This is a genomic window from Bacillus sp. 5mfcol3.1 (genome assembly GCF_900114335.1).
Taxonomy (GTDB): Bacteria; Bacillota; Bacilli; order Bacillales; family Bacillaceae_G; genus Bacillus_A; species Bacillus_A thuringiensis_S.
Genome location: NZ_FOST01000001.1, coordinates 1 through 57,671, shown reverse-complemented (window position 1 = coordinate 57,671; position 57,671 = coordinate 1). Strand labels below are relative to the sequence as shown.

Genomic DNA, 57,671 nt, shown 5'->3' with positions numbered 1-57,671 from the left:
TAATTCATTCATTCCTCTAGCAGTTTGAATTAACAAATGTTCATTATTCAATACATTTTTCAATCCAAATCCTGTACGATAATCTACTTCTGTACTAATAGATGATAGAGATGATAACATTCCATTTAAAGATAATCCTGTTTCAATATCTTCCATTGTACTTTTCGCATGCTTCTCATTTGAAATCATTTTATAGAATGAAATATGAGCGTAACCATATTCTTTCGTACCAATAAGTTTATAATAGAAAACATTTTCTCGAATCAGCCTTAATACGTCTACAGCATCGAGATTCTTTGATGCTAACGATAACTCAAAGAACTCCTCAAATTTTTGAACATCATCATATATAGAAAATTTTTCAAAGGCGCTCAGTGCATCACTCTCATGATATAAGGCAACCTCTACTGGTATAATTTTAGATGGCCCTTTTTTATCTATCTGCTTCTTAATAAACTGTACTAAACCTCTTACAACTTCTTTATCATTATTTATATTAATCACATTGATTCGTATCGGAGATTTAGATTCTTGTAAAAATAAGTATTGGAAATGCTCCACAAATTGTTGAAGCTTTTCTTCAACTACATTAGCTAAAAATGCATTAGATTCCCCAATCGCAACCTTATGAAGTGGTTCATAAACAGTCCATTCAGGTGCTTCATTTTGAGAAACTGGTCGATACAATTCATCATTCTGCCCATATATATATGGCAATAGATTATTAGGATGCAAACGGTTTAAAATATGCATTTCAACTATTTCGTTTTTAATTTCATCATTAATACTTAACTGATAGGCAACATTAAGAGGATGCAGCGGTGTTAGTATGACTCTTTGTTCCTCTTCAATAACTCCCAATTTAAACAGATTCTTTTCTTCTCCTTTTAACATTACATTTTCTTGTATATGAGCAACGCTTTCGTTAAATGCCTTCAAGTATCTTATAGATAGCTCTCTTAATTGATCATCCATAAAACAAAGACTAGGAACCGTATTATTAAATTTATAGTAATTTAATAATTGCTGATACGCATCTCTCAATGATGGGCTCATTGATAATTCAACCTTATTTAGGCCTGATACCCCTCTAACTGCAAAAGCGATTTCATTTTCAATCCATACTCTCTCGTCTTGCAAATAATTTCGAAATCCTTCTCGTGCTGAAAACTCCCTTGCACCTTGTTTTAATTTATTTGTATCGAGGTTATATTCGAAACTTTCTTGATGTTCTCTTTTTAATTTCCATACTCTTTCTCCTGATACTGGAACAGTCTTTGCAACTTGCTCTCTAATAAGAATAGGCATTAAAGATGTTTCAATTTGAACAGAAAATGATAAGCTATCGTCATTCCATGCAGGAGAAGATTCAGAGACTTCAAAACTTCCACCTTGCCAATTTATAATCTGTGCATCTTCTTCAACAAATAATTCCTCTGGTTCGCTAGAAATATCTCCAAAAACAATGCTGTCTTCAGCTTTATTTATAACTACATTTTTTTTATTCACATTCACTTCATAAATTGTTTGAAGAGATTGTAAAAACGCTGCTTCACATTCTACAACAGCAATATGAAACTCATATTTCGACTTAGATTGCATTTTATGCGTATATACAGCTTTATGGAATGAAGTCACATTTTGCTTATGCGCTAAACTAACAGTTAGCTTTTTCCCAGATACTCCACAAAAACCCTGTGAATTTTTATGAATGTATTCCCTCTTTAACTTTTCTTCAAATTCAAAGTTTAGGTTGATATTTTCTATCTGTGTAGGATTAAAAACAATAATATGACGTTTACGTCTCCCAGCCTTTGTCTCAGCTTGTGCTTTTTCCCAATATAACAAACCTTCTTTTGAATATTTCTTTGCTGATTCAATATATTCTAAAGGGCGATCTATTTCAGTCATTTTGTCGTAAGAATCTTTAATAAGAACATAATCCGCTTGCTGCCAATCTTCCTTCTTTAGACGAGACACACCTTTTTCATCGAATAATTTTTCTAATTGACTCTCTAAATGCTCATACTCGTGCATATGTTGTACTTTCTCAAAAAATGAAGCATTTTCTTCTAGCCTTTTTTTCATTTGAGCTGAAGTAAATTGATTTAAATTTTCATCATAAAAAATCCCTAGATTAGAATAATCTTCTCTCGCAATCTCTTGTTTTGATAAAAATCCAAGAATTTCTTCATAATCCCAAAGAGATGGTCGCACAATTGTATCATCTAATTTTTTACGTAAATAAAATGAAAGTACTTCCTTCTCCTCTTTATTTAGAGAAGAAGTTTCAATCTCTTCTTTTAATGTTTTTAAAATTGATTTCACATTAAATGGCATACCTTCTTTTTGCAAATCACTGCTACCACCCTTAATACTGTCCAGTGTCTCATGACATATACTAAGTAAAGCTGTTTTCTCCCAAACATCCTTTTGTTCACCGACTTCATTACGAAGTGTTACTAAAAAGTCAGGAGTAACATTTGCCGATGTAGTCGCAACAACTACTTTCATTTCCTCTGAAACCTTAATAGCAATCGTTTCGTATGGAGTTCCTTGCTTATGCTGGTAATAAAACGCCTGCGATAAATCTTGTTCTTTTAATGTGTCATAAAATGCTTGCACTTGTTCATGATTATCAAATTGAAGGTAAAATCGCTCTCCACCTCTAAGATTTTCCGCTTCTAAATAATTTATTAGTTTATCTGAAAGATAATTATAAAATTGGTTTAACATACTGTGCATCACCGCTATCACTTTTTTTGTCTATTAAATTCAGCTTATCAAATAACTGTACAATTTCTTCTTTTGAGTACCGATCAAAGAATAAGCCTCTAGCCTCTAAATCTATAAATACTTGCTTCAAAGGTTTTCTTTCCTTTTTTAAACTCAATGCTGTTAGTAGCAACAACATATCTTGACTAATATTAAGCATATAACCAAGTGAACCTCGAGTTTTTAAGAAATATTTTTTCCCAACCTCTTCTATTGATAAAGAGTATCTATGTCGAGGGCCTTGCATCGTATCTTTTTCATAGGCTTCTTCTATACTACGGAATAAGGATTGTACAAGCGTATCATATTCTAATTCTAAATTTCCTTCATAAGCCCCAAGACCTAAATGTCTTCTATATTCCATAACCCAATCACAAAGCATCTCTAAAAATACTTTTTTATCCTCATCGGATAATTGCTGATATGTTTCCTTTAATTCAGGATAGCCACCTGCTTTTTCTACTCCCATTAGGAAATTTAAATGTTCTAAGCAATTAATATGTAGTAGTAAATGTCTACCTGTATCTTTAATCATTTGATAACCATGAGTATAACCTTTTCTATTCTTACTCGTAGACTCCCAGTCAAGTGTAAAATAAACTTCGTTGTTCTCACTAAAGTTCGCTTTCCCAACTTGTGAAAGCTTTAAAGTCAATTGAGTAATATATAAAAAGTAATAATAACTAAGAAACAAATGATAATGAGTTCTAAAATAATCTTTATGTTCCGCTAAAAATTGAAAATCTTCTTTGAATAGCTTTGAGATAAATGGAATTTGATTAATATAAGGACGGCGTTCTTTTTCGTCGCTCTCCAAATGATTTAATTGTTTTAACACAAGACGTGACATTAGATCTGTTGAATCACTTTTTCCAAAAATCTCTTCTACTGTTTCTTTTTCACCTAATAAGACGTCTAAAAGGAATCTAGCAATATCTTGTTCTCCTTTTTTATCAGCCTTATCACTTAATGGTAAATATTGAAACAAATGCAAATGAAAAATTTTAATTGTATTGTCACTATCCTGCAGAAAGGTACGTAGTATTTGTTCAAATTGCGACTTATCTTGCTTTGATACATCAACAGATTTACTAATTTCTCCAATAAGTTCTTCTAGATTAACTTCCATTTTCAACTTATTTCCGCTGACTAGACGCGTAAACTCTCCTAATACTCCTTGAAACCCTTTTACGAATTTTGCCCGCTCTGTTCCTCGGGTAGAGAAAGGTAACAGAGGAGCTTTTTTATTTATTGTATGTTTTAATCCTAACTTTTCTGGTTTAATACTCAGCGAGTTTTTCAAATCCTCTAAATTCTCTCTTACAATCATTTTCTAATCCCTTCTAAACGTAAATTCTTCAAAATCTTCGTCGTATGTTAGTCTAAACATTCCATTTTCATTAGATTGAACAAACAATAATTCTTTTTCTCTATTTCCTAATTTCATTATCTTATCCACAAATTCAACGAACTGAATACAATCTTCTTTATCCTTTTTATTCGGGCGATAACCTTTTGAAAGTTTGACCATCATTTCATATAATGGATAATCAATTTCTAAATATACAGGAGCTACTTTATCTTCATTGGAAAAAGCAAGTAATATATTTAATTTAAATCGATTTAAAACCTCCGGTTCTACCCCTTTCAAATGTCCTACAAACGGCTTAATTTTAAGAGACTGTGCAACCTGAGTAGTATCATTTGAGTAATCCATAAATACATAATCTGCCTTCGGACTTCCGTTCCATAAGAAAATTGATTTTCTCGCTAAATTATACATATCTTTTAAATCAGATCGATTTCCTTTATTAAAAGCATATAAATATTCCATATATTTTTTATAATTTTCATCCCCAAATATTTCATTTAAAACCGGAGATAAAAATAATGACAAACGTATTAATGTTTTATTGAATACCTGTCTAGATGAATCACTTAGCTCAAAGAAAGAACCCATCTCTTCTAGCCCTTCTATCCACCCATCAAGTCCATGTAAATTCAAATGCTTTTGGAAAGTATTCTTCATATTTACTGAATTGTTTAGCTCAATTAGCATTTGGTCTACACTATTTGATCGTAGATGAATAGGATCCATTTTAGAAATAACTGCTAGTAAATTTGATTTTTCTTGACCATCAAATAATAAATTCGGTAATAAGGCTTCGGTTTTTTCCATCATACCTGCCCCAAGAAAATCTTCATTCCCATGAGAAGGCACTAAAATATCATAAATAAAATTAAGCATGGAACGTGTTGAAATAATCATCTTATGCTTAACTATTGCTTCAATTAATATACTTAAAACACCATCACGTATTTGTTGCTGTTGCAATAACTCATAATTCACCATAAAGAATCCATTTATACCACGTTGCTTATCCTTCAAATAAGCTTGATAGAATGGATTTTTTTCTGACTCAACCACAATTCGCTTTAAAATAGATGAAAAATAATTTGATTTTGGCCCTTCACTAGTTAATTCAAAAGGTTGATAATCACTAAAGCTAATCAAGTGGAAATTACCGCTTTGTTGATTAGTAGCAACTTCATTTGCCTCAAATATTCCAGATTCCTCAATAAATTTTGTTAAAATTCGGTAGTTCTCTTTTGCATAATCTGATTCAATAAAGTTATGCAGAACTCCTAGGTTAATAGCTAAAATTAGCTTGAATCTAGAACCATCAATCTCACTATCACTATATGGCTTTAATACTTCCGCTAATGTATCAAGGGAACTCTTTTGTGGATCAAAACTTTCCGTAGCATCATTATGCACCGAAAACTCTTCCATCAATTCAGGATATTTATTTTTTACATACGATAATAAATGTGATTTCCCATCTCCGACGCTACCACACAAGAAAATTAATTGACTTGTATTTTGCCCAGCTGCTGCTGTTAGAGCAGACATCATATCGTTCTGTATCGTTCTTTCAACATGTAAATAATCCTTAAACGAACTAAACTCATTAGGATTTTCGATAGCCTCTTGAGATGATTCTTTCAGCTTCGAGAGTTCTGCTAGTAAATAACTCTCTCCTTCTCCTAAAATAAAATCATCATACACAAAATTGTTATCTATTTCTTCCTCATTATCTACAGTTTGTTTATCTTCAACTTCTAGTCCTACTGCAATCTCAGCGTTATTTATTTCTGTTAATTCCACAGTTTGATTTGATGTATTTTGTTTACTTGCAATCTCAATTAGTATTTTTAACTTTTCTTCTAAACTAGCAGATATCTTTTCTTCTAATTTCTCCACAATATGTACACTACTCTTCGGCTGTGGGTGTCTATATTTCGGGGCAACAAACTCATAACTCCCGTATACTTCCATAAACCACACTGCGATTTGGAATAGATTTTTATGCATTTTAAAAGCACTCTCTAATCCACTTTCAATATGTTCATGTGCCGCTTTATTTCCTAAATAGCGAACTGTATCAAATGAACGTGAAATTTCTTTTGATAAAATATCTTCTCTTTCTAATTTTTGGATACGCTCTACTTGCTTTAAATATTGTACGTCGTACAGTTCATGCTCTTCCGCAATGCGTTTTAATAATAGCTCTGCAAATATTCTTCCCTTAATTAAAACCGATTGGGGATCTTGATAAAAAATATTTTCAATATCCCTCCCCATCTCCGCTAACTCAGGGAATATCTCTTGTAGAAAATCAAATGTATATTTCTCCAATGATGTAACACCTCTTAATCTAAAAATACGTTTCGAATATATTCCATATTATACAATATCTATAGAAGAATTGTTGGTATTAAGGCACTATGAAATAATTACAATATTTTCTTAAATTTAGTCCTATTTTCCAAATAGTAACAAACCCCTTTTTTGATTCATCATCTATAAAATCCATAATATGATTTTTATTGGACAACTTAATTCTAAATAACCAAAAGAAGCCTAACTCTGTTTCTGTTAGGCTTCTTTAAAACTTAAATACTAAATAAATTTTTTATATCTTCCGCATCATCAAATGTTACCGATTCTAAAGTATTTCCTTCAATAGCATCTTCCATAATCCTTTGTTTCTCTTTCAATCTCCAATAAACTTTTTCATCAATTGGATTGCGCCTATCTTGCTGCCCTTCTAACATTAAATAATAGTACTGTGTATATTGTCCATCTGGTAATCCTAAACGATGAATACGGTCTCTGGACTGCAACATGTGTGTCAGATTAAAGGAGTACTCCAAGTAAATTGCATCATGACATGTTTTATGAAGCGAAACAGATTCAGCTAAAGTATGCGGATTCGTAATTAATACATCTATTTTTTTCTCTTTGAATAGCTTTATAATAGCGTCTCTTTCCTGTTGAGGTGTCGCGCCATAAATAACTTGTGCTTTTATACCTCGATTGCTCAAATCATTCATTACTTTATTAATTGTATCTACAAACATGCACCAAATAATTGATTGCTTATCTTTTTCGTATAACTGCACCGCAATTTCAATTGCTTTTCGATATTTCAAGGTAGATGAAACTGACCGAATTAGCGCTTTTTCCTCTTCACTAAACATAATTTTATCCGGCTCAATCATTTGCCAAGCTTCTTCATTTTCTACATCAAATAATTCACTATTCTCAATAGACTTTAATAATAAACTAGGGTTAGATGCTGCTTGTATTAAGCGAATATATAATAAAAAGATTTTATCCCCATATTTTCGATACAACAAGTCTATAATTTTTTGTTCATCCATATTCGCTTCACACCGAACTAATTTATCATCATTAACCTCCGGTACAGACAATTGTTTCTTTGTTGTACGCCAAAAGAAAGGGAATAATTTTTCATTAATTTTATCCATCTCTATCGGTGTTGGCTTTTTTAAACTTAACAAATCAAAATTAAAGAATAACTTATACTCTTCTTGATATAATACATTTAAAAAATTATATATATCTTCATAACTATTAGGGATAGGTGTTCCAGTTAAAACATATTTATAAATTGGTTTTTTTGAAATTCTTTTTGCAATTTTTGCCCGTACACTGGAAATCCCCTTAATTTTATGAACCTCATCGAATACTAGAATAGTCTTTTCATTAATAATATCCATTAAAACTTCTTCGTATTTTCCAAGTGATTCATAATTAATTAAAATTAAATTCTTATCAGCGCTATTTAATCTTAGCTGAGTCTCTGCCTCATGTTCTTCATGAATATCTAGTACTTTTAGTTCTTTCATATCACCGAAATTCTCATAGAACTCTAGCTTCCACGACAGGAATGAATTTTTCGGTCCAACCATAACTATTTTGTCTACTTTATTAATCTCAAAGGCATTTAAAAATGCATATGCACCGTAAATCATAGAAGTTTTTCCCGATCCAGGAACCGAAAAATTTGCACATTTTTTCATTTGCATCATATAAAAAGCACTCCAAAGTTGTTGTTCTCTTAGAGAACGATGCATTTCTTGGCCTAAAACATGCTTAAATTTTTCAAAATCTGATTTAATTAAGGGGTCTTTAGTCTTTATCATTAATGCATACTTTGCTCTATCCTCAATCCTAAAATTATGGTTTGCAATATAGGTTTGAAGTCTTTCACTCACAACAAAATTAAAAGCTTTTTTTTCAGCATATTTCTCTAAAATTTGAATAACTTTCTGCATATCAATATAGGTTAAATCATCTCTAAAGTTTGGGTACTCCTGATTTAAATAATACTTCAACTTTTTAGAGAGCAAATAATCTTTTGGATTCACTTGATTACTTTCAAGCTGATTATATAATACTAGCTTTTCATTTTCTATCGTTAAAACAAGTACATCTTTCTTTAATGATTCGACATCCAATACGAGACGCCCCCTATCAAAACTCAGTATTCTTTTTTTTACAACATCATCTACCTCAGCGACATAGATATCTTTTACTTCATTGTTCCAAATTTTCTCGAATTTTTCTTGTGCATACTCTATTTTAGACCTATCAAAATCTGAGACTAGCCAACTTGCCGAGACATCAAATGATTCATAATTTGCCATAATGGCTGCTTGAGTTTCATTATTAGAACCTGTAAAATATATTACGTTTCCATAAGAATCATAACAAAGACCATATTTCGCGTGAAAAAGACCACATTTTTTAAATGCTATTCTAACCTCTACATATCCCGAAGAGATTAAATTTGCTAAATTAAATAGTTGCATTTCTTCAACTAATGACAGATTTTCATCCATCCTATCCAACAATACTCGTTGCAACTTTTTCTTATTTTCATACCCACGTTTTATGAGCAAAAAATCTTCTTCACTAATTTCGTGAGAAATAACTAATCTAAATTCCCCGTGGTTCCTTACTAACCCTTGTAGACCTTTCCCATATGCCGCGAGTGCTTTCGCACTAAAATAACCACTTACTCTATCATAACGTATAGCATTCTTTAAAACCGGGTTATAAAATTCATCAGCAATATTCGATTCATCTGTATAATAGCTAGGTTTTAAATACAATGTCTTAAACATTAAAGATTACTCTCTAGTAAATCTAATTTAGAATTCATACTCTCTAATAACTTCTTGAATTCTTCCTTATTTTCATAACTCATTTTTGAAACAGCCACTAATTCAATACTATCTAGAGTAGTAAATGCTTTTGTTAATAAATCAATAGGTTTATTACGTGCATTACTAAGCTTATTCTTCTCTATATAATTTTCTACAAGTGTTTGACTTTTTATTACCGCTGGTTCTTCTTTTATAGCTTCTTTAATTTGAACAACTGAATTTTGATTATCTTCATGCAATCTCTCATAAATTTCTTCTACTGCTTCTTCATGCTCCTCAATAAATTGAGCAACATTATCTGTTTTTATAATACTATTTCCAATGTCACGAATGTGTCGGGTCAAATCTCCCTGCTTCGAAGTTAATAAATTTGTAAATAATGTATCCTTAACTGCATCTGCTTCTTCACCTTCAGGCAATTTATTTAAAATCAACATAATTTCTTGTAAAGGACCATCTAAATTTAATTCACGTGCAATATAATATTTACCTTTAGCATTAATAAACTCTAAGAATTCCACCATCAATTTAGCTTTCTTAATTAACTTAGTAACCTCACTTTTTGTCTTGGAGGTTTGGTTACAATACTCGGCTTCGGTAAAAGTTTCTTCTTCTATAATATCACGATATACATCTACCAAATTATCAATTGGATTATAATCAACCGGTTTTTCCTCAGCATGTTGTAAATTTAATTCTAATCGTTTAATATCTTTACTCGTAAGGCCATTCGTTGTATTTAAAATAACCGCTTCAAAATAACAATCTCTACCATCCTCATGTTTTAACTCTCGTAAGCATGTAAAACGACGGTTTCCATCGATAATTCTACCATCCTGTAAAACTACTCCTGCCACCCTTTGACCAAAAGCTTTAATATTATTCTTTGTTTTTGTCAAGGCAACTGGATTAGATTTATAAATAAATCCATGAAGAACCTCATTATATTTCTTTACATCATACTCAGGGTTTAATGGTTCCACCTCTGAAGTATATTGACTAATCCACGTTGCAATTCGACCGTTACGATCATTATAATATAATAATTCTAAAGGGATTTTATAGACTGTATAGTTTTCAGTCTCTGCTTTAATCGTTAATTTTCTCGCTCCCGATGTTTTTGTTATCTCTTTTCCAATCAAATCAAATAAATTAATATTCATAATAACTACCTCCTCAAAAAGTTTGTATATCCAAATATATTTTGTGGAATCTCCCTAATAAAACTCTATTGATCGATAAATATGTAGACTCTAAAAAATGGCATTAAAATTTAGAGCCCACACTAATCCTTTTCTATACACTAACTCCTATTAATTCACAAAAAACACCCAAGAATTCCCCTCTATATTATTCAATATAATTATAGAATTTTTCACTATCAATAAATAGCCTTTCAAGGTCTTCCGAATAATATAACTGACTTTGATTAGCGTAGTGAATAATACTTCTCCGATTAATAAAGGCATCAAAAAATTGAACAAACTTATCCTCCAACTCATTTAATGAAATAGAATGTTCGGTTTCCATTACAAATTGAAAAAGCTCCGTAACATTAAACTCTTCTACCGTCTTCATAAAAAATGTTGTCTGATCAATTTTCATATATTTAAAAGCTCCCGGTCTTTTCAACAAACTCTCATAAAAAACATCCTGGAATCCAAGCTCTACCAATTTATGATGAAACCCTTCTTTTTCAAGAGAAGGCCAAGTGAAGACACAACTATCACCGATAAATTTTTCCACTTCACCTTTAAAATCAATTAAATCTTTTTTATAGATTCCTGCTTCATTTAATTTATTTATCGTAATATACTCATTTTCTTCAATCTTTACCACATCATAGCTATTTTCTAAATTAACCAACTTTCGCATAAACTGGACACTATCGTAAATAGGATCGACTATTTTTATAAAATAATCTTGTTTAAATATTTGCTGTTCAAAATATTCCTCCGGTTTAGCGATTTCCTTTACCAATACAAAATTCGGATGTATATTATATCCTAGCTCAGAAATATTTATTTCGTTAAAATATTCTTCCTCAAAATTTTCTTTCTCTTTATTTACAATGACATTAAATTCTTCAAAAGTATAAATTGGCTTTATCAATTTATTTTTTACTTTTTCAATACTATCACTATCTAGAATTTTAATTTTATTATCATATATTTGATGCCTTTGAATTTTCGGCATCTCTTTAATAACCTTGGCTATGTAATTCGCATTTAACCAAAAAGCTTGTTTGGTGATATATTCCCCATTAGGTAACAATACTCTATCCGATGAATCACTAGCTTTTGGTCTCACATGTGCAACATTATTAAATTGAAGTCCAGGTAAATTGTTTTTTTGAACAGTTCTCTTCCCTCGCTTTACTTCTTCAATTTCCAAACCACCTTGTACAAGATTCTTTGTTTTTTCCCATACACTCTTCACTTCATTATCTAAAGTAGCTAAAGGCATCTTCCATATGTACATACCTCTAAAATATAAATTTTCGTCTGAGACCTCTTTCTCCTCATATTGAAAAACTACAAATAGAAGGGTTGTAGATATAAATTTCATTCTTAATTTACTTGTTTCCCATACCTCTCTAGTCAATTCATTAAATTTTATTTGCTCAAAAGACATAGATTCTTTTGGCTTATCATCATACTTCAAACGGACGGTTTTTAAAGAAATGGATTCAATATGTTTACCTAGTAGCTCATTTTCATTAAAATTCTCAAATTCCTTTAATTTATTTACTAATTTAACTGTGGATAGCTTAGATTTTAATGTGTCTGGATTAATACCAATAGTTCTTGCTAATTTCGGGAAAGAAAACCCTATATATTTGTTGAATTTTTCATTTAATTGTTCTTGTACCTTTTTTATACATTGTTGTTCATACATTTAATTCACCTACGTTTCAATTAAATTCTCTAAGAATAACAACTTATCTTTCAATAAATCCATAATACATTAAATTTTCTAGTTGATTAAATTTAAAATTGATCGAAAATTCTAACTTTAATGATCGACCATTATATATTTTTTTACACCTTTAATATTTCTAATGTATATATTGTTTTATCCTAAGTATTCACTTCTTGAACACAAAGTTAATTTTACCGAATAAGTATATATTTGTATATTCCCTTTATATTTTTAATCCTTACTACTTAAAAAAGCTATGTTTCAAACATTAATTTATTTCTTAGGCTCTAGTAAATAAGTCATACCATGCAACATATATCTCTAATTCTCAATTCGAAAAAAAGTTATTCATGAAATCTTAATTAATACTACTAAGTTCAATAAATTTCAGAAAATAAATTTAAAGCAACCTACTTTCTATATATATATAGAAAGTAGGTTGCTTTAATATGAGTTATATTCTTTTATACATTATCCTTTGAGGCCCAAGCTCAGCTGTACAGAACTTTCCATCTCTTCTTCTTGTGTCATAATCTCCACAATTCTTTCACCCATTCGTTTCACTAAATCAACCACTAAAGCATTTCCCATACAAAAATACCTATTTCTTTGTGGCATCCCTGTATTTGTCCAGTTCATTGGAAAACCATTTAATAGTTCACATTCAACAGGTGTTAAATATCTTAACCTTTTTGTGTAAGGATCTTCAATTACATGAGAACTTCTATTACATGTTCCTTCACTAGTTAACATGGTACGTCCAGGCTTATCTAAATCATCCGGGAAAGCCATCCCTCCCTCTGAGTAGAAATATTTATGCCCTGTCGCCTTCGATACTCTTTCTTCTTTCTTAGGGCCTTTGAGGTACTTAAGTTCCTCGAATTCCGTTCTTCCCTTTTTATTAATTTTATCCATTTTCAAATAATAAGATTCATCCGCAGGTCCAAAGTTATCGTATACTTTCTTAACTATCTCACCTAACGTCTTGGGATTCTCAGTTACTGGCACTACTTCCTCATTATATACTTGTCCTTTTATCATCACACCAGAATTATAATATTCTGCTTTAAATGTATCAGAAACCTCCACGATATCATTTGGCAACCTAAACTGACCTCTTTTTTTGTTTTCTTTAGGTGCCTCAAGCACTTTAAATACCGGAGCAAAAAATCCATTCTCACACAGTACCTCTAATGGCTCCACTTTACTTTGAATATTAGCAAAACCAGACTCATCTAGATATGCAAATATAAATACTCTCCGTCTTCTTTGTGAATATCCATAATCCGCAGCGTTAATAACTCTCCATTCCACTACATATCCTGCATCTCTAAAGCTCGCCAGCATAATAGAAAAGTCACGACCTCTTTGTTTTGCTGGTGACTTCAATAATCTATCTACATTCTCTAACAAAACAAATCTTGGCTTGCGAGAATTAACTATGTTCATTATCTCCCAAAAAAGAACACCTTTTTTCCCTTGTATTCCTTTTTCATTTGATAAAGTACGTGCTACAGAATAGTCTTGGCAAGGGAATCCACCTACTAATAAATCATGCTCAGGTATTTCCGGCCAAGCTTCTGCTATATCTCTATTTACATGTATTCCTTTATTTTCAAAGCGAGTTGCATAACAATTAAATGCGTGTTGTGCTTTAGTTGAGGGCTCCCACTGGTTCCCCCAAAGAACTTCAAAGTTTTCGTTTGCTTCTAGTCCTAATCTAAAACCTCCTACTCCCGCGAAAAGTTCTACTACTTTCACCATAAATACACGAACATCCTTTCGGTATTTTATTTATCTATGCTTCATTATAATAAAAAGTAAGGAAAAGATCAACTATAACATTTTAGGAATCATACTTTTTCACTTGCAATCGTAAAAAAACAATTCATTACTATATCAATAGTATAAACGAAACCAATCGCCTTGAATAGATCCAATATACCTGTTATTTAATAGAACAAACTGACTTTTCCTTCTTATAAATTTCACTAATATAAATTTGAAACAGCTTTTTATTATAGCATAACTTTAATATGTATTGTCTAAAATCATACAACGCAGCACTGGATACAGAAAGGAGTTTATTATGGACTATACTATAATAGAAGAACTAATGAAAAAAGCACATGAAGCTGAAGGAAAAACATTTGGTGAAATTGATTCCACTAACCGACTTGCAAACGCTAAATCAAAAGGTGGACTAGGGCAAGTAATCGAGGAAAGTTTTTTTGGATATGAAGTCAATTCAAACGCAGAAGCTGACTTTAAACACCTTGGTATTGAACTTAAAGTAACTGCATTTAAACAAAATAAAAACGGTTCACTATCTGCCAAAGAGCGACTAGTCTTAAATATTATCAACTATATGGAAGAAGTTCATACACACTTTGAAACATCAAGCTTTTGGAAGAAAAATAAAAAACTACTATTAATGTTCTATGAATGGGTACCTGGTGTAGATCGTAAAGATTTTCACATTACAAAAAGCCTTTTATTCACCTATCCCGAAGCTGATTTAGAAATAATTAGACAAGACTGGGAAACCATCGTAAATAAAATTCGTGCCGGTAAAGCACATGAATTATCCGAAGGTGATACAAACTATTTAGGAGCTTGTACAAAAGGTTCCAATAAAAATTCACTTCGCTCACAACCGCGTTCTGAAATTCCAGCAATGCAAAGAGCTTTTTCATTAAAGCCGTCTTATCTGACGGCACTAGTTCGCAGATATATTCAAAATAAAGAACTAGTAAGTTTTGTAACAGCTGATGAACTAAAAAAACAATCTTTAGAAGAAATTATTCACTCTAAATTCGAATCATACATAGGATTAACTGATGAAGAGATTGCTCAGAATTTATCAGTAGACTACAAGCCTAGAAATAAAAGTTTTGTTCCAAACTTAGTAAGTTCCTTATTAGGGATTAAAGGAACCCGTCTTGATGATATCGAAGAATTTGCTAAAGCAAATATACAATTTAAAACAATTCGTTTAGAACCAAATGGGATACCTAAAGAAAGTATGTCATTTGAAACAATTAATTTTAATCAATGGTTGAATGAAACTTGGGAAGAAAGCTATTTACGCGAACGTTTTTATGAGACAAAGTTTTTATTTGTTATATTTGAATTTAGGCAAACAATAAAAGAAAATCCAAACCGTAAACTTTATTTGAAAGGCATTAAACTTTGGAATATGCCTGTTCATACAATCGAAATTGAAATTAAACATTTATGGGAAGAAGTTAACAAGATAATACGAGAAGGAATTCAAATCCAATATAAAAAACGTGGTAATAATGAAATCGAAACAAATAATCTACCAAAAACTAAATTTAATGGCGTTGCCCACATACGACCCAAAGGACACGATGGAAAAGATAAGATCCTACTACCTGATGGACAAAAAATCACGAAGCAGTGCTATTGGCTGAATAATTCCTATATAGCTACTATTATTGATGATAATTTTAACCAATAATTAGCAGTATTTAGAATCCGAAGTATTTAAAACAAAAATATAAACAAATCCCTTTTAAACTGATATGTTAGTTTAAAAGGGATTTTTCATTTAAAGAAAAATCATACGCCATACCGTATGATCTACTAATTCCTATTATTCCCCACTAGCTCCTTATACTCCTCACTACTCTCCTCCAAAAACCCCCTAGTCTCCCCACTATCCTTATAATAAGAATTCCACCCTCTCTCCCTCAAAATCCCCTTCCAACTCTCACTCTCCACCATCCTCTTAATAACACCATCCCAATAAGCAACCTCTTCCTCCGTCATATCTTTTGGGCCCATAATTCCTTTCCAGTGCTGGAAGATGACGTTGATTCCTTGTTCTTTCCATGTTGGGATTTCTGGTAGTCGATCTAGACGTTTTGGTGCGGATACGGCTAGTATTTTTATTTTGCCGGCTTTGTATTGTTTTTCGGCTTCGGATAGGGTCATGGTTGCGGCGCCTATTTGTTTGTTCGTTAGGGCGTTTATGATTTTTTCTTTGTTTTCGTAGACGAAGAATTGTAGTTCGGCAGGGTTTATGCCGAATGCTTTGCTTACTTGTACGAAGGATAGGTGATCGTCGTTTCCTAGGCCTGGGGCAACGCCGATTTTGAAGTTTTTCTTGTTTTGTTTTAGTTGTTCCATGAGTTGTTTTGCGTTTTCTATGTTTGAGTCTTTTGATACGACAACAACTTCCCAATCTGATGCAAGTGTTGCGAGCGGTGTGAAGTCTTTATATGTTAGTTTACTGTGGCCTAGTAGGTTGTTCGTTATGAGTAAGCTTGAGTTAATCGCCAGTACGTGACCGCCTTTTTGTTTCGTATATTTCCATCCGACATCACCGCTGCCACCTACTTTGTTTGTGACTGTGATTGGTTTTGTGAAGATTTTTTCTTCTGCTAGTGTTTTTTGCATTGCTCGTGCTGTTAAGTCCCATCCTGCTCCTTGAACGTTTGGCGCAACGATTTCTAATTTGTCGATGTTCACTTTATTCGTATGGGATTTTTCCGAGGAACAACCAGCTATTACTATTACTCCTGTCATGATCCATATACATAGTAATAATCGTTTTTTCATAGTCCTCTTCCTATTCGGTATTTTCGTTCTGGTCGTCCGATAATGCCGTATGTGTACTCTACTGTGCATTCGCCGGTCGCTACTAAGTATTCTAAATATCTTCTTGCGGTTGTTCTGGACGCACCCATTTGCTCTCCCATTTCTTCTATTGTAATTCCCTCTTCGAATCCTTTTATAATCCCTTTCACTTTTTGCAGTGTTAACGGATCCACACCTGTCGGTAAGTTTTTTATGTCTTGTGTTTGCGAAGTCCCAAAGAAGTTATCGATGAGTGCTTGATTTACTTCATTGTTACTATGTAATAATTGCTTCTTTCTTTTATAGTCTTCAATGGTGCGAACGAATTTTTCTAACGTGACCGGTTTTATAAGGTAATTGCTTACGCCATTTCGAATTGCTTTTTCTAGCATATAGTTTTCATTCGCCGCTGTTACCATAATGACGTCAACGCTTGGAAAGTCAGCATGAATTTGTGGTAATAAGTCAGTTCCAATTCCATCTGGTAAATAATTATCTAATAGAAGCAAATCGATTTCTTCCTTTTGTAGTAGTTCCATCGTTTCTTTCGCGTTCAATGCTTTTCCAATCACTTTTACGTCCTTTATTTTTAATAAAAACTCTTCCTGAATTTGCGCGACGCGGAAATCATCTTCTGCAATTGCCACCTTCAACATATGTCCATCCCCCTGTTTGTCATGTACTTTCTTTCAATGTTTTCGGAAGGTAAATTATAAAAATAGCTCCCCCATTTTTCTCGTTTTGAATTTCAATTGTTCCCTCTAGTAGATCTACCATTTCTTTCACGTTTGCTAGTCCGTAACCACGATCAGTTCCTTTCGTTGAAAATCCTTTTTGAAAAATGGTCGTTATTTTTTCTGCCGGTATTCCTATCCCGCTATCTATCACTTCAAACACAATATCGTGCCCAATATCCGTAACGAAGAAAGAAACTCTCTTCTCCTCTCGTTCACTCACCGCATCAAATGCATTATCAATTATGTTTCCAAGGATCGTAATAAGATGCGACACCTTTATATGGTCTGGTAACGGATGAAGCGCACTATCTCCTTCAATATGAAACTCAATTTTCTTCTCAGACGCTGTTCCGAGTTTTCCTAATAAAATAGCTTGTACTTTCGCATCGTGAATTTGATGGAACAAAATATGATTTTGGCTTTGATGAATGTTAGATTCTTGTTGGATAAATTCAATTGCTTCTTTGTAATGTCCTAACTGAAGTAATCCTGATAAGACGAAAAGTTTATTTGTAAATTCATGTGTTTGAGCACGTAAGTCCTCGGAATATTTTCTTACCTCAGATATCGTATTCACTAAGTTTTGCAGTTCTGTTTTATCTCTAAAACTACATACAACGCCTACCGTACTATTATTTTCGAGTATCGGTGTCATGTTTAAAATAAACACTTTATCTTGAAACGCGATTTCTTGATCGGTTTCTAGCACTCTTTCCATATTAAAATTCGGTAAAACTTTTGAAATGTGCTGCTGCATATAATCATCATTTACATGTAGCATCTCTTCTGCTGACGTGTTCATCATTGTAATAAAACCGTTTTGATCGATAGCGATAATTCCTTCTTTTATAGATAGTAGTATCGCGCTTCGTTCCCGGTATAACGCCGCAATTTCATTCGGCTCTAAACCGAGTGTGTCTTTACGAATGCTACGTGCTAAAAGAATACCACCAACAATTCCAGCTAATAATACAGCTAAAGAAAAGAGTATAATTTCTTTCGTTCTGCTCAATATGTTAGATTCAATACCTTTTATTAAAAACTCTACTGTCACAACACCTACGACTTGATCATAGTCTCCGTTATGAACAATAATAGGTGCCTTCGCCATTAAAGCAGGACCACTTTCACCATTTCCTTCAAGCGTATAATAGCCACCAAAAGTAAGTGCTTCATAGTTATATGGATTGTTACTCTTTGTGCCAATCAACCCCGAATTAGAATGGGAATACATAACCCCAAAACGATCTTCTATAATGACATAATCTGCGCCAGCTTGCTCGCGAACTTGTTCCGCAATGGATTGAATGGTACTTTTATGCTCGTTATTTTGAAAAGCTTCTTTTATAGCTGGCATAAAAGAGAGCGACTTCGCAGTTTGCAGTGCTAACTGCTCCACTTGACGCTTCGTATCAACGGACTGAATGTAAACAAATATTCCCGCTAATAGGAGAACGACAAATAAAATTAACGTAATAATTAAGCTTACTATTTTCGTTTGTAATGACACTTTGCGTGATTTTTTCATACTCCATATCCTTTGATAAAATATTCAAAACTATCAATCTCCTTTTTCTATTATTATGACAAAACTGAAAATGAAGCAACTATTAAAAATATCCATGTTCATAAAGTACAAAAAGAATAAAATTGTCATAATATTGAGATTTTATTTAAAGAACAGTACAATTCAACTATAATGAACACGCTTTCATAATTATCATTTTATTTATAAGCAAGAGGAGGAATTAGTATGGCTCAAGTAAAATCAAACCGAGTCGCCGGCAATATCTTTAAAGGTTCTGTCGGTAATTTAATTGAATGGTACGACTGGTACGTTTACTCTGCTTTCGCCGTTTATTTTTCAGCAGAGTTCTTTCCTAAAGGCGATCCAACGAGTCAGTTACTGAACACAGCGGCTATTTTCGCAGTTGGATTTTTAATGCGCCCTATCGGAAGTTTATTAATGGGACGCTATGCGGATCGGCACGGACGCCGGGCAGCATTAACGCTTTCGATTACGGTTATGGCCGGTGGTTCTTTAATTATCGCCTGTACACCTAGTTACGAAAGCATCGGTATTATGGCACCAATTATTTTAGTTCTTGCCCGTTTATTGCAAGGCTTATCGCTTGGCGGAGAGTACGGAACTTCCGCAACATATTTATCTGAAATGGCTAGTAGTGGTCGCCGTGGCTTTTATTCTAGCTTCCAATATGTAACGCTCGTTGCCGGACAAATGGTTGCGTTAGGCGTTCAAATTGTTCTTCAGCAATTACTAAGCGAACCAGATATGAAAGCTTGGGGATGGCGCATTCCATTCATTATTGGAGCGATGGGCGCAGTAGCTGTATTATGGCTTCGCCGCACGATGGATGAATCGGAGCAGTTCGCAAACATAAAATCACAAAAACGCGAAAGCGCAGGAACCGTTCGCGCTCTTATGAAACATCCGAAAGCAGTATTAACAGTAGTCGGCCTAACACTTGGAGGCACTGTTGCCTTCTATACGTACACAACATATTTACAAAAATTCATGGTAAACACAGTCGGTCTTCCGAAAGAAGTTGTAAGCTGGATTAACTTTGTCGCACTACTTATTTTCGTCGTACTTCAACCAATTGCGGGGCTATTATCCGATAAAATTGGACGCCGCCCACTATTAATGGCATTCGGTATTCTCGGCACATTACTAACAGCGCCGATCTTCTTCTTCATGGAAAAAACGACAGAACCAATCGTAGCATTTTTACTCATGATGGTCGGTCTCATTATCGTTACTGGTTACACATCAATTAACGCAATTGTAAAAGCCGAACTCTTCCCAACCGAAATTCGCGCACTCGGCGTAGGTTTACCATATGCACTAACCGTTGCGATATTCGGTGGAACAGCTGAGTTCATCGCATTATGGCTAAAGAGTATTGGAATGGAATCACTATTCTATTTCTACGTAGCTGGATGTATCGCAATAAGCTTTATTACGTATTGGCGTATGGATGAGTCATCGAAGACTTCGCAGATTGAGGCGGAGCTTGGTGGGGATACATTAGTTAATAATAAGTCTAGTTAAAATTATGTATTCTATTATCTTCGTTTATCTAAAAAAGCATAATTCACTAATATGCAATTTAAAAACCTCTACTTATATGTAGAGGTTTTTGTATGACGAAAAAACACGTAGTTCCATTGTTATTTTAAAAACCCCAAATTCTTCCTCATCTTAAAGTGGAACAAATTTATTACTTAGAGTGTCTAATAAGTGTATTTCTAATATGAGTTGTCCAGATTGGATATAACATATCCCGTTTGACATCTATTTTTATGTATTACAAAAAAATGAAAGGACTTATTATTCCCAAAAGTAAAAAACATGTATTGTAATACTTTCACAGGTGAACCATTACAAGTGGAAACAAAAAAGAAATAACGCAAACTGTGACTTATCAATCATATAAGGTGAAACTTTAATCAGCGGGGGTCTTACTGCCCGGCAAATAGCGGGATAAACGTTTTGGATGTCATTTAACCTGTGAAATTTCAGCTGCAGTAGTATTGTTACCTTATGTCATCTTTAATTGCATCGGTATTTAGAATACCTAGACAAAATCCATATATTCTTGAAAGAGGTTGAAAATTTATGTTCGTTTTAAACAAGTTCTATAACATTTTACATTACAAAAAGATTGTACCTGTAGTATTACTTTCATGTGTATCACTTATAGGCTGTTCCAATAGTAATGCTCAATCTGAACCACCTAAACAAACGAATCAAGCTAATCAAATTAAACAAGAAAATACAGGTAATCAATCTTTTGCTAAACTTGAAAAAGAATATGATGCTAAGCTTGGTATTTATGCACTGGACACAGGTACGAATCAAACGATTGCTTATCATTCAGATGATCGTTTTGCGTTTGCATCTACATCTAAATCATTAGCTGTGGGCGCTCTTTTACGCAAGAACTCATTAGAAGCTCTTGATCAGAGAATTACGTATACTCATAAAGATCTTTCTAATTATAATCCAATTACTGAAAAGCATGTTGATACAGGAATGACGTTAAAAGAACTTGCAGATGCTTCAGTTCGATATAGTGACAGCACAGCACATAATTTGATTCTTAAACAGTTAGGAGGTCCCTCTGAATTTGAAAAAATCTTGAGAGAAATGGGAGATACTGTTACTACTTCAGAACGATTTGAACCTGAATTAAATGAAGTGCATCCAGGAGAAACACATGATACCAGTACACCAGAAGCAATAGCTAAGACGCTTCAATCATTTACATTAGGGACTGCACTTCCAATAGAAAAACGTGAACTATTAGTAGATTGGATGAAGAGAAATACAACTGGAGATAAATTGATTCGTGCGGGCGTACCAAAAGGATGGGAAGTAGCTGATAAAACAGGCGCGGGATCTTACGGAACAAGAAATGATATCGCAATTATTTGGCCACCAAATAAAAAGCCGATTGTTCTTGCTATACTTTCTAATCACGATAAAGAAGATGCTAAATATGACGATAAACTTATTGCAGATGCAACCAAAGTCGTGTTAAATACCTTAAAAGCTACGGAATAGAGGATAATAGGTTAAAAGTTTTCTATTTTAGGCGGTGTTTTCTCTAGTAGGAGTTGCACCGTATTTTCATCAACTAAAAATTTAATAGTGTCCTCAAAACGAAATTTGGTGCTACCCCTAAAACATCTAGACTGTAATAGCCAATAAAAAATGCAAACCAAACGCCCCTTAATCAGTCGTTTGGTTTGCATTTCCTTTTTCTAAAACCACAGAAAAGATAAGTACTATAGTTAACAGCATAATAAACCTTACTTCACTTCCATCACTTACAAAAAATGAATACAAAGTATATATTAAAATTAATATTCCATAAATAATTTTGTGCAATGTACTCCCTCCTTTTTGCCGTATATATTTTAGTATAAAAGTTTGATTCAAGTCCTATATCCAAATGAAAATACTTTTCTCTTGTTCATATGGAATATGCTTATCTGTCTGTATATCTTCAACATTTGCTCCACCTGCTAATAATCTCCTGTACATAAAAGAGTGCCCTGTTAATACTGTTTTAATCATTTTGTATCGCCCTCCTTTTGTTTGATTACTTGTATCATAAAACAAGTATCTGAAGTTGATATGTAGTCTATCTAGAGTGTATGTAAATTTAGAAAATCTCTAATAAAATGTTTGTATTATAACGTTACCACCAAAACTATTGCCCTAAACACCATGATTTGAAGAGATAGGCCCCCATGTTCTAGTCTCAATTCTTCCTACAGTTCTATATTCAGTAGAACTAGTTAATTCCTATAATATAAAAAGAGCACCACTTTTTGGATGCTCCTCGTTATAACTATATATTATTTAATTTCCTTCTTTTGCTGGTACCATTTTTCCTTCTTGAGAATCTGTACCTTCTGTTCTTTCAACTGTTTTTGCATATTCTGGTTTCTCAGGGGATCCCATTTCAAATCCTGGTTGAGAATCTGTACCTTCTTTTGTTGGTACCATTTTTCCTTCTTGAGAACCTGTACCCTCTGTTCTTTCAACAGTTTTTGCGTTTCCTTTAGGAGTTGCTGGCACTGCATCTTTAGGTAAATCAAAGTTTTGTGAGAAAGACGTTGTTCCATCTACACTCTGTGTAATTACTTGATTTGAACTATCTTCATTTGACTTTAAATTGTCCATTTTCGCATCATCTGCACCTCCCGCTACCAATCCTGTACTTAAAAGTGCTCCTGCTAATAATGTTTTAATCATTTTTCATTACCTCCTGTTTATTTGTAATATTCATCAAAAAAGTATCTAGAGTTAATGTTTTAGTCATTATCTTTATCTACTTGCTTTTTGATTACATTTAGCATAAGACAAGAATCTATAGTTGATATGGACTGCATCTGGAGATTATGTAAAGAAAAATAGATGATCAGTTGTATATCCTAATGGATGCTTAGACAAGATTGAAACTTTATATGAATTTGAATAATTAAGTTCCCCTTTGTTTTTGGGTGTGAGGGACTAACCCTTTCTAATTTGAAAGCAAACTTTTTATTAATTGAAGAATTAAAAGAGGTGGGGATCTTACTGCCCATTAATGCGGGATAAAAGAAAACCGCCTGAAATGATGTGTAATCGAATAGTAGTACATAAAAAAATACAAGTAACAATAAATTAAATCTCGTTAAAACAAAAAGGAGATGTCCCAGGCATGGTACTAGGACATCTCCTTTACTTATCTAAATTCTATACAGCACTATCAATTAAACAATTATTAAATATATCTTCTATCTAAAACATCGTATTATCATTAGCTGCTTCACTTGGAATCTCTTGAATTACATCCCAGTGTTCGACAATCTTTCCATCCTTGATACGAAATATATCCACTATAGCAACTCCCTTATCTTGAGAATTAGTACGAGAATGTACATGAAGAGCAACTGTATCCCCTTCAGCTACTACACGTTTAATCTCTGCAGAGGAATTAGGATTTTTAACAAAATCCTCCTTAAAGAAATCCATGAAGGCTTTTCGTCCATCAGCAACAAAAGGATTATGTTGCTTATAATCTTCACTAACATATTTAGGGATAATATCGATATTATGTTTGTTAAAAACTTCATTATAGAAATCAACTACCATCTTTTTATTCTTTTCATTTTCTTTCACTTCTTTTGATACAGAAGCAACATTCTCGCTCTTTATTGAGTTCCCTTTGTTATTACCGGTGGAAGCTTGATATACTAAAGTCGAAACTACTCCTAAAATAAATACAGAAATAATTGTTATGATTAAACTTTTCTCTAATTTCATATATACCTACCTCTTCTACTTAAATAAGTTTTCTTCTATAAAAAGTTTGAAGAAGGAGAAACCTTCCCCAAAATGTAATGTCAGGGGTAATGTTAGGAATTTCATTTATCCTAGCCCCCCTATACAAGACATATTAGAAACGATTAGCTCTAACTTAATACCTCATTAACAGTTGCACTGTCCACAATTTGAATAAACTTCTTAACCTTATCGTTCTCATCAAACTTATAAAGATGACAAAAATCTGCTACAAATGACTTCCCTGTAGCTTTATATGTTCCACTATATTTTCCATACACAATAACAGTATTGTTATTAAAAGTATAAATTTCATCTTTAGCGCTATAGTCATCCCATTCCGTGCCAAGACGTTCATGTACGTTTTTCACTACTTCATCTGGACCTATATAAGTACCTGCATATGGAAACCCAGCAGCTTCTGTCCAAGATACATTTTCACTTAAATACGTTTTGAACGCATCCAATTTCCCTTCGCCAGTTAACACATACGTTTCATGTAATAGTTTTTGATATTTATTCATATCATTAACCCCAAGGCATTTCTTTTGTTACAACTTTTGCACTTAATTCTAATACACCTTTATTTGCATAGTCTGGATATGCTGCTTCAAGTTTTGCCACAAAATCTTTTGAAGTTCCACTTTCCTCAGAAGCTTGAACCGCAGTTCTTAGATAATCCATTGTCGCAGTAAGTGCTTGATTATTTAGAGATTTTTCGATTGATCCATGGCTTGGTACAATTATGTCAGCATGTAATGCTTGTAACACTTTCAAGTTCTCAATCCACGCCTCCATCGCCGCTTTTGAACTAGTATCCGCTAAGAATACATGTATTTCGTTAAATACATCAATACCACCAATTAATACTTTTAGTTCTTTATTAAATAGGCTAGTTCTGTAATGATCTAAGCCTACTAGTTCAAATGTTAACCCCTGAAAATCAATCGCTTTTTCTTTAAACACTTGAGGTAATACCACGTTACTTGGTGCATTTTCTCCAAGGGCGTCTTTCCAAACTTTTAATTTTCCTAAGACAGAATGAACGATATGTTCAACAGTAGACTCTGTTGCATACGCTATAGCTTCTGGGTAAACAGCTTTAATGCTCTCTAATCCAAAGTAGTAGTCTGGATCCCCATGAATAATAAAGATTTTATCTAAAGATAAGTCGTTTTTTTTCAGATACTCAACAATTTCTTTCGAATCAGATTGAGTAAATTTTGAGTTTATTAAAAATGCATGTCCTGCTTTCTCAACTAATGTTGCTGTGACCATAAAGCTTTTTTCATCCGAACTAAACACCGTTAATTTCACATCTTGTTGATTTGTATCGATTGTTTTAAACATAGTATGTTATTCTCCTTTTGTTAAAGTTATTAACTAATTATCATATTTTTATCTTGTTCCGATAAAGTGAAACTTTAATCAGTGGGGGTTTTGTTCATCCCCCACTGATTATTAGTTGAACCAATCGGACTTTTACGGACAGTTGATCCCCCACCTAACTTCTTTGCTTCCACTGAATTTTGAGGTGGGGGTCTTACTGCCCGTTAAAGCGGGATAAAATCTCCCACTCCCATTTATCTGAAAGTGTAATAGTACTGGCGAATATTCCGGAGATGAATGTCAGGTGGCCTAAGATAACATGTTTGCTACTATATCCTAAATTTTCTTAATATAAATTTTTAAAACGCGCTTCAATTTTATCCGGCGTCATTACGCCACCACCAATAGGAATAATTTGATTATCCTTTTGTAAAAGTAAGGAAGGATAGCTATTAACACCAAGCTGTCGAACTTTATTGAAATCATTTTGGACATCTATTATTGTTTCTTGAGCGTTTAAACGTTCTAATACTTGTTCAGGGTCCAAACCATGCTCGATTGCAATCTTGCGATATGTTTCAGGATCACTCAGACTTTGACCCTCATAATAAAACGCTTTTTGCATAGCCGAAGTGAATTCTAATAAACGGTCTGGCGCTAATGAGCGTAAAGCTGAAAAACCAATTGCAGCATCTTTCGAATTCATTTTAAAAGTCCCTTCCTCCACCAATTTTTGATATGAAGGACCAAATTCAGCACCTGTAAGTTGATTAATTCTTTTATTTCCTTCTTCTATATATGAGAAGTTTTTCATTGGTAAATTATCTAAAAATAACCCTCCACATAAAACCGTTAATGACACTTCAGTGTGGTTTTTGTAAAATCCTTTAATACTTTCTGAAAAACCATAGCACCATCCACAATATGCATCCCATACGTAAATAAGGTTATCTTGTTTCGTCTCCATTTAAATCTCCTACCTTTTTTTTATTATCCAGCTCAACTAAATTTTTGGTTTATATAAGTACATCTTTTTATACCTTGTTCTTTTTTAGATACCTTACTATATTTCCCCAAAACTAATATTTCCAAAGAAAGATCCACCAAGGTTTTTAACAAAAGATAACGTTGCACCTTATTGCCCCGTAACAGAAAATACTAAAGCTTAGAATATGCATTGATTTGAATGTGTTAGTAACTTTCTACACCGGGTGGCAACGTATGGACCACCATCCTTAATTAAATATACAAATCATATTTTTAGCAGATATTAGTTGTAACTAAATTGATTACATCTTTATGTAACTATTTTAGTTACAACTAATATAGAAGTCAATTCTTTTTTTCGAAAACATTAAATTTCTACATTAATCTACAACCAATCCCACTCTTTAAAAAAATATATCAACGATTATTCGATTATATCGATCGTAACTCCGAATATATCAACGTTTCGACACAACATATCGATTTACCGACAAATTTCGAGCGCGTTATCTCCTAAACTAACAACCAATCCCACACCACGTCCACCTACAAAGAAAAAAAGCACCAGGTCCCCCCAATGCTTTTCCTCAAATCTAAAACAAATGACAAGCCACCTGATGCCCCTTCGCAATCTCCACCATCTTCGGTACTTCCTGTGCGCATTTTTCAGTGGCGAATTTGCAGCGCGTTCTGAATTTACAGCCGGACGGTGAGTTTAGTGGGCTTGGTACTTCTCCCTCTAGGATGATCCGTTCTTTTCCTATGTTTGTTGGATCTGGTTCTGGCATGGATGAGAGTAGTGCTTGTGTGTATGGATGTGCCGGTTTTGTGTATAGGTCTTCGCTGTCGGCAATTTCTACTATGTTTCCTAAGTACATGACTCCGATTCGGTCTGATATGTGTCTTACCATGGATAAGTCATGTGCGATGAATAAGTATGTGACGCCTGTTTCTTCTTGGATGTCTTGCAGCATGTTTACGACTTGTGCTTGGACTGAGACATCAAGTGCTGAGATTGGTTCGTCACATAAGATAAAGTCTGGTTTTACAGATAGTGCGCGCGCGATGCTAATGCGCTGGCGCTGGCCTCCGCTAAATTCGTGCGGGTAGCGATATAAGTGTTCTTCTTTTAGGCCTACTTTTTTCAGAAGATCTAAAATGATTTCTTTTTGTTCTTCTTTTTCATAAGATCCGTGAATATTCATTGGCTCGCTAATAATTTGGAATACGTTCATTGCCGGGTTTAATGATGCGTATGGATCTTGGAAAATAATTTGCATTCGTTTTCTATATTCTTTTAGTTCACTTTCTTTTAAACTTGCGATATCTTTTCCGTCGAATAAAACGTTACCTGAAGTGACATCGTGTAAACGAATGATGCTTCTTCCTGTCGTTGATTTTCCGCAACCTGATTCTCCTACTAATCCGAATGTTTCACCTTTTTTAATGGTGAAGCTAAGGTCATCGACTGCTTTTAGTTGCTCTGTTTTCCTGCCAAATAGTCCTTTTTTAATAGGAAAATACTTTTTTAAGTTCCGAACTTCAATTAAGTTTTCTTCATGCATGGAAATCACCTACCGCCCTATCATTTAACCAACACATGGAACGTCTTTCGTTTCCGATTTCAAAATATGGTGGACGTTCTTTTTCACAAATATCCATCGCATGCGGGCAACGCTCTGCGAATGGGCAACCTTGTGGCGGGTTTAATAAGTTTGGTGTTACCCCTTGAATAGGAGCGAGTCTTTCTTTTACGCCGTTCGCTATTTTTGGCAGAGAGTTTAATAGCCCTTTCGTATATGGATGATTCGGCGATTGGAAAATATCAAGTACAGATCCTTCTTCCATAATAAGCCCGCCGTACATAACGATGACGCGCGTACAGTTTTGCGCGACAATTCCTAAGTCATGCGTAATAAGAAGTAACGCCATATTCGTTTCGTTCTTTAAGTTTTTCATTAAATCTAGTATTTGTGCTTGTATCGTTACATCAAGTGCAGTCGTCGGTTCGTCAGCAATAAGAAGGTCTGGGTTACAAGACATCGCCATTGCGATCATAACCCGCTGCTTCATACCACCGCTTAGTTCATGCGGATATTGTTTTACCCTTTCTTCTGGTGACGAAAGGCCGACTTGTTTTAACAAGTTAATCGCGATCTGCTCTACTTCTTTCTTTTTCACTTTTTGATGACGTATAATTACTTCCGTCATTTGTTTCCCAATTTTCACGACCGGATTTAGCGCTGACATTGGGTCTTGAGAGATAAGTGAAATTTGATTTCCTCTAATAGAACGCAATTCTTTTTCAGATTTAGAAAGTATGTTTTCATTATGAAAAAGGATTTCCCCTTCTTTCACTTTTCCTGGTGACGTAACGAGAGACATAACAGACTTCGCCATTACACTCTTCCCGCTTCCAGATTCCCCAACGATACCGACTACTTCTCCTTTATTTAAGCGAAATGTAACGCCGCGAACCGCTTCAACTTCGCCACTTTCTATGAAAAAAGAAGTCTTTAAATTTTTCACTTCTAGTAGTTTTTCAGACACGCTTCTCACTCCTTTCACTTAACACTTTAGTTTTCATGTCCGGCTCCTTTTGGTGCGAAAGCTTTCTTCAATGCTTCACCAATTACGTTAAAACTAAGTACCGTTAAAAGGATAAGGAATCCTGGGAATAGTGTTAAATACCAAGCTTCACCAATATATCCTTGCGCATTGTTTAGCATGCTGCCCCAAGAAGAATCTGGTTCTCTAATACCTAAACCTAAAAAACTAAGTGATGATTCCATTAAAATCGATGTCGCAATCGTTAATGTCGCGGCGATAATAATGGTTGATAAAATGTTAGGAATGATATGTCTTACAATAATCATAAGTGATTTTTGTCCTGATACTTTTGCGTATAAAACGTACTCACGCTCTTTTACAGATAACGTTTCTGCCCTTACAATGCGCGCGGTGTCCATCCATGTTAGTAATCCGATAATAAGAACTAACGTCGTAATTCCTGGTTTTAAATACGCATTTAATAGTAGCATTAAAAAGAATGATGGAATTGACATCAGTACTTCAACAACTCGCATTAAAAAGTTGTCTAACTTTCCGCCAAAATATCCGCTAATTGTTCCAACTGCAGTACCGATTGTAATAGAAACAACCATCGCAAGGAAACCGACCGCAAGTGAAACTCGTCCGCCATATAACGCTCTCGTTAAGTAATCCCTTCCGTAATCATCCGTTCCGAAAGGATGACTCATACTTGGTTCTTGTAAGCGATCTGGAATTGACATTTTGCTAGGATCGTACGGCGATACGAATGCGAAAATTGATGCGACCGTTAAAACCGCAAGTATAATAACTCCCATTGCAACAAACTTATTTTTCGTAAAGCTATGTTTTATCGTTTGAAATCTCCTATTATTCATTCCAAATCACCCCCTCATTCGAATGCGCGGATCTACTACGCCATATAAAATATCAGCAATTAAGTTACCGAGAATTAACATGAATGATGATAGTAATGTAATTGCCATGATAATCGGATAATCAAATCTAAAAATAGCATTTACCCCAAGTGAACCAAGACCCGGCCATGAAAATACTGTTTCCGTAATAAATGCTCCGCCTACTAAACTTGGAATCGATAATCCGAAAATTGTAATGATCGGTATTAATACATTTCGAAGTACGTGATTAAATAACACCGTTTTCTTTGAAGCGCCGTACGCATATTGAATTTGTACATATTCTTCTTCTAATTGCTGAATCGTACTTGAACGAATATATCTCATATAAACAGATACGTTTTGGAACGCTAGCACCATGCAAGGTAAAATGCCGTGTTGCACAATATCCCAAACAGAATCTTTACCAACGGTGCGCATACCCATACTCGGAAGTAGGTTCCATTTTAAAGAGAATAAGTAGACTAATAGTAGTGCAAACCAGAAAACCGGCATAGAAATACCAACATATGAAATAAAGTTTACAATGCGGTCAAAGAATGAATTCTTTTTCACACCTGTAAATAGTCCAAGCGGTATTGCGATTACGAATGAGACGAGTAAAGATGATCCCATTAACCCAATTGTTGCAGGTAATCTTTCTGTGATAAGTTCCAAAACAGGACGATGATTTTGAAGTGAGTAACCAAAGTTTCCTGTTAAAATGTTTTTTAACCATAAAAAATACTGCACGTAAATTGGTTGATCTAGTCCTAAACTTTTGCGAATACGCTCAACATCAATTGGACTCATATTTGGCGTAACAAAGTTTCGAACAGGATCCCCCGGCGCTAGCTTTATTAATAGAAAAGAAATAATAGAAATAACAAATAAAAGCGGAATTGCATTTAAAAGCCTCTTTGCAATTACTTTATACACAAACTTCCCCCCTCAAGCTAAAGAAGCTGATTTCCACCAGCTTCTTTATTGTTTCTTATTTCACTTCATAAATCTTAGATAGATCTTCAAACATTGTGACAGGAATTGCTTTTGCTTCTTTTAATCCATCAAACTTTTTATCTACTGCAATAACTGCTTTCGGATACGCAATTGGTAGATAAGGTACGTCTTCTCTAGCTGTCTCTTGAATTTTATGGTATAGCTCTGCACGTTTTGTTTTATCTGTTTCAACTGCAGCTTCTTCCCATAACTTATCGAAATCAGCGTTTTTATATCGTGCATAATTGTATTCAGCATTACTTAAGAATAAGCTCTTATATGAATCTGGCTCAGGTCCCATTATGTAACCACCAAATGTAATGTCATATTCTTTATTTTCTTTATCTAAGCCTTTTTCACTTGCTGCACTAGCATCTAATGCATTTAGTTCAACTTCTAAGCCAACTTCTTTTAATTTTTGTTGTGTATAAAGCGCTAAGCTTTCCATGATTTTATTATTCGTTACATACATCACGCGTACTTTTTCTTTATCTTTCACACCAGCTTTTGCTAATAAATCTTTCGCTTCTTTTTTATCATACTTATACTCTTTAATATCTTTCGCATAATACATAGCGTCTGGCGTTAAGATTGAATTTGCAGGTTCTGCAAATTCACCTGAAACGAATGCTGAGTTAATCATTTCTTTTTTATCTAACGCATGCGCAATTGCTTGGCGCACTTCTTTTTTCTTCATAAGATCAGTATTCATGTTATAAGATAAGTAGAATAGTCTACCTTCAGGGAATGTCACCATTGAGAAGTTCCCAGTGCTATCTAATTTCTTAAAGTCTTGCGGCTCAATCATCTTCATGTTGATTTGACCATTTTGCAGTGAAACATTTGCTGTATTACGGTCTTTTACAACGCGGTATACGATAGAGTCTAATTTAGCCTTCCCACCTACATAATCATCAAATCGATCTAATGCAACGTACTCATCTGATTTATACTCTTTAAACTTAAACGGCCCTGATCCTACAGGCTGTAAGTTTTTCTTACTCTTCGCTAAATCTGCTTCCCCTTCAAATACATGTTTCGGAATTGGGAAGAAATCATTCATCACACCTTCGAAAGATGCGCTTACTTGTGGTAAAACGAATTGAGTTGTTAACTCATCTACCTTTTTCACCTCAAGCGGCTTTCCTTTAAAAATAAAGTTTTCACGACTTGAGCTATTTTGCTTCTCATCCAAAATAGATTGGAATGTAAATGCTATATCGTCTGATGTAATTTTCTTACCATCATGCCATTTCAAATTATCTTTTAATTTCAATGTCCACGTTAATTGATCTTCTGAAGGCGTAAAGCTCTCAGCAAGAACAAACTTTTTCTTACCGTCTTCCATATGATATAGCGGCGCATATAAAGCTTGCTGCACAGTTAATGACACACGATCATTCGCATAAAGCGGATTCATCGTATCTGGATTATCGCTAACACCAATCGTTAACGTTCCTCCATCTTTCGGAGTCCCTGATTTACTAGTACCCGCTTGCTTCGAATCTTTTTCCCCTGAACAAGCAGCTAATGCAATAAATAATAGTAGGACAAATGGTAATACAAACAACTTCTTCTTCATATTTCGACCCCTCTCGACTATTTACACCTATAAGAAAACTCGGAATTAATACCGAGTTTTCTTATAGGTTTTAAATTACCACTACCGGTATGTATTGTCAAACTTTTTCGCAAAGGTAGAAAGTTTGTAATCTATTAATGCATTCTTGCGATAAACTATATTTATGCGGAGGAGAAAATAAAAAGACCACGAATAAGTAGCCTCATAAAATGAGTTAAAAAACTATCAACTTACAGAAAACCCCTCTAAAATGATTGTTTTATATGATCGAAAATGTAGAATGGGATTAAAGACAAAAAACACATTTAGGAGGTTATCATGACATTTGATGAATTGAAAAAAAACAAACCAACAACCTCATGGGTTGAGTATGATGAAGATGGGGAATTTTTTACTGAAGAAAATATAAGTGCAACAAATACAGTTCTTGACACTTACATTAACAACTTACAGCGATTAGGAGAGAATCCAACCGAAGTCGAAGTAATGCAAGTTGTTAAAGAGGTAGTTATTAAATTAAATGAATTAAATATCGAACATGAACATTTTATCGAAACAATGGAAAGAGAAGATCTCTATGAATTTATCGATACAGCAGCACGAATAGCTGGCTTAGAATCCGAGGAAGATATAACAGAAGAATGGCGTGAATGGTAAAAAGTTGCATCTCTAATAATTAGAGGTGCAACTTTTTCATATACCAATTGAATGAATGATTTGATGTCCGCGCAGAATTCATATATTTCAACATAATATTAAAAGGCTTCAATTATAAATACTAGCACACCCATCCTGACAAAAAGACCACCAAAAGGCAGTCTCAAAACTCAATCTTATTCCCTACTCCTTGCTCCACCGCTTTCTCATACAAATACTTCGCAACGATAATATCCACTACCGCCAAACCAACTGATTTGAAAATAGTAATCTCTTCATCATTTTCGCGTCCAGCTTTTTCTTTGCTTATAATTTGACCAAGTTCAGCGTGAATGGCGTTTGCTTTGAATAGACCTTCTTTTATCGGAACTTGAAGGTCTCCTGTTTCGTCTAGTGCTGCTTCTTTTGATTCAACTACTACTTTGTTTGCGCTTGTGATGGCGTGAGATGGTAGTTCTTGCATGCTCGGTCTGAATGAGCCGACGGCGTTTACGTGGACGCCTTTTTGTAGTGTTTCTGAGAAGACTGGTGTGGATGCATTCGTAGTTGTGACGATGATGTCTGCTTCACGTATCGCTTCATTTGGATCCTTGTAAACGTAAGCTGGTTTGCCTAATTTCTCTTGTATATATTGCGCAAATGCATACGCTTTTTCTTCTGTTCGATTGTATAAAATGACCTTTTTGATATCTCTAACCGCAAATATTGCTTCAGCAATTCCTTTCGCTTGTTCTCCCGTGCCGATAATGCATAAAGTTTTTGCGTTATGACGAGCTAAATATTTTGTCGCTACTCCTGATAAGGCGCCTGTTCGGATCATCGTTAAGTACGATCCTTCTAAAAGTGCGAGCGGTTCTCCCGTTTGAAAGTCTGATAGCATCACAATCCCATTGATCGTTTTCTTTCCTATCTGTTTATTTTGCGGGACTACCGTTACTATTTTTACTCCAAGTGCCTCAAGCCCTTCCGCTACTGAAGGCATAATTAATGCCGTATTTTGCTCGTTCGCAAATGGTAACGAACCTCTTATTGGTGTAATCGTTCTTTCTGCGGAAAATTCTTTTAAAGCAAGCGCCGCGTATTCAATAACTTCATTCATATTTACTAAGTTTCTTTGTTCGTTCGCGCTTATAACTAGCATATCTTTCCACCTCCTCCTTCTATCCTAACAAAAATCCCCGTTTCAAATCATCTCTCGGATCTACAACGAACTGATGAAACCCTGTAATAAATGCATTCCCCGTTACTTTCGGAACGACAGCTTCATATGTACCTACCGCTGTTACGGATAATACTTCTCCCTGGAATTTCCCATCAGTAATGCATTCATGGATGAATACTTCTCCTTTTTGCAAGGTAGCTTTTTCAAAAAGAGTTGCGATTCTCGCTGAAGTTCCTGTACCGCAAGGAGAACGGTCTACTTGCCCATCAGCAAAAATCGTTACATTTCGTAGCGTAGCACCTTTGTCTTTCGGTTCATCTGAAAAGATAACGCCGTATATTCCTTTCAATCCTTCTTCAAGTGGATGTTTCACTTCCATTTTGCTCTCTATATAATGTTTAATTTTACCGCCCCACGTTTGAATAGCGGGCAAGTCTTTAAAATCAACTTTCAAACCAAATTCTTTACAGTCTACAACAACGTAAAATGCTCCTCCAAACGCGATATCTACTTGAAATTCATAGTTATCTATTTTAATAGGAACGTCTTTTTTGTATACAAATGAAGGAACATTTTCAAATGATACAGATTCTACTTCACTCCCGTTATATTTTGCATACGCAATAACTTCTCCGGCTGGGCTATCAATAATGAACTTTTGTTTTTCACCCTTTACTTCAAACATGCCTGTTTCAATTCCAACTGTAATGACAGCAATAATGCCATGACCACACATCGTACTCCATCCTTCATTGTGCATAAATAAAACACCAAAATCAGCGTGGGCACTTGCTGGCGGTGTAATGATACAACCGTACATTCCGTGATGCCCTCTCGGTTCATACATCAGAATTTCACGAAGGTAATCCAAATGTTCCATACAGTATGCGCGTCTTTCCAGCTGCGTTTCCCCTTTTATTTCTGGCACGCCGCCCGTAATAATTCGAAGCGGCTCCCCAGCTACGTGCGCATCAATCGTTGTATATATTTTACTAACCTTCATTTCTATCTCTCCCCTATACGTTAATACTATTTCCAACGCAAGTATCATGCCAAATCGTATAGCATTACTTTTTTCAAATCCCCTCAGTAATGTGTATTCTTTTTTCAACAAATTCATATACAACTGTCTACTTTTTTATACACGGCTTGGATGTTACGTTATAAAACACCTCGATAACTTTGCAATTCCTCTCGTACACACATGTAGGATTCCTTTTACCATTATTATTTTCAATGTAAAGTTACTTCGTCCCCCAACATATACTGTTCAAAAGCAAAAAGGAAGTGATCCCATGTATTACGGAACAAAGGGCTGGTACGTAGCTGAACTAAAAAAATTAGGTGTGCGCTATCATGAAGGACGAAAACTAGAAAGTTACCGCGGACACATATTACGCAATTTATTAATCGCACAACAAGAAAAATTAAAAGAACAGTAACATTCTAATGTAACGATATCGACGATTCTCGGAATATATTAGCGATTCAACACAATATATCGGCGATTTGCCATGGAATATCGACTTACCGACAAATTCCGCTAATTCATCTATCTACACCACCAACCAATCACACATCAAACTACAATAGAAAAAGGTCACCCAAACGGGTGACCTTTCTCTTTCTATTCACAAACAAGAATTTGTCTAGTAAATGATCCTTTTCTTGTAATACAGCGATCTGTAATTTCAAATCCTGCTTCATGGATCATGTCGTCCATTGTCTCCATCGTTACAACGACTACTTTTTTCGCGATGCGGCGTGCACTTGAGAGAATTGATAGTTGATCTTCTGGTGTGGCGTGCGTAAATAGATCGTACGGCATATCGATAATGGCAACGTCGTAGTTCTCAGTAATTTCCTCGATTGGTCCTTTTGTTACTGTTCCTTCAAATCCGAAATGTGCGATATTTTTTCTTGTTCCAAGAACTACAAGTGGATTTATATCTCTACCAACGATGTTAATCCCCATAGAAAGTGCTTCTACTACTACTGTTCCAATACCGCAGCACGGGTCAATTGCTCGTACTCCCTCTGGATTTGGTACAGCGATATTTGCAACTGATCTCGCAACACGTGTGCTAAGTGATGTCGAATAACTATGCGGTTTTTTTATGTGATGATACCAAACTGGTTCGCTTTCTACATAGTGCCCGAAGTACCAGCGTCCTCCAAGAGGAACAATCCCGAATACACGCTCTGGATTACGAACATCCGCTTCTCCTTCAATATGCATGCCAAGGTCTCGTTCAATAAGACGTCTTTCTCCATATTCAATTTTATTTTCTCCAACGAGGTCATTGATTTTAACGAAGATAACTTTAAACGACGCCCCCGCTAAATCAATTTGTTCCACTTGTTTTAAAATGCTTTCTAAGTCGTCCCCTTCATACATAACCTCAACGCGCTCTTTCATAAACGCACTTCTACTCGGGTCAATTTTTACATCACTTTTTAAAATATTAACGTGCGACTCCATTCCAAAGAACGAGCGCATTTCCAAGTAACATAAAGCACGCTCCTCCTCACGAAATGCATACGTATATATACAGGCAGGTGTTTTACTATGATTATTCAATCTATTATCATCCTCTATCGTTTAAAATTGTTATGATTACAATTACTCAAATACTTTTTTGTATATAAAATTAAATGATATCATATGCCGGAAATAAAGAGAAACGTTAATAAATAAAAGAGACTGCCAATGGCAATCTCTTATTATTTATTAACGGAAAGAAGACACGTTGTTACCCATTTCTTCATAGTAATCTAAAATACCTTGATAAATAGCTTCCGCTGCACGTTGTCTCCATTCTTCAGTAGCTAGTTTTTCACCTTCACCTTTAGCATCGATGAAACCTAGTTCAGCTAAAATAGCAGGCATTGTATTGTATTTCACTACATAGAAGTTTTCTGTCTTTACACCTCTATCATTTGATTGAAGTGCTTGTACTAAACGTTTTTGTACTTTTTCTGCTAGTACACGGCTTTCTTCTGAATTTGGATTTGTTGCCGATCTGTAGTAGAACGTTTCTGTTCCTTCTACTTGTTCATTAAACCCGTTTGCATGAATACTTACGAAAATATCACCTTTATTTTCTTGTGCAAATTCTACACGTTTTTTCAAAGATTCACCAGGAGTATTTCCCGGACGCGTATCATCATTACGTGTTAATAAAACAGTAAATGGTGTCTTTTGTTCAAATAGTTTTTGTACACGTAAAGATGTATCTAATACAATAGCACTTTCATCCATTTTCACACCAGAATGCCCTGGATCAACTCCACCATGACCTGGATCAATGATAATCGCTTTTCCTTCTAAGAAGTTACCTTGCTTCACTGGATTTAATTGATTTTTATTAACCCATTGGAAACCAGCGCCCATGCGGATACGAATCCAGCTGCCATTCTCTTCAATAACAGTTACTTGCTGTGCGTTATGTGTTCCCATTACTTTTGACGAAGAAGAAGCTTCTGCATAAGTAGTGAATCCTTCATTAATAACTTCTGTTTTCTCTACTAAAGGTGTCCATTTATCACCGTTACTTGTTGCAATTTTGATCCATCCATCTCGTTCTTCTTTAATTTCTACCGTTTGTGGATTATGCTGATTTGCACTAATCCCAGAACTTAATGATGGTGCGTGATATGTAATGAATTTTCTATCTATGTACATTTTCTTTGTTTCTACTGGACGATCACTATTCTTGCTAAATTTATCTGTTTGCGCAGTAAGCTGAGCTGCTTGTTCACGCGTAATAGAATCATTCGGTTTCCAGCCATTCTCTGTACCTAAAGAAAGTTTTAATTCTACTAAAATATTAACTTCTTCTTTACCCCAATGATTCTCTAAATCAGCGAATTTTGTAGGAACTGGTCCTGTTACTTTGCTTTTCAGATTATATGCTCTTACAAGCATAGCTGCCATTTCAGCACGAGTTACTTTTCCTTCAGGATCAAATACTCCTGGTTCTCGCCCTTTAATAATATTCTCTTTTTCCATAGCTGCAATAAATGAAGCTGCCCAATTATTTTTTGCATCATTATAAGATGGCTTTGCATTCGGATCTACTTTAGCACCAATTGCTGTTGCGATAATCTTTGCTGCCTGGGCACGTGTTAAATTTCCGTATGGCATAAAGTTACCATCTGGCATACCGTTAATTACATTTCTCTCTACTAAATAATAAATTGCGTCTTTCGACCACGCACTATCTGAAACATCAGGAAATTTCTTCGTTTCTGCTAAACTACTAATTGGATGTGCTAGTAAATTTGCTGCTAATAAACCTGCGGCTATTGCTTTGTACTTCATGAAAAATAAATCTCCTCTCAAAACTTCATATTCATACAATTTTTTTATTCAAGCTAACTAAAAAATATTAACTATTAATTAATTCCTTTCATAGTGTATAACATTATATATCTATAGTAAATACGTTTCCGGCCGTATAACAAAAATCGCATATATATAACTTATAATGAATGTATATAAAATAAAATTTTAATCAACCCACAAATAGCGGGATAAAAAAACGATTAGGACATGTCTCCTAATCGCTTCGCCAAATAAACAGCTGATTAAAAATAATATTTTTAATCAGCTCTCTATTATCTATGAAATTATTCTTCAATTAAATTAGACATTACATATGCATACACTAATGCTTCTGTATGCGCAATAGAACTTTCATGTGTACGTTCAAATGCGTGAGAAGAATCAATACCCGCTCCAATTAAAGCATGTTTCACATCAAATCCCGCGCGAATCGCAGCTGATGCATCAGATCCGTAGTATGGATAGATATCTACTTTATATTCAATATGATTCGTTTTCGCAAGCTCTACTAAATGTTTACGCAGTGCGTAATGATACGGGCCGCTAGAGTCTTTTGCACAAATAGATACTGTATATTCATCAGATGTTTGTCCATCACCTAACGCTCCCATATCAACTGCTAAGTATTCAACAGTTTCTTCTGGAATATTAGAATTACCACCGTATCCAATCTCTTCATTATTAGAAATTAAGAAATGCGTCGTATATGGTAATGTTACGTTTTCATCTTGTAATCTTTTAATTAATTTTAATAAAATCGCAACACTTACTTTGTCATCTAAATGACGTGATTTTATGTATCCACTCTCTGTAATTTGAACGCGCGGATCAAATGACACGAAGTCTCCTACTTCAATTCCTAATTCGCGTACTTCATCAGCTGAAAATACGCGCTCATCAATACGAACTTCAATATTTTTCTCATCGCGTTTTGCTTCACCTGCATCTTTATATACATGTACAGATGTTTGATGCATTAAAATCGTTCCTGTATACGTCTTGCCACTTGATGTTTCAATTTCGCAATATTCTCCTTCTACAGAGTTCCAGCGAAATCCACCAATCATAGAAAGACTCAGGCGACCATCAGGCTTAATTTCTTTCACCATCGCACCTAACGTATCAACGTGTGCCGTTAATAAGCGGTGCTGCGCATCATTCTTCCCTTTTACCGTTAAAATAAGAGCGCCTTTATTGTTACGCTTCGTTTCTACGTTCCACTCACTGACATAGTTTTCAATGAAATTAATAATTTTTGCTGTATTTCCAGATGGACTCGGAATAGAGACAAGCTCCTTAATCAGTTCCATCGTTTCTTTCGTATGATGTGCCATTGTCGTTTCCTCCTCATTTTCTCTACTATTCAGTATACAAAATCCGCCAGAAAACCTCTACTTATATAGCTTAATTTTCTAAATTGTATTAAAATTCTTTTTAGTATACAAAAAGGAGTCCTGAAATATGAATATATCAAAAAAATATATACACATTGCACTCATTTGGTTTTTAGCATCATTATTTTGTTTACAAATCTCTTATGCCATTCATACTACTACTTCTATTACAATCGGCTGGATATTAACAGCTAGCTTCTTCATTATTAGCTTCATTGCAACAAAAAAGCATAGCGTTACTCATTAACGCTATGCTTTTCCTATAAAACTATTCTTCTGAAACGTCTAATAAATAAATACCTCTTTCAAATCCACCGCGCTCTACTTCTTTTTTCTTACGAAGGCGTTCCACATCTTCAATCGATGCACCTTCTGCACGTGCTAATGAAATGATAACCTCTAGCGCATCCGCAAGAGAATCTAGCGCATGTTCGCGTTCTTTCATAGAAGCAAATTCACGAATTTCTTCTGTTCCAATTTTCGCTAAAGCTTGTATGTATGCTTGACCTGTTAATTTTTGTGCTGTATACGTTTTTCCAGACATTAAAATCTTCTCTGGAACACGATCTCTTACTAACTTGTTATATGCTGACATCATTCATCCTCCTATATTTAATAACATCCGAGCTCTGCTTTATAGAAAAACCATTTTTTCTTCACGCACGCACTTAACATATCAATTCCTGATCCATGTGCTCTTACATGTGGAAAGAAATAGTGCTCTAAGTCTTCGTCCTTACCATATAGAGTTTGATACTCATCTGGAATCGCTTCTTTTTTCACATCTTTTTCTTTCGTCATCCCGTCAGAAAATGCAACACTTGGATGTCCCTCAAAAAATAACGCAGTCCGAACTGCCAAAGATGGTGTACTATTCAAAGCAGAATATGTAAGCAAAATAATAGTGATAACACCGATTATTTTCTTCATGTATTACTCCTTAAAAAAAGTGCTAACACAATTATACTAAAATGTGTTAGCACTTTCTCCTCTTTATCCCGAATTAACGAGCTAATAATCAGTGAGGAATGGACAAACTTTATTCCCCTTTAAATGCTGGTAAACGTTTCTCTAAAAACGCAGCAATTCCTTCTTTATGATCCGCTGTTTGTCTCATTGCATATTGACCACGCTTCTCTAATTGCAATGTTTGCTCTAAATTAGAGCGATTTACTTCACATAAAATTTGCTTCGTTTGAATCATTGCTTTAATCGGTTTTTGTGACCATTCATTAATTTTTTGCTTCACAGCCGTTTGGAAATCTTCGCCGATTACTTCATCAATTAAGCCGATATCAAGCGCTTCTGTCGCTGATAATTTCTTACCTTCCCAAATAATTTGCTTCGTCATATTTTCACCGACGCGCTTTTGAAGGAAGAAATGACCGCCTCCATCTGGAATTAAAGCGATTCCAATAAAGTTCATCGCAATAACAGATGATATATCCGCCATTACATAATCAGCTGTTAACGCAATACTTAACCCAAGACCTGCAGTTGGTCCATGAATTGCACTAATAACAAGCTTTGGCATCGTATATAACGTCACGACAACTTCAGAAATAGTATTCATAATGCCATCAAACTTACTTTCATCATTACTTGAAAGCATCGATTTAATATCCCCACCCGCAGAAAAACCACGGCCGTTCCCGCATAACACAACGATATGCGCAGAACTTTCCGCTACTTCTTTCAACTTTTGTAATAACTCTTTTAATGTCGGCTCATCTAACGCATTTAACACCTCTGGGCGATTGACCATAACTGTTGCAACGTGGCCTTCATATTTCACAACGACAGATTCTGTTTTACTTGTTATTTCCATTATATATACCCCTCTTTTCTCCATAAAGATTATACTTATATAATTATAGAGAACCATTGAAAAATCCTTCTTTTTTCTCAATTTTCTGTCTAATAATCTCGCAATTTGTACATATACCGTATAAAACATACAATTCCGTTGAAAAATATAGAAATTAAAGTCGGTTTATCCATGCTTTTCATCTATTTACCATTACAATGAAATGGTGTATTCTTAAGTTTGATAAAAAAACAAATATTGAAATTCATTCGCCTTACTATGTAAAAAAGGCTTTATACCCATCTTTTGGGTGTTGTAATAAAGGAATGAAGAACTGGAGGAACATATGGTTACTAAGTTGAAACAAACGGATAACTACTTCCCACATTTCCTATTGCTATTCATTGTGTTTCAACCAATTTTAGATTTATTAACATCTTTTTCAATCTATATATTACACATGAGCGCAACAGTTGGAGTTGTAGTCCGTTTCGCCTTTATGCTTCTTGCATTAGGATACCTACTTCTTCATCACAAACAACAAGATGCGAAAAAGTACATCCTCTATTTATGTTTACTCGGAATCGCACTCGCAATCGGTCTTGTAAATAATATGATGGTTAAATCTCCAGTTTCATTTGGAGAAGAAGTTAAATTCATCTTAAAGAGCGTATATCCAATTGTGCTACTGTTTGGATATATTATCGCCTTTAAAGAGCTAAAAAATAAAGAGTATGTATTTCATAAAATCATTACATATTTCTTATATGCAACTTTAATTTTAAGCATCACAATGATTGTCGCAATGCAAACTGGAACGGATTTCCCAAGCTATCCTCATTCAAAAATCGGTTCAAGAGGTTGGTTCTTCGCTGGAAATGATTTAAGTTCTCTTTTCGCCATTATGTTCCCAATCATTGTCTTATATTCGATTCATAAAACAACTTCTTTCTCGAAAATATATTACTGGATTCCAACAATACTTGCGATGTATGCAAGTATTATGGTCGGAACGAAAGTCGGATATGGCGCAATTGTGATTACATTAGGCGTAGCACTTTTCTTCTCATTCATTGAGTACATGATAAATCGTAAAAAAGAAAGAAAAGGATTCACACATATTGTAAATACCGTTGTTGCCGCAGTTATACTAGGAGGTTTAATTGTTCTTACACCGCATACTCCTATCGCAAAAAATATGGGCATTCACATGCAAATATATGAATACAAAAAATCAGTACAAGAAGAAAAAGATCGAAAAGAAGGAAAAGTAATTAAAGAAGATCCAGAAGATACAAAAAAACATGCAAAAGGTGAACTTACAGATTCTGAAATGAAAAGTTTGATTTACAGTGATCGCGACAAATTCTTAAAAACATACAAACAGTACTATAAAGACGCACCGCTTTCACAAAAACTATTCGGAATGGGTTACGCTGGTAACTACACAGATAAAATTAAATTAATTGAAATGGACTTCCATGACCTATTTTTCGCCTTTGGAATTGTCGGTTTCCTTATTTACTTAATACCGCTTCTATACTTTGGTATTAAATTATTCATCCGCATGATCACAAACTTTAAGAAAATCATGACCGTAAAGTATATGCTATTAGCGAGCACACTCATTCTATCACTTGGCATTGGCTTTATGTCTGGCCACGTATTAACAGCGCCAGCCGTTAGTATTTTCTTCGTTGTTATTCTCGCTTATATCATTGTTGATTTTGAAATTGAATAAAAAAGAAGGTGCTACGAAATGTCAGTAGCACCTTCTTTTTTATTTAATTAATGTTTTACGTATTCTAAGCTTTCTTTTGCAATATACGCTTCTGTTACAGTAGGATTATCTGAAATAACTTTAACCCACGCTTTTCCATTTATTATTTCTTCACCAGTAACTGTAACAACTACATTTGTATTTAAACGATACAGTCGCTCATTTGATATACTAGGATTCTTTTTCACTTCCACGTTATTCATCACACGTGCAAGTTTGTACTTGTTGTATTCTTTTTTACCTAAATAAGAATCAAAACGGTTCATATGCCCCGCTACTTTTTTACCCCAGTTCGCATCAGATGCATATTTCGCATTTAAACCAGCAGCTTTATCACCTGTATATGTTGCTGTATAACGCCAATGTCCTGGATTTAAATATCCTTCATTCATGTATAATTGTGCTGCATGTTCAATACAATCTTCTTTTGAATTGAATGCTTCTCCGTTGCCATATGGACTATCGTCTGTTGCTTTTAAACCAAATAAATTATTTTTGTCTTTTGCAAGAGCGCTTGTTCCATAATAACTTTCATGAATTGCTAATGAATATAAGAATAATGCATTTACATTATACTTGCTTTCTACTTCTTTAAATTTCTTTCCTAAACCAATTAATGGAGAGTCTGGCTTAATCGATTTCACATAACTATCTAGTTGTTCAGCTGTATAATCTGTTTTCGAACGTAATGATAAATAATTGAAATATTGATAGAAAGTTTCGTCTCCGAATGTCTTTCCATCTACACTATACATTTGCTGTCCTTGCTTCATGAAAGAAGGTGCCACACCATATCTAAATTCTGTATATCCAGGTGAACTTGTATTATATGTATAATATTTATGGTATAAATATCCATCTGATTTCACATAATAAGACGACTGTTTCATTTCATTTGTAGGAATTAAAGTGATTTCATTCTTCTTCACATAACCTGTCAAACCAGAAAGTTGAACTTTCACACGATCTTCGCCAACTTCTAACACTTTCAATTCTGTTCCATACTGAATATACGTATATACTGTTGACAAATTCTCATCATAAATATTAATGATGTTTTGCCCAGTTATTCTTTTCGCACTTGCAAAACCATCTTTAATCCATAAAAATTCGTTCTCGTATTTTACCGCATTCATACCTTTATTTTGAGCAGCCGTAACCGCTTCTTTATACGTATTATAGCGCTCTACTTCTTGCTCTGTTCCGTTTTCTCTTACATTTGTCACAACATATTTCTTAGTTTCTACAGGATTGCTATTTCCGTTTTTTTCAATCGTCTGAAGCATACGATCCAACATAGCTGAAGCCATCCCTCTTGTAGCTGATAAATGTGGTCTAAATGTATTATCTTCTGGATACCCTTTAATAATTTGAGTAGCCACCATAACTTGCACATGCTCTTTATAGTTAATACTATCTTTATCAGTAAAGGTAAGCGGACTTACAGCTACTTTAATATTTTTATAGTCTAACGCTCGCTTTACCATTATCGACATTTCTTCACGTGTAATCACATCATTTGGTGAGAATGTCTCGTTCGTACGACCATTAATAATTTTCGCTCCATATGCTCTACTTACACCATCATATAAACCGTAAGTCTTCGGCACATCCTCGAAATTCGAATCAGCTTTCGGTAAATTTAAAGCCCTTGCTATGAATGTAGCAAACTCTGCTCTTGTTACTAATTTATCAGGCGCATATACATTGTCTCCATACCCCATTAAAACTCCTTTAGTAATAAGTGAGCGCATATGCGTCTCAAACATATGTCCTGTAATATCATCATTTGCCGCATAACTTGAAATAGGAGTTAAAAGTAATGATCCCGTTAATGCCACTGCTGTTATACCTTTTGAAAAAGTCTTCAAGGTTATCCTCCTCGTAATCTACGAATTTATTATCACAAATTTGATTATATAATACTCACAATCATTTTAGCATAATAAATAGGAATTAAAATAAAACGTTTTTTAATTAGAATTTTCATTACATTCAAAACAAAATAAAAGACACTTTACTTTTTTAATAAAGTGCCTTTTTCCATATGATCAATGAGTTTCTTTGTTGCCTGTTTGCCTTGCAACCGAAGCTCATCTATTGTCAATTGTAACTCTTGCTGCACAGTTCCTTGTTGCATTAATTGCTTTTTCGCAATTTCATATAAATATTCAGCACTCCATTCGCCATCCACACTTCCTATAACTGGCTGATTCACTTGACTTAAAAACGAATCAATTTTCGGATCGTATGAAATCCCGACCATTGGAGTTTTGGCTACAGCAGAAAAAACTAGTGCATGAAGACGCATACCAATTAGTAATGAACATTGTGATAAAATGAATATTTTCTCGTCGATATCCATTTTATATGGAAGCATATACGTCTCTTCTCCCATTAAGTCTACTACTTCACGCGAAGCTTTTTGATCAAATGGCTCATGCATTGGAACAAATAGAATTTGATATCCTTCTTGCTTTAATTTTTTTAATGCCGCAGCTAATTTTTTTATATAATCTTCTTTTGCATTCCAATAACGCACACTAACCGCGATTACTTTTCCATGTATCGAATGCTTTTGCAACCAATCCGATTGTTTTGTCCGTTTCCATGTTAAAACAGGGTCTGGAACAATTTCAATATCGTTTTTTATGCCAAGTCCTTTTAAATATAAAAACGAATCCTCATCTCGAACTGATACATAGGAAGCTTTTGACAAGTTCCATTTTACTAATAGACGATTATATCCTTTTGTAATTGGACCTATTCCTTGTGAATAAATATAATACGGCTTTTTTAATAATCGAGCGAGTCCCATAATACCCGTATAATATAGAATACTCTTCGTACTTGTCTGATCTTGAAGAAGGCTCCCGCCACCACTAATAACTCCATCACTGTTTTTGATCGCATGATAAACAGCTTTTATATCCCAGCGATCTACCGATTCTACACCATACATTTCCTTTGTATATTTAGAATCATTTGATAGTACTACTAGTTCTATATCCGGGTTCTCTTTACTTAACGATTCAATAATTGATTGTAGAATCGCCTCGTCTCCAACATTATAAAAACCATAATATCCTGATAAGACTAAACGCACCCTAAATCTCCTCCAAAACTAGGTAACCGTTTATTTCATCTAACATAAACTGGTACCCATTCCTTACCTAAACACTTAATACCCTACATAGTTTCCTCTTTATCAGCTCATATGAATTTTAATAAAAAATTAATTTTCTATATTTATCTTTTCAAAAATGGTATTTTTTTTATTGATATCCATTTTAATTTCAAAGCACATACACCATACAAAATGGTTGTAATACTTAATGCTATACCACTGAATAATAACGTCATAATTCTTGAAGATGTAACATCTATCACATTAAATAGTTCATACAATCCTAGTCCTAAAATAGATGCTATTGCTAGCACACCAAAAAAGCTTTTTAAATGAATAGAATAGGCAATATAGCTTCGAATATACAAATGATTTACAATACAAATCAATACGTAAGTAATGAATGTACTATACGCCGCTCCATCTATGCCAAACTTCTGCACGAACATTATGTTTAACACGACTTTCACACAACTCGCACCAATAACAATCCATGCAGCTTGTGCAGAACGATTAATGCCCTGTAAAACACCTATTGATAATACCATAACCGCAGTAAAATACGAACTGCCAATCATAACTGTTAACATACTACTGCCTTTTACGTCTGTGAACAATCCGACATTTAACGGTACTGTTAATGCCATCAACCATATTGTTAACGGTGCTGTCAAAACATGCGCTAGTCGATTTGTATTTTGAATTGTTATTGTCGCCAAATTTATATCTCTTTTGACCAATGCGGAAGTTAAGAGTGGTATTAACGGAAATACAATTGCACTTGCAAAAATAACAATTATTTGCGTGAATGCAAAACCGCGACTGTATATTCCAAATTGTTCTTGAATTTCTGTTGATGATCCTTGTAATACATGCGGTATTGTAAGCGAGTCTACTAAATTTAAAAGTGGCATTGATAAAGCTCCGATAGCGATTGGGATCGATACCCGCAATATCTTTTTGCCGTTTTCTCTTAAATCTCGGAGTGAATAGGAATTGCTTTTATTGTAGTATGGACTTCTATTATATTTTATACGCAAATATATAAGGGAACTAATGACTCCAAGAAAAGAGCCAACCATCGCACCACTAGTAATAACAGTATTACTCTTATCCCATGATACTAGTATGTAAGCAATTATTAACATAAAAAACACACGTACAAATTGCTCAATGACCTGTGATACCCCTGTTGGTTTCATATCACCGAAACCTTGAAAATACCCTCTATAAACTGCCATGTATGGAGCAATGAGTAATGCTAATGAAGTAATAAGCAACGGCATTCTAGTTTCTTGTCCACCAAGCATATTTGCAATTTCAATAGAAAATAATACAATGACTAAACAGCCGAAAACGCCAAATGCTATTCCTATAATTGACGCTGATGTAAATAATTTCGCAATTTCCTTTTGCTTATTTTTTTCGTTCAACTCTGCAATTAGTTTCGAAATTGCAAGTGGAACTCCGGCTACCGATAATGTAAGAGCAATCATATATACAGGAAAAACAAGACGGAAAATACCGAGCACTTCATCTCCTGCAATATTTTGTAATGGAATTTGAAAAAAACTACCAAGCAATTTTGACAAAAAAGTTGTAATTGTTAAAATCGCTGCTCCTTTTACAAATGTTTTATTCATATTTTTTCTCTTTTCTTTTATACATATACTCTCAAACATATTGTTTTAAACGATAGGGATTCACTTTATCCCATTGGTTATCATAACAAATTTATTATAGGTTGAATACTTGGTTTTTTTTACAAAATAGAAAAGAGAACCAATTCACGCCTATCTCTTCACACTCTAATTTCTAATTCCTTCCATTATATGTGCACATTATAACTGTTTTCGTTACTCAAAAAGAGCTCTTCTCTATCACTGCGGTACATATTACTAAAAACATTATAAGAATATCCCACAACTCTACATTATAATGTATGTAAGATTGTGAGATATTCTAATTACCATCTAAACACTTAAGATTTTCAATTGCTCTTTCTGTTCATCGCTTGCCATTACTGCGATTGTTTTTTCAATACTCGGATGTACTTGCTCAAGCTTTACACTTGCTCCTACTTTATTTGATTGCTCAACAAAATTTAATAATGCCATAGCTCCTGATACATCCATATAACGCACATCTTTCATACGTAAAACAACCGGTGACTTCACATCTTGTAAAGTAGAGAAAATACGATCTACTGATAGGAAAGAGAGCGGCCCTTGAATTGTGTACGTTTCTTCTCTTTCTTTTACGATAGAAGTTTTACGTTCTTTACATTTCACCATATATATGATGAACGAAAGAATAATACCGAAGGCAACAGCAATCATTAAATCGAACTTCACCGTTACAATCATCGTTACGAGCATAACAACGACATCACCTTTAGGAGCGACATGCATCTTTTTCATGCTTCCCCAATCGAACATTCCAATACCAGTTAAAATTAAAATACCTGATAATACAGCAAGTGGAATATATTGTACGACCGAACCAAGACCCATAATAAAAATAAATAAGATAACACTATGCATACATGCCGAAAGTGCCGTTTTACCGCCACTTCTTATATTCACGATAGACCTTACAGTCGCACCTGCACCTGCTAATCCGCCAAACAATCCGCTCATCATATTACCGATACCTTGTCCAACGAGCTCTTTATTACTTTTATGACGTGTACCTGTCACATTATCCATTACGACCGATGTTAACAACGAGTCAATCGACCCTAACAAAGCAATACTAAGCGCTGGTAAAATAAGTGCTGCTATTCCTGTTCCACTTAAAGATGGAATATGAAGCGTAGGTATCGCTTCTGGAATAGTTCCAATCTTTTCAATTACTTTATTTAGTGAAAGATTTCCGATAATCGGTAACTTTACTGTAAGTCCTTCGAGTAGAGAAGAAAATAAAGGAAGCAAAGCTGTCACACCGACCAGTGCTACTAAACTAGACGGAATCGCCTTAATCCATTTGCCAGAAACAATCATTACAATAATCGTTAACACAACAAGTAGAAAACTATTTTGTACGTGCTTTATTTCGCCTAAAATAATGATTAATGCAATACCATTCATAAATCCTGAAACGACAGGATACGGAATATATCGAACGTAAGAACCGAGCTTACATACACCGAATAAAATTTGAAATAATCCTGCCATCATAAAGGCAATAAAACTTGCCTCTAACCCGTGCGTCGCAATAACTCCTGTTGCAATAACGGTAATCGGTCCAGTTGGCCCTGTTACTTGCCCAGGTGTCCCCCCAAATAACGCTGCGAATAAACCTGCAAAAATTGCACCATACAATCCAACAAGCGCTCCCTCAGACGTTCCTGTCGCAGCAATACCAAACGCAATCGCAAGTGGTAACGCAACAATCGCAACAGTAAATCCTGCTAAACATTCCTTTGCTATTTTTTGAAACATAAAAAAACCACCTTTGTATAAAGTCCATGTTCCATTGTACACCTAAAAAGATACATTCGTTAGCTCACTTTTTACATTCTCGTGACGTAAACGTATTCAACGAAAAGTTTTCCCCTTATCTTTGGAAACAATTGCAACTATGCTATAATGAACAAATTAAATCTTTTACTATATACTTGGAGGCACTATGCTAACTTTTGAAGAAAAATTATCGATTATTGAATCTTTCCCAGAACTAGAAAGAAAGAACGTATCATTAAAACGTGTAAACTTCCACTTTGAAGAAAGTCGTTTAGATAAAAAGAACGTTGTATTTCATTTACACCCAAATGGAAATGGATTTGTATATGCAAGCGGTATTAAAGGTTATAAAACAGATGATAAAGGTATGGTTAACATCCGTGAGTTTTCAGCAGAGGAGTTACGTTCAGTAATTGAAAAATCAATTGACCTTCTATCACAAGAAGAGGTAGTAGCACCTGTAGAACCTGCGAAAGAAGAAGAATGGCAGAACGAAGATGGTCATATTCTTACTCTTATTTCAGAGGATGACATGTGGAACGTGTACGCTGGTGTAAACTTAGACGGTACATTCAACTCTTATCCAGAAGCTGCGGAATACCTTGATGAAGAAGGCTTTTCACGCAAATAAAAATAGAAACCTATTTCATTCAACGACTTTTATAGTAATCAAAGAAGACACTTAAGGTGTCTTTTTTTGTTATATAAACTCCTTTCTCACACTATCTCTACTAATTTTCATAAAATGATTCAGAGGAGGTTTATATGAATACAACTGCTAAATTAATAAATTGGAAAGAACATGGCGATATGATTATTCTAGAATGTGAATTAAATGGAAAACGCTTCGAGATATCAACATATAAACAAAGAATATATAATGCACACCTTTTATCAGCTGACGTTTATATTCGTTTAGACTCATCTGATAATATAATTGGAATAAATATTTATAAAAAGTAAGAAAAGCCCCCTATTCCGTAGGCGGGCTTTATCTTTATTACACAACATCAGAGTATACTCTCTTTTTTTCATACAGTTTATGTAATTATACATATTCATCAAAAATACACTAAATGAATATTACATGTAGTAAAATATAACTTGTGGGCACGTTCTATAAAGCAGATTCTTTTAAAAGGCGTAACATATCAATTATTATAGGGGATGTGGCGTCACTTCGATATTGATCTCAAATCTCTTGTCTTTTGTGAACTAACAATCTAGTGTATATAGACGATTCTGCTTTATAGTGTGTGTTTACACTCATAACAAAGGGGTAATGGTAATACGGATAGATTCCGATTCGTATGAAATGAAATGGTTCAAGTCGGAGAGAGGCACCTTAAGGTGTCTTTTCTTTTTGGACATTACATCCATTTTGTTTTTCCACCTTATTTCAAATGCGCTAATTAACCTTCACCAAGAAGAAATGAGAATTGAAAAAGATATTGTTTCTTCTGTTTAATACAGAAAAATGAAGGATACCCCATAGATATGGGGCATCCTTCATTTTCTATTTTTTCGCACCTTTCAGTGACTCCCTCAGCACAAACTTCTGCAACTTCCCGCTCGCATTACGTGGAAGTTCATCTACAAATAAATAATGACGTGGACGCTTATAATCTGCTAATTCGTCACTTTCTTTGCAATACGTTTCTAAATCAGCTTCTGTTATTGTTTCATCTTTCTTCACAATAACTGCTACAACACGCTCTCCCCATAATTCATCTGGCTCACCAAGTACCGCCACATCTAATATACCGGGATGACTATGAAGGAAATCTTCAATTTCACGAGGGTAAATATTTACGCCACCGCTAATTACCATATCATCAACACGATCTGCAACGAATAAATAACCATCCTTATCAAAGTATCCTAAATCACCAGAATGATACCATCCTTTATACATCGATTTTTTATTTGCCTCTTCGCGATTATGATAGCCAGCCATCATAGTTGGGCCGCGTAAAATAATTTCTCCTACTTCATATGGAGGTAATACATCATCTGGTTCTGCCGGTGCATCCTCGTTCGGTTTCACAATACGAACTTCATGACTAAAGCATGGCGTGCCTGCTGAACCAGCTTTCGTAATTTGATCCTCCTCTACGAGAAACGCCACAACTGGTCCCATTTCTGTCATTCCGTATATTTGAACAAGGTCAATATAAAGACGTTCTTTACATTCCTTCACTAACGCCGGTGCCATTGCCGCTCCGCCATATATACCGATTTTCATTGAAGTTAAATCATACTGAGTTAAATCTTTTTGCAACAACATATTCCACATCGTCGGTGCTGCAAAGAACGTCGTAATCTTTTCTTCTTGAATCGTATGTAATACTGTTTCTGTATCAAAATGATGCAAAATGACATTTTTTCCGCCAACTTGAATGCGTGGTATGATTCCGGCATTTAATTCACCACAGTGATATAAAGGCGCAACAACAAGCCCAACGCTATCTCTATTATATTTTAGGAAATACGTACAAATCATACTATGCTCAGCCATTTCACGATGACGATGTAACACGCCTTTCGGATGACCTGTCGTACCGCTCGTATAAAGCATTGAACAATAATCCATTTCATCAATTTCGATATTTACTTTCTCAGAAGATGCTGCATTCACTTTTTCATGGTAGGAACTTGCATAGGAAGGTTTATCGTTTTCTATAGACCAAAAAGATGTATTTGGAAAATCTCGTTCAATGATAGCAACAGTTGACTCAACTGCTTTTTCAAAGACAACGACTTTCGAGGATGCGTCCTGAAGAATATAAGATACTTCTTTCGCCTTTAAGCGAAAGTTAATCGGATTAAAAATTGCACCAATTTTCGCACAAGCTAAGTAAACGTTTACAAATTCATGGCAGTTATATAAGTAAACAGATACTGTATCTCCCTTTCTTACTCCGTCTTCTAATAAAGCGTGTGCCGTTTTATTTATTTGTTCATCCCACTGTTTATATGTCCAGCGAATATTTTTTTCAGGTTCCACTAACGCCTCTTTATTCGTATACTTACCAACAGATAAATCAAAAATTCTCCCTATCGTCATGTACATGCCAACAATTTCCCCCTTTTCTCTTTCATAAATCTATCATTTCGTCTATAAGTAGACATTGTCCTTCAATGTTTTGACTAATTTTTCTGATTATTATCGACATAGTTTTACATACGGTACCGCTAGACGGTAAATGAAATTATATCGGCGATTTTTCGAATATATCGACTTACCGACAAAAACTGACAAGATATAATCGGCCCCCCGTTACTGCAGGATAAAAAGAGGTTGTTCCGACTCGGAACAACCTCTTTCTTCTTATGCGAATAGCTCTTCTAAAATTTTCAATTTATCTTCTGTATATTTTACGAAGCCATCGTTATATGATTTTGGATCTTTCGGATTCGCGAAGTGCGTAATTGCCCCCGTCTTCGGATGAACAAATTTACTTGATGCACCGCAACCAAGTCCGATAATTGATTGTACTTCTTCCATAATGACAATGTTGTAAATACTTTCTTGCGTCGGCATTGCATAACCAACGTTCTCTAAGTTACCTAAAATATTCTTTTGACGATATAGGTAATATGGTACGTAATTATGCTTTTGCGTCCATTCTTCTGCTTCGTGCATCATCGCTGTAATTTCTTCGCGACCTGCTACTTTATATTTACGTTTGTTTTGCGTCATTTCAGAAGCACGTTTAAATGATAACGTATGAACTGTTAATGATTCTGGCATTAACTTTTCTGTTTCATCTAACGTATGCTTGAAGATATCTAACCCTTCACCAGGAAGACCAATAATTAAGTCCATATTAATATTGTTCATTCCCATTTCACGAGCTAAATGATATTTCTCAATTGTTTCTTCTACAGTATGATGACGTCCAATTGCTTTTAGTGTCTCTTGATGGTATGACTGCGGATTAATACTAATACGGTCAATGTTCCATTTATTTAACACTTCTAGCTTTGCTGGCGTGATCGTATCTGGACGACCTGCCTCAACTGTAACTTCACGTACATTTTTCACGTCTGGGAACGCTTCGTACATTTCTTCATACAGCATATCCATCTCTTCTGCTGTAATACTTGTAGGTGTACCGCCGCCATAATAAATCGTCGTAACTTTCACACCTTTTTCTTTTAAAAACTTACCAATTTCACGAACTTCATAATGTAAACCACCTAAGAACGAATCAACAGACCCTTGGCGTCCATTAATCGCATAAGCCGGGAATGTACAGTATGCACATTTCGTTGGGCAGAACGGAATACCGATATAAATACTTACTTCTTCTTTCAAACGGTATAAATCCGGAACAACTGCTAATTGGCAATCAACAATACGCTGAAGAAGTTCAATTTTCTCTTCATGAATTAAATAACTTTCACGAAGTTCTTGATGCGCTTCTTCTTTTGACATACCATTTTGAAGCATTTTATGAAGAAGTTTCGTCGGACGTACTCCCGTTAAAATACCCCAGCTTTGTTCAAGTCCAGTTAACTGCTGAAGAACAGAAAGATATACATAAGAAACAACATGCTTCACTTGCTTCATACGCTCTTTTTCATCTGTGAAAGCAGATAAATCTTTCGAGAATGTTTCTTCATACACATTTCCTGTGCTAACATCCGTTAATCGAGCGGATGCTTTCACATTATCCTCAATGTGTATATCAACGATCAGATTCGCTTCCTCTTGTTCAAATCCAATCGTACTATCTTCAAAAAATAAGCCGCCAATATTTTGTAGCGGACGTAAAAAACGATCATCTTGTAACGTTTTAATTGAAATTAACACATTATCACCTTTTCATTTGCAAACTCTCTTTAGTTTACTTGAAGGGCGTTTACAGGTCAATACAGAAGGTTTTACCTGTTTCTCTTACATTTTTTCAAATAATTCTTTTTATGAATATCGCTCATGTATATAGACATCATGATTTTCTCTTGTTAAAATTTATTAGTACAAAAAATCGTTACATAGCGAAAATACAATATATAAAGGAGGAATGTTAACACTAGATTTTATAATCTAATGTGTTAAAAAAAAATATGAAAAAGAAATTTTATAGTGTATTAACTCTCTCTCTTGCATTACAAACTGTTCTTGCACCTACTTATTCATTTGCAGAGAGTGCTGAAAAATCCGCCGAAGTATATACGGAGGATCAAGTTTTTAAAAGTATTAAGGAGCATGTTAATGAGCATAGTACTCATGAAGAAGATATCGAGGTTACTGGCCAATTCCTACTATACACTTCAAAAAAACATTCATTATATACCGCGAATGATTTAAAAAACAAATCGAATATCGAGATTACAGAACAAGTCGTAACGGCGACAAAGAAAAAAGGAAATGCTTACTACATAACGACGCCAACTGGCGCTGGATGGATAGATAACAATGATAATAGCTTAGAAGTTCAAGAGATTCATAAACTATCTAACCAAAAATTAATCGTAAAAGAAGAAGCTTCCATACATGTCCTTCCGTTCCAATCGTTTAAAGAAGAAGGGAAACTACAACCACAAATCATTACTCCTACTGAACAAGCTGGAAATTGGTTTAAAGTCCAAATAAACGAAACAGCAAAATGGATTTATGCACCTTCTGCTACATTTGAAGGTACAAAAGCTTCATTACTAAAAAACAGTCGTACTGCTAAAAATAGTTTATTGAGAGCTCCGGAAGCTCTACAAACAAACAATATTTATGGCGTTACATTTAAAGAAATGATTGTCCCAAAAGGAAATGACGATATTCGCCCTGGCTACCCGATGGTACCTAAATATATTACGATTCACGAAACGGCTAATACAGCGAAAGGTGCTAATGCTCTAAATCATGCAAAATTCTTAGATAACCAAGCACGCGGAACAGCTGATCGCGCCGCATCTTGGCATTTCACAGTAGATGATAAAGAAATTTATCAACATCTTCCAGTAAATGAAGTTGGATGGCATGCTGGAAATAAAACTGGAAACTATGAATCTATCGGAATTGAAATTGCCGTTAATCAAGATGGAAACTATGAAAAAGCGGTAGAAAATGCCCGTAAATTGGCAGCTTATTTAATGAACGACTTAAATATTTCTCTAGATAAGGTCCAAAAACACCAATTTTGGTCAGGAAAAAACTGCCCTGCGTTTATGATTCAACGCGGACAATGGAATGCTTTCTTAAAAGGAACTGAAACATACTATAAGGAAAACCAAAAAAATCCCGTAACTGATGACATTACAGGTGGATGGTATGAACAAGACATTCGTCAATTAGCAGCTAGAGGCATTATGCAAGGAGAAGGGAACGGCAAGTACTTCCCAGAACGTCTTGTAACGCGTGCTGAATTTGCTACACTAATTACTCGTGCTTTACAATTACCAAGTGGAAACGCTAAGTTCACAGACTTAGAACAAGTACACCCATCTTTAAGAGACGGTATTAATCGTGCAGCAAGCGCAGGCATAATCCGCGGACGTGGTGATAATACATTTGATCCAAATACTACAATTACACGCGAAGAAGCTGTTATTATGATTGATCGTTCTCTAAAACACGCTGGTATTTTTGCAAAACAAGTTGAACTACCATTCGTAGACCAAAACTTAATTTACGCTAAAGAAGAAGTACAAAGAGTGTATGGATATGGAATTGTAAAAGGTAATGAATTTAATCAATTCGTACCAAAAGGACCATCACAACGTGCACACGCAGCTGCATTTATAAACAGAATGCTTAGCGTAATTGAAGCTTAAAATATTTATCTGTATTAATTTAAAAGGCATCAGAGATTGTATAATCTCTGATGCCTTTTATACATCTTTTAACTATTTTTAGCCATGAATCTTAAACGTATTCCTAGTAACAGAAGCATAAAACCGATGAATGGAACGTAATTCGTATTGTGTCCTGTAGCTGGAAGTTGTTGATTATTAGAAGAACCTTGTCCTTTTTCTGGTAAATTAGGTTTTTCTACTCCCTCACCTGGTTTTTCTGTTCCTTCACCTGGCTTCTCTGTTCCTTCACCCGGCTTCTCTGTTCCTTCACCTGGTTTTTCTGTTCCTTCACCTGGTTTTTCTGTTCCTTCACCTGGTTTTTCTGTTCCTTCACCTGGTTTTTCTGTTCCTTC

47 protein-coding genes (1 of these 47 running past the window's edge) are annotated in these 57,671 nt (G+C 34.6%); 10 read left to right on the top strand and 37 right to left on the bottom strand.

The features are described from left to right. The 7 genes from dptH to dcm all read right to left on the bottom strand — a co-directional run. Positions 1 to 2,736: the 5' portion of a DNA phosphorothioation-dependent restriction protein DptH gene (gene dptH, locus BM089_RS00235; protein ID WP_090975673.1), read on the bottom strand. The gene continues 2,358 nt to the left of window position 1, outside the view; only the first 2,736 of its 5,094 coding nucleotides appear in the window; the start codon lies at positions 2,734 to 2,736; its stop codon lies off the left edge, out of view. Continuing rightward, complete coding sequence (gene dptG, locus BM089_RS00230; RefSeq protein ID WP_090975670.1) at positions 2,717 to 4,105, bottom strand: DNA phosphorothioation-dependent restriction protein DptG; 1,389 nt, start codon at positions 4,103 to 4,105, stop codon at positions 2,717 to 2,719. Before dptG ends, dptH begins: the two co-directional genes overlap by 20 nt. Before the next feature lie 3 nt (positions 4,106 to 4,108). Then, positions 4,109 to 6,475, bottom strand: coding sequence for a DNA phosphorothioation-dependent restriction protein DptF (dptF, locus tag BM089_RS00225; RefSeq protein ID WP_090975668.1), 2,367 nt, complete (start codon positions 6,473 to 6,475; stop codon positions 4,109 to 4,111). A gap of 257 nt (positions 6,476 to 6,732) precedes the next feature. Next, positions 6,733 to 9,273 (bottom strand): SNF2-related protein, encoded by a 2,541-nt coding sequence (locus tag BM089_RS00220; RefSeq protein WP_090975666.1) that lies wholly within the window; start codon positions 9,271 to 9,273, stop codon positions 6,733 to 6,735. Further along, positions 9,273 to 10,478 (bottom strand): ParB/RepB/Spo0J family partition protein, encoded by a 1,206-nt coding sequence (locus BM089_RS00215; RefSeq protein WP_090975664.1) that lies wholly within the window; start codon positions 10,476 to 10,478, stop codon positions 9,273 to 9,275. Before BM089_RS00215 ends, BM089_RS00220 begins: the two co-directional genes overlap by 1 nt. Positions 10,479 to 10,665: 187 nt before the next feature. Continuing rightward, entirely contained in the window at positions 10,666 to 12,213 is a 1,548-nt protein-coding gene (locus BM089_RS00210) for a MutH/Sau3AI family endonuclease (RefSeq protein ID WP_090975662.1), read from the bottom strand. 495 nt (positions 12,214 to 12,708) lie between these two features. Next, positions 12,709 to 14,001 carry a DNA (cytosine-5-)-methyltransferase gene (dcm, locus tag BM089_RS00205; protein ID WP_090975658.1) on the bottom strand — a complete coding sequence of 431 codons (1,293 nt, stop codon included), beginning with the start codon at positions 13,999 to 14,001 and terminating at the stop codon, positions 12,709 to 12,711. 325 nt (positions 14,002 to 14,326) lie between these two features. On the opposite strand from dcm, the gene BM089_RS00200 reads away from it, so the two are divergent. Beyond that, positions 14,327 to 15,721: a Sau3AI family type II restriction endonuclease gene (locus BM089_RS00200; RefSeq protein WP_090975656.1), complete on the top strand. Its 1,395-nt coding sequence runs from the start codon at positions 14,327 to 14,329 to the stop codon at positions 15,719 to 15,721. Between the two features lie 125 nt (positions 15,722 to 15,846). On the opposite strand, the gene BM089_RS00195 is transcribed toward BM089_RS00200, so the two are convergent. From BM089_RS00195 to BM089_RS00185, 3 genes are read right to left on the bottom strand one after another with little or no spacing between them, the layout of a single operon-like run. Then, positions 15,847 to 16,824 (bottom strand): tripartite tricarboxylate transporter substrate binding protein, encoded by a 978-nt coding sequence (locus BM089_RS00195; RefSeq protein WP_090975654.1) that lies wholly within the window; start codon positions 16,822 to 16,824, stop codon positions 15,847 to 15,849. Next, a complete protein-coding gene (locus BM089_RS00190; RefSeq protein WP_000921517.1) occupies positions 16,821 to 17,498 on the bottom strand; it encodes a response regulator in 678 nt (225 codons plus the stop codon). The genes BM089_RS00195 and BM089_RS00190 overlap by 4 nt, the downstream gene beginning before the upstream one ends. 19 nt (positions 17,499 to 17,517) lie before the next feature. After that, entirely contained in the window at positions 17,518 to 19,107 is a 1,590-nt protein-coding gene (locus BM089_RS00185) for an ATP-binding protein (protein WP_090975652.1), read from the bottom strand. Positions 19,108 to 19,332: 225 nt separating this feature from the next. Here BM089_RS00185 and BM089_RS00180 point away from each other — a divergent pair, with 225 nt between their 5' ends. Continuing rightward, entirely contained in the window at positions 19,333 to 20,652 is a 1,320-nt protein-coding gene (locus BM089_RS00180) for an MFS transporter (RefSeq protein ID WP_090975650.1), read from the top strand. 567 nt (positions 20,653 to 21,219) lie between these two features. After that, positions 21,220 to 22,167, top strand: coding sequence for a class A beta-lactamase BlaIII (blaIII, locus tag BM089_RS00170; protein WP_090975647.1), 948 nt, complete (start codon positions 21,220 to 21,222; stop codon positions 22,165 to 22,167). A 168-nt stretch (positions 22,168 to 22,335) separates the two neighbouring features. On the opposite strand, the gene BM089_RS30880 is transcribed toward blaIII, so the two are convergent. The 12 genes from BM089_RS30880 to BM089_RS00115 all read right to left on the bottom strand — a co-directional run bounded on the left by BM089_RS30880 (position 22,336) and on the right by BM089_RS00115 (position 32,781). Further along, a complete protein-coding gene (locus tag BM089_RS30880; RefSeq protein ID WP_002093894.1) occupies positions 22,336 to 22,494 on the bottom strand; it encodes a hypothetical protein in 159 nt (52 codons plus the stop codon). 54 nt (positions 22,495 to 22,548) lie between these two features. Continuing rightward, complete coding sequence (locus BM089_RS31735) at positions 22,549 to 22,683, bottom strand: hypothetical protein (protein ID WP_255259048.1); 135 nt, start codon at positions 22,681 to 22,683, stop codon at positions 22,549 to 22,551. 288 nt (positions 22,684 to 22,971) lie between these two features. After that, positions 22,972 to 23,367 (bottom strand): hypothetical protein, encoded by a 396-nt coding sequence (locus BM089_RS00165; RefSeq protein WP_016082677.1) that lies wholly within the window; start codon positions 23,365 to 23,367, stop codon positions 22,972 to 22,974. 528 nt (positions 23,368 to 23,895) lie between these two features. Continuing rightward, on the bottom strand, positions 23,896 to 24,420 hold the full coding sequence (locus tag BM089_RS00160; RefSeq protein WP_000764214.1) for a nuclear transport factor 2 family protein: 525 nt from the start codon (positions 24,418 to 24,420) through the stop codon (positions 23,896 to 23,898). Positions 24,421 to 24,569: 149 nt separating this feature from the next. After that, positions 24,570 to 24,962 carry a nuclear transport factor 2 family protein gene (locus BM089_RS00155; RefSeq protein ID WP_001046367.1) on the bottom strand — a complete coding sequence of 131 codons (393 nt, stop codon included), beginning with the start codon at positions 24,960 to 24,962 and terminating at the stop codon, positions 24,570 to 24,572. Between the two features lie 4 nt (positions 24,963 to 24,966). Further along, on the bottom strand, positions 24,967 to 25,788 hold the full coding sequence (locus BM089_RS00150; RefSeq protein WP_043938308.1) for an MBL fold metallo-hydrolase: 822 nt from the start codon (positions 25,786 to 25,788) through the stop codon (positions 24,967 to 24,969). Positions 25,789 to 26,113: 325 nt separating this feature from the next. Then, positions 26,114 to 26,734, bottom strand: coding sequence for a DsbA family protein (locus tag BM089_RS00145; protein ID WP_090975645.1), 621 nt, complete (start codon positions 26,732 to 26,734; stop codon positions 26,114 to 26,116). Positions 26,735 to 27,347: 613 nt separating this feature from the next. Beyond that, on the bottom strand, positions 27,348 to 28,319 hold the full coding sequence (locus BM089_RS00135) for an ABC transporter ATP-binding protein (RefSeq protein ID WP_000544130.1): 972 nt from the start codon (positions 28,317 to 28,319) through the stop codon (positions 27,348 to 27,350). Further along, positions 28,312 to 29,304 (bottom strand): ABC transporter ATP-binding protein, encoded by a 993-nt coding sequence (locus tag BM089_RS00130; RefSeq protein WP_090975643.1) that lies wholly within the window; start codon positions 29,302 to 29,304, stop codon positions 28,312 to 28,314. The genes BM089_RS00135 and BM089_RS00130 overlap by 8 nt, the downstream gene beginning before the upstream one ends. Positions 29,305 to 29,330: 26 nt before the next feature. Further along, positions 29,331 to 30,182: an ABC transporter permease gene (locus BM089_RS00125; protein WP_001065285.1), complete on the bottom strand. Its 852-nt coding sequence runs from the start codon at positions 30,180 to 30,182 to the stop codon at positions 29,331 to 29,333. A 6-nt stretch (positions 30,183 to 30,188) separates the two neighbouring features. Further along, a complete protein-coding gene (locus BM089_RS00120; RefSeq protein ID WP_000278780.1) occupies positions 30,189 to 31,139 on the bottom strand; it encodes an ABC transporter permease in 951 nt (316 codons plus the stop codon). Between the two features lie 55 nt (positions 31,140 to 31,194). After that, positions 31,195 to 32,781, bottom strand: a complete 1,587-nt coding sequence (locus BM089_RS00115) for an ABC transporter substrate-binding protein (RefSeq protein WP_000727702.1) — start codon at positions 32,779 to 32,781, stop codon at positions 31,195 to 31,197. 318 nt (positions 32,782 to 33,099) lie between these two features. On the opposite strand from BM089_RS00115, the gene BM089_RS00110 reads away from it, so the two are divergent. Beyond that, positions 33,100 to 33,438 carry a hypothetical protein gene (locus BM089_RS00110; protein WP_000141783.1) on the top strand — a complete coding sequence of 113 codons (339 nt, stop codon included), beginning with the start codon at positions 33,100 to 33,102 and terminating at the stop codon, positions 33,436 to 33,438. 163 nt (positions 33,439 to 33,601) lie between these two features. On the opposite strand, the gene BM089_RS00105 is transcribed toward BM089_RS00110, so the two are convergent. After that, positions 33,602 to 34,579, bottom strand: a complete 978-nt coding sequence (locus tag BM089_RS00105) for an ornithine cyclodeaminase family protein (RefSeq protein ID WP_090975641.1) — start codon at positions 34,577 to 34,579, stop codon at positions 33,602 to 33,604. Between the two features lie 19 nt (positions 34,580 to 34,598). Then, positions 34,599 to 35,603: a proline racemase family protein gene (locus BM089_RS00100; protein WP_090975638.1), complete on the bottom strand. Its 1,005-nt coding sequence runs from the start codon at positions 35,601 to 35,603 to the stop codon at positions 34,599 to 34,601. A gap of 208 nt (positions 35,604 to 35,811) precedes the next feature. On the opposite strand from BM089_RS00100, the gene BM089_RS30500 reads away from it, so the two are divergent. Then, complete coding sequence (locus BM089_RS30500) at positions 35,812 to 36,042, top strand: YflJ family protein (protein WP_100910561.1); 231 nt, start codon at positions 35,812 to 35,814, stop codon at positions 36,040 to 36,042. 185 nt (positions 36,043 to 36,227) lie between these two features. Here BM089_RS30500 and BM089_RS00090 read toward each other — a convergent pair whose 3' ends face one another. From BM089_RS00090 to BM089_RS00080, 3 genes are all read right to left on the bottom strand, one after another. Then, a complete protein-coding gene (locus tag BM089_RS00090; protein WP_001059320.1) occupies positions 36,228 to 37,181 on the bottom strand; it encodes a TRM11 family SAM-dependent methyltransferase in 954 nt (317 codons plus the stop codon). Positions 37,182 to 37,331: 150 nt separating this feature from the next. Further along, positions 37,332 to 38,924, bottom strand: a complete 1,593-nt coding sequence (locus tag BM089_RS00085) for an N-acetylmuramoyl-L-alanine amidase (protein WP_016513661.1) — start codon at positions 38,922 to 38,924, stop codon at positions 37,332 to 37,334. Between the two features lie 308 nt (positions 38,925 to 39,232). After that, positions 39,233 to 40,282 (bottom strand): M42 family metallopeptidase, encoded by a 1,050-nt coding sequence (locus BM089_RS00080; RefSeq protein WP_000930086.1) that lies wholly within the window; start codon positions 40,280 to 40,282, stop codon positions 39,233 to 39,235. 127 nt (positions 40,283 to 40,409) lie between these two features. On the opposite strand from BM089_RS00080, the gene BM089_RS00075 reads away from it, so the two are divergent. Continuing rightward, a complete protein-coding gene (locus tag BM089_RS00075; RefSeq protein WP_016513660.1) occupies positions 40,410 to 40,589 on the top strand; it encodes a hypothetical protein in 180 nt (59 codons plus the stop codon). Positions 40,590 to 40,610: 21 nt separating this feature from the next. Here BM089_RS00075 and BM089_RS00070 read toward each other — a convergent pair whose 3' ends face one another. The 3 genes from BM089_RS00070 to BM089_RS00060 all read right to left on the bottom strand — a co-directional run bounded on the left by BM089_RS00070 (position 40,611) and on the right by BM089_RS00060 (position 42,194). Continuing rightward, on the bottom strand, positions 40,611 to 40,937 hold the full coding sequence (locus BM089_RS00070; protein WP_001277348.1) for a nucleoside triphosphate pyrophosphohydrolase: 327 nt from the start codon (positions 40,935 to 40,937) through the stop codon (positions 40,611 to 40,613). 17 nt (positions 40,938 to 40,954) lie between these two features. Continuing rightward, a complete protein-coding gene (locus BM089_RS00065; protein WP_090975636.1) occupies positions 40,955 to 41,272 on the bottom strand; it encodes a hypothetical protein in 318 nt (105 codons plus the stop codon). Positions 41,273 to 41,381: 109 nt separating this feature from the next. Beyond that, entirely contained in the window at positions 41,382 to 42,194 is an 813-nt protein-coding gene (locus tag BM089_RS00060) for an enoyl-CoA hydratase (protein WP_001999174.1), read from the bottom strand. 301 nt (positions 42,195 to 42,495) lie between these two features. Here BM089_RS00060 and BM089_RS00055 point away from each other — a divergent pair, with 301 nt between their 5' ends. Continuing rightward, positions 42,496 to 43,890, top strand: coding sequence for an O-antigen ligase family protein (locus BM089_RS00055; protein ID WP_016513658.1), 1,395 nt, complete (start codon positions 42,496 to 42,498; stop codon positions 43,888 to 43,890). Between the two features lie 47 nt (positions 43,891 to 43,937). On the opposite strand, the gene BM089_RS00050 is transcribed toward BM089_RS00055, so the two are convergent. The 4 genes from BM089_RS00050 to BM089_RS00035 all read right to left on the bottom strand — a co-directional run bounded on the left by BM089_RS00050 (position 43,938) and on the right by BM089_RS00035 (position 50,499). Then, positions 43,938 to 45,800, bottom strand: coding sequence for an S-layer homology domain-containing protein (locus tag BM089_RS00050; protein ID WP_061660967.1), 1,863 nt, complete (start codon positions 45,798 to 45,800; stop codon positions 43,938 to 43,940). Positions 45,801 to 45,946: 146 nt separating this feature from the next. Continuing rightward, complete coding sequence (csaB, locus tag BM089_RS00045; RefSeq protein WP_001241596.1) at positions 45,947 to 47,035, bottom strand: polysaccharide pyruvyl transferase CsaB; 1,089 nt, start codon at positions 47,033 to 47,035, stop codon at positions 45,947 to 45,949. 143 nt (positions 47,036 to 47,178) lie between these two features. After that, positions 47,179 to 48,699 carry a putative polysaccharide biosynthesis protein gene (locus BM089_RS00040; RefSeq protein WP_090975634.1) on the bottom strand — a complete coding sequence of 507 codons (1,521 nt, stop codon included), beginning with the start codon at positions 48,697 to 48,699 and terminating at the stop codon, positions 47,179 to 47,181. Between the two features lie 330 nt (positions 48,700 to 49,029). After that, on the bottom strand, positions 49,030 to 50,499 hold the full coding sequence (locus tag BM089_RS00035) for a SulP family inorganic anion transporter (RefSeq protein WP_088066183.1): 1,470 nt from the start codon (positions 50,497 to 50,499) through the stop codon (positions 49,030 to 49,032). A 187-nt stretch (positions 50,500 to 50,686) separates the two neighbouring features. On the opposite strand from BM089_RS00035, the gene BM089_RS00030 reads away from it, so the two are divergent. Beyond that, positions 50,687 to 51,151 carry a hypothetical protein gene (locus BM089_RS00030; protein ID WP_000954998.1) on the top strand — a complete coding sequence of 155 codons (465 nt, stop codon included), beginning with the start codon at positions 50,687 to 50,689 and terminating at the stop codon, positions 51,149 to 51,151. Positions 51,152 to 51,285: 134 nt separating this feature from the next. Beyond that, positions 51,286 to 51,483 (top strand): hypothetical protein, encoded by a 198-nt coding sequence (locus tag BM089_RS00025; RefSeq protein WP_001098258.1) that lies wholly within the window; start codon positions 51,286 to 51,288, stop codon positions 51,481 to 51,483. A gap of 553 nt (positions 51,484 to 52,036) precedes the next feature. On the opposite strand, the gene BM089_RS00020 is transcribed toward BM089_RS00025, so the two are convergent. After that, complete coding sequence (locus BM089_RS00020) at positions 52,037 to 53,593, bottom strand: fatty acid--CoA ligase (protein ID WP_075716845.1); 1,557 nt, start codon at positions 53,591 to 53,593, stop codon at positions 52,037 to 52,039. Between the two features lie 258 nt (positions 53,594 to 53,851). Then, the gene (locus BM089_RS00015; protein ID WP_000908776.1) at positions 53,852 to 55,339 is read right to left on the bottom strand and encodes a coproporphyrinogen III oxidase; all 1,488 of its coding nucleotides are present in this window, start codon (positions 55,337 to 55,339) and stop codon (positions 53,852 to 53,854) included. A 254-nt stretch (positions 55,340 to 55,593) separates the two neighbouring features. On the opposite strand from BM089_RS00015, the gene BM089_RS30495 reads away from it, so the two are divergent. After that, positions 55,594 to 57,297, top strand: coding sequence for an S-layer homology domain-containing protein (locus tag BM089_RS30495; protein ID WP_139213187.1), 1,704 nt, complete (start codon positions 55,594 to 55,596; stop codon positions 57,295 to 57,297). Positions 57,298 to 57,365: 68 nt separating this feature from the next. On the opposite strand, the gene BM089_RS00005 is transcribed toward BM089_RS30495, so the two are convergent. Next, positions 57,366 to 57,671, bottom strand: a 306-nt coding sequence (locus tag BM089_RS00005; RefSeq protein WP_139213186.1) for an LPXTG cell wall anchor domain-containing protein, incomplete at its 5' end; no start/stop codon positions are given.

Excerpts from the sequence above, each read along its gene's own strand:
- BM089_RS00125 (WP_001065285.1), bottom strand. The coding sequence starts at position 30,182 with ATGAATAATAGGAGATTTCAAACGATAAAACATAGCTTTACGAAAAAT.
- BM089_RS00070 (WP_001277348.1), bottom strand. The coding sequence starts at position 40,937 with ATGTCAGCATATAACAAGTTAGTAAGAGATCGTGTTCCAGAGAAGATT.
- BM089_RS00025 (WP_001098258.1), top strand. The coding sequence starts at position 51,286 with ATGAATACAACTGCTAAATTAATAAATTGGAAAGAACATGGCGATATG.
- BM089_RS00190 (WP_000921517.1), bottom strand. The coding sequence starts at position 17,498 with ATGTTGAAGGTGGCAATTGCAGAAGATGATTTCCGCGTCGCGCAAATT.
- BM089_RS00035 (WP_088066183.1), bottom strand. The coding sequence starts at position 50,499 with ATGTTTCAAAAAATAGCAAAGGAATGTTTAGCAGGATTTACTGTTGCG.
- BM089_RS00180 (WP_090975650.1), top strand. The coding sequence starts at position 19,333 with ATGGCTCAAGTAAAATCAAACCGAGTCGCCGGCAATATCTTTAAAGGT.
- BM089_RS00085 (WP_016513661.1), bottom strand. The coding sequence starts at position 38,924 with ATGAAGTACAAAGCAATAGCCGCAGGTTTATTAGCAGCAAATTTACTA.
- BM089_RS00100 (WP_090975638.1), bottom strand. The coding sequence starts at position 35,603 with ATGAAGGTTAGTAAAATATATACAACGATTGATGCGCACGTAGCTGGG.
- dcm (WP_090975658.1), bottom strand. The coding sequence starts at position 14,001 with ATGGTGAAAGTAGTAGAACTTTTCGCGGGAGTAGGAGGTTTTAGATTA.
- BM089_RS00040 (WP_090975634.1), bottom strand. The coding sequence starts at position 48,699 with ATGAATAAAACATTTGTAAAAGGAGCAGCGATTTTAACAATTACAACT.
- BM089_RS00105 (WP_090975641.1), bottom strand. The coding sequence starts at position 34,579 with ATGCTAGTTATAAGCGCGAACGAACAAAGAAACTTAGTAAATATGAAT.
- blaIII (WP_090975647.1), top strand. The coding sequence starts at position 21,220 with ATGTTCGTTTTAAACAAGTTCTATAACATTTTACATTACAAAAAGATT.
- BM089_RS00155 (WP_001046367.1), bottom strand. The coding sequence starts at position 24,962 with ATGAATAAATATCAAAAACTATTACATGAAACGTATGTGTTAACTGGC.
- BM089_RS00195 (WP_090975654.1), bottom strand. The coding sequence starts at position 16,824 with ATGAAAAAACGATTATTACTATGTATATGGATCATGACAGGAGTAATA.
- BM089_RS00185 (WP_090975652.1), bottom strand. The coding sequence starts at position 19,107 with ATGAAAAAATCACGCAAAGTGTCATTACAAACGAAAATAGTAAGCTTA.
- BM089_RS00165 (WP_016082677.1), bottom strand. The coding sequence starts at position 23,367 with ATGATTAAAACATTATTAGCAGGAGCACTTTTAAGTACAGGATTGGTA.
- BM089_RS00220 (WP_090975666.1), bottom strand. The coding sequence starts at position 9,273 with ATGTTTAAGACATTGTATTTAAAACCTAGCTATTATACAGATGAATCG.
- BM089_RS00060 (WP_001999174.1), bottom strand. The coding sequence starts at position 42,194 with ATGGAGAAAAGAGGGGTATATATAATGGAAATAACAAGTAAAACAGAA.
- BM089_RS00150 (WP_043938308.1), bottom strand. The coding sequence starts at position 25,788 with ATGTTTAAAACAATCGATACAAATCAACAAGATGTGAAATTAACGGTG.
- BM089_RS30495 (WP_139213187.1), top strand. The coding sequence starts at position 55,594 with ATGAAAAAGAAATTTTATAGTGTATTAACTCTCTCTCTTGCATTACAA.
- BM089_RS00065 (WP_090975636.1), bottom strand. The coding sequence starts at position 41,272 with ATGAAGAAAATAATCGGTGTTATCACTATTATTTTGCTTACATATTCT.
- BM089_RS00115 (WP_000727702.1), bottom strand. The coding sequence starts at position 32,781 with ATGAAGAAGAAGTTGTTTGTATTACCATTTGTCCTACTATTATTTATT.
- BM089_RS00055 (WP_016513658.1), top strand. The coding sequence starts at position 42,496 with ATGGTTACTAAGTTGAAACAAACGGATAACTACTTCCCACATTTCCTA.
- BM089_RS00020 (WP_075716845.1), bottom strand. The coding sequence starts at position 53,593 with ATGTACATGACGATAGGGAGAATTTTTGATTTATCTGTTGGTAAGTAT.
- dptG (WP_090975670.1), bottom strand. The coding sequence starts at position 4,105 with ATGATTGTAAGAGAGAATTTAGAGGATTTGAAAAACTCGCTGAGTATT.
- BM089_RS00110 (WP_000141783.1), top strand. The coding sequence starts at position 33,100 with ATGACATTTGATGAATTGAAAAAAAACAAACCAACAACCTCATGGGTT.
- BM089_RS00145 (WP_090975645.1), bottom strand. The coding sequence starts at position 26,734 with ATGGAGACGAAACAAGATAACCTTATTTACGTATGGGATGCATATTGT.
- BM089_RS00135 (WP_000544130.1), bottom strand. The coding sequence starts at position 28,319 with ATGCATGAAGAAAACTTAATTGAAGTTCGGAACTTAAAAAAGTATTTT.
- BM089_RS00030 (WP_000954998.1), top strand. The coding sequence starts at position 50,687 with ATGCTAACTTTTGAAGAAAAATTATCGATTATTGAATCTTTCCCAGAA.
- BM089_RS00200 (WP_090975656.1), top strand. The coding sequence starts at position 14,327 with ATGGACTATACTATAATAGAAGAACTAATGAAAAAAGCACATGAAGCT.
- BM089_RS00075 (WP_016513660.1), top strand. The coding sequence starts at position 40,410 with ATGAATATATCAAAAAAATATATACACATTGCACTCATTTGGTTTTTA.
- BM089_RS00080 (WP_000930086.1), bottom strand. The coding sequence starts at position 40,282 with ATGGCACATCATACGAAAGAAACGATGGAACTGATTAAGGAGCTTGTC.
- BM089_RS00160 (WP_000764214.1), bottom strand. The coding sequence starts at position 24,420 with ATGAAATTAGAGAAAAGTTTAATCATAACAATTATTTCTGTATTTATT.
- BM089_RS00210 (WP_090975662.1), bottom strand. The coding sequence starts at position 12,213 with ATGTATGAACAACAATGTATAAAAAAGGTACAAGAACAATTAAATGAA.
- BM089_RS00215 (WP_090975664.1), bottom strand. The coding sequence starts at position 10,478 with ATGAATATTAATTTATTTGATTTGATTGGAAAAGAGATAACAAAAACA.
- BM089_RS31735 (WP_255259048.1), bottom strand. The coding sequence starts at position 22,683 with ATGATTAAAACAGTATTAACAGGGCACTCTTTTATGTACAGGAGATTA.